Source organism: Rhodococcus pseudokoreensis, from assembly GCF_017068395.1.
Lineage (GTDB): Bacteria > Actinomycetota > Actinomycetes > Mycobacteriales > Mycobacteriaceae > Rhodococcus_F > Rhodococcus_F pseudokoreensis.
In genome coordinates this window covers 4,468,474-4,525,219 of the sequence record NZ_CP070619.1, presented here as the reverse complement: position 1 = coordinate 4,525,219, position 56,746 = coordinate 4,468,474, and the positions used below count along the sequence as shown (strand labels likewise).

General features: G+C 68.2%; 52 protein-coding genes (2 of these 52 running past the window's edge). 26 read left to right on the top strand and 26 right to left on the bottom strand.

Features of this window, described 5'->3' with window-relative positions; genetic code table 11:
* Both JWS13_RS25970 and JWS13_RS25965 read left to right on the top strand, forming a co-directional pair.
* On the top strand, positions 1-200 hold the end of the coding sequence (locus tag JWS13_RS25970; RefSeq protein ID WP_206008222.1) for a non-ribosomal peptide synthase/polyketide synthase. It extends 25,477 nt beyond the left edge of the window; the window shows 200 of its 25,677 coding nt (coding positions 25,478-25,677); its start codon lies off the left edge, out of view; the stop codon is at positions 198-200.
* Positions 197-1,213: an alpha/beta hydrolase gene (locus JWS13_RS25965; RefSeq protein ID WP_206008221.1), complete on the top strand. Its 1,017-nt coding sequence runs from the start codon at positions 197-199 to the stop codon at positions 1,211-1,213. The genes JWS13_RS25970 and JWS13_RS25965 overlap by 4 nt, the downstream gene beginning before the upstream one ends.
* Positions 1,214-1,280: 67 nt before the next feature.
* Here JWS13_RS25965 and JWS13_RS25960 read toward each other — a convergent pair whose 3' ends face one another.
* The 3 genes from JWS13_RS25960 to speB all read right to left on the bottom strand — a co-directional run bounded on the left by JWS13_RS25960 (position 1,281) and on the right by speB (position 3,359).
* On the bottom strand, positions 1,281-1,616 hold the full coding sequence (locus tag JWS13_RS25960; RefSeq protein ID WP_206008220.1) for a helix-turn-helix domain-containing protein: 336 nt from the start codon (positions 1,614-1,616) through the stop codon (positions 1,281-1,283).
* 91 nt (positions 1,617-1,707) lie between these two features.
* Entirely contained in the window at positions 1,708-2,196 is a 489-nt protein-coding gene (locus JWS13_RS25955) for a hypothetical protein (RefSeq protein WP_206008218.1), read from the bottom strand.
* 128 nt (positions 2,197-2,324) lie between these two features.
* On the bottom strand, positions 2,325-3,359 hold the full coding sequence (speB, locus tag JWS13_RS25950; RefSeq protein ID WP_206008217.1) for an agmatinase: 1,035 nt from the start codon (positions 3,357-3,359) through the stop codon (positions 2,325-2,327).
* Between the two features lie 108 nt (positions 3,360-3,467).
* On the opposite strand from speB, the gene JWS13_RS25945 reads away from it, so the two are divergent.
* The 4 genes from JWS13_RS25945 to JWS13_RS25930 all read left to right on the top strand — a co-directional run bounded on the left by JWS13_RS25945 (position 3,468) and on the right by JWS13_RS25930 (position 8,133).
* The gene (locus JWS13_RS25945) at positions 3,468-4,088 is read left to right on the top strand and encodes a helix-turn-helix domain-containing protein (RefSeq protein ID WP_206008216.1); all 621 of its coding nucleotides are present in this window, start codon (positions 3,468-3,470) and stop codon (positions 4,086-4,088) included.
* 93 nt (positions 4,089-4,181) lie between these two features.
* On the top strand, positions 4,182-5,639 hold the full coding sequence (locus JWS13_RS25940) for an amino acid permease (RefSeq protein WP_206008215.1): 1,458 nt from the start codon (positions 4,182-4,184) through the stop codon (positions 5,637-5,639).
* Positions 5,636-6,436 (top strand): carbon-nitrogen hydrolase family protein, encoded by an 801-nt coding sequence (locus JWS13_RS25935; protein WP_206008214.1) that lies wholly within the window; start codon positions 5,636-5,638, stop codon positions 6,434-6,436. The genes JWS13_RS25940 and JWS13_RS25935 overlap by 4 nt, the downstream gene beginning before the upstream one ends.
* Positions 6,433-8,133, top strand: coding sequence for a flavin monoamine oxidase family protein (locus tag JWS13_RS25930; protein WP_206008213.1), 1,701 nt, complete (start codon positions 6,433-6,435; stop codon positions 8,131-8,133). The genes JWS13_RS25935 and JWS13_RS25930 overlap by 4 nt, the downstream gene beginning before the upstream one ends.
* A 32-nt stretch (positions 8,134-8,165) precedes the next feature.
* On the opposite strand, the gene ggh is transcribed toward JWS13_RS25930, so the two are convergent.
* The 3 genes from ggh to JWS13_RS46020 all read right to left on the bottom strand — a co-directional run bounded on the left by ggh (position 8,166) and on the right by JWS13_RS46020 (position 10,756).
* On the bottom strand, positions 8,166-9,503 hold the full coding sequence (gene ggh / locus JWS13_RS25925) for a glucosylglycerate hydrolase (protein ID WP_206008212.1): 1,338 nt from the start codon (positions 9,501-9,503) through the stop codon (positions 8,166-8,168).
* Between the two features lie 310 nt (positions 9,504-9,813).
* Positions 9,814-10,641: a class I SAM-dependent methyltransferase gene (locus tag JWS13_RS25920; RefSeq protein WP_206008211.1), complete on the bottom strand. Its 828-nt coding sequence runs from the start codon at positions 10,639-10,641 to the stop codon at positions 9,814-9,816.
* Complete coding sequence (locus tag JWS13_RS46020; protein ID WP_259375273.1) at positions 10,634-10,756, bottom strand: hypothetical protein; 123 nt, start codon at positions 10,754-10,756, stop codon at positions 10,634-10,636. The genes JWS13_RS25920 and JWS13_RS46020 overlap by 8 nt, the downstream gene beginning before the upstream one ends.
* A gap of 124 nt (positions 10,757-10,880) precedes the next feature.
* On the opposite strand from JWS13_RS46020, the gene JWS13_RS25915 reads away from it, so the two are divergent.
* From JWS13_RS25915 to JWS13_RS25895, 5 genes are all read left to right on the top strand, one after another.
* Positions 10,881-11,087 (top strand): heavy-metal-associated domain-containing protein, encoded by a 207-nt coding sequence (locus tag JWS13_RS25915; protein WP_206008210.1) that lies wholly within the window; start codon positions 10,881-10,883, stop codon positions 11,085-11,087.
* A gap of 73 nt (positions 11,088-11,160) precedes the next feature.
* Positions 11,161-12,066 (top strand): hypothetical protein, encoded by a 906-nt coding sequence (locus JWS13_RS25910; RefSeq protein WP_206008209.1) that lies wholly within the window; start codon positions 11,161-11,163, stop codon positions 12,064-12,066.
* Positions 12,066-14,336, top strand: a complete 2,271-nt coding sequence (locus JWS13_RS25905; RefSeq protein WP_206008208.1) for a heavy metal translocating P-type ATPase — start codon at positions 12,066-12,068, stop codon at positions 14,334-14,336. Before JWS13_RS25910 ends, JWS13_RS25905 begins: the two co-directional genes overlap by 1 nt.
* Positions 14,333-14,653: a metal-sensitive transcriptional regulator gene (locus JWS13_RS25900; protein ID WP_206008207.1), complete on the top strand. Its 321-nt coding sequence runs from the start codon at positions 14,333-14,335 to the stop codon at positions 14,651-14,653. Before JWS13_RS25905 ends, JWS13_RS25900 begins: the two co-directional genes overlap by 4 nt.
* Before the next feature lie 37 nt (positions 14,654-14,690).
* Positions 14,691-16,763: a copper-translocating P-type ATPase gene (locus JWS13_RS25895; RefSeq protein ID WP_206008206.1), complete on the top strand. Its 2,073-nt coding sequence runs from the start codon at positions 14,691-14,693 to the stop codon at positions 16,761-16,763.
* Here JWS13_RS25895 and JWS13_RS25890 read toward each other — a convergent pair.
* From JWS13_RS25890 to JWS13_RS25880, 3 genes are all read right to left on the bottom strand, one after another.
* Positions 16,705-18,390 carry an FAD-dependent monooxygenase gene (locus tag JWS13_RS25890; protein WP_206008205.1) on the bottom strand — a complete coding sequence of 562 codons (1,686 nt, stop codon included), beginning with the start codon at positions 18,388-18,390 and terminating at the stop codon, positions 16,705-16,707. The two genes, JWS13_RS25895 and JWS13_RS25890, sit on opposite strands and share 59 nt — an antisense overlap.
* A 51-nt stretch (positions 18,391-18,441) precedes the next feature.
* Positions 18,442-19,404: an MBL fold metallo-hydrolase gene (locus JWS13_RS25885; protein ID WP_160097800.1), complete on the bottom strand. Its 963-nt coding sequence runs from the start codon at positions 19,402-19,404 to the stop codon at positions 18,442-18,444.
* A 199-nt stretch (positions 19,405-19,603) separates the two neighbouring features.
* The gene (locus JWS13_RS25880; protein ID WP_206008204.1) at positions 19,604-20,659 is read right to left on the bottom strand and encodes a YeiH family protein; all 1,056 of its coding nucleotides are present in this window, start codon (positions 20,657-20,659) and stop codon (positions 19,604-19,606) included.
* A 101-nt stretch (positions 20,660-20,760) separates the two neighbouring features.
* Here JWS13_RS25880 and JWS13_RS25875 point away from each other — a divergent pair, with 101 nt between their 5' ends.
* Positions 20,761-21,666, top strand: a complete 906-nt coding sequence (locus tag JWS13_RS25875) for a LysR family transcriptional regulator (RefSeq protein WP_206008203.1) — start codon at positions 20,761-20,763, stop codon at positions 21,664-21,666.
* Between the two features lie 7 nt (positions 21,667-21,673).
* Here JWS13_RS25875 and JWS13_RS25870 read toward each other — a convergent pair whose 3' ends face one another.
* The 3 genes from JWS13_RS25870 to JWS13_RS25860 are packed head-to-tail and all read right to left on the bottom strand — an operon-like array spanning position 21,674 to position 24,944.
* The gene (locus tag JWS13_RS25870) at positions 21,674-22,405 is read right to left on the bottom strand and encodes a sulfite exporter TauE/SafE family protein (protein ID WP_160097797.1); all 732 of its coding nucleotides are present in this window, start codon (positions 22,403-22,405) and stop codon (positions 21,674-21,676) included.
* Positions 22,406-22,454: 49 nt separating this feature from the next.
* Positions 22,455-23,531, bottom strand: coding sequence for a phosphotransacetylase (locus tag JWS13_RS25865; protein WP_241032300.1), 1,077 nt, complete (start codon positions 23,529-23,531; stop codon positions 22,455-22,457).
* A 42-nt stretch (positions 23,532-23,573) separates the two neighbouring features.
* Positions 23,574-24,944: an aspartate aminotransferase family protein gene (locus tag JWS13_RS25860; protein ID WP_087558658.1), complete on the bottom strand. Its 1,371-nt coding sequence runs from the start codon at positions 24,942-24,944 to the stop codon at positions 23,574-23,576.
* A 218-nt stretch (positions 24,945-25,162) separates the two neighbouring features.
* Between JWS13_RS25860 and ald the strand changes: the two genes are divergently transcribed.
* Positions 25,163-26,284 (top strand): alanine dehydrogenase, encoded by a 1,122-nt coding sequence (gene ald / locus JWS13_RS25855; RefSeq protein WP_206008202.1) that lies wholly within the window; start codon positions 25,163-25,165, stop codon positions 26,282-26,284.
* A gap of 102 nt (positions 26,285-26,386) precedes the next feature.
* Positions 26,387-27,850, top strand: coding sequence for a MocR-like pyridoxine biosynthesis transcription factor PdxR (pdxR, locus tag JWS13_RS25850; protein WP_206008201.1), 1,464 nt, complete (start codon positions 26,387-26,389; stop codon positions 27,848-27,850).
* 25 nt (positions 27,851-27,875) lie between these two features.
* Here pdxR and JWS13_RS25845 read toward each other — a convergent pair whose 3' ends face one another.
* From JWS13_RS25845 to JWS13_RS25835, 3 genes are read right to left on the bottom strand one after another with little or no spacing between them, the layout of a single operon-like run.
* Entirely contained in the window at positions 27,876-29,486 is a 1,611-nt protein-coding gene (locus JWS13_RS25845; RefSeq protein ID WP_206008200.1) for an amidohydrolase, read from the bottom strand.
* Positions 29,487-30,980 (bottom strand): sodium:solute symporter family protein, encoded by a 1,494-nt coding sequence (locus JWS13_RS25840; protein ID WP_206008199.1) that lies wholly within the window; start codon positions 30,978-30,980, stop codon positions 29,487-29,489. It lies immediately after the preceding gene.
* Positions 30,977-31,234: a DUF3311 domain-containing protein gene (locus tag JWS13_RS25835; protein WP_206008198.1), complete on the bottom strand. Its 258-nt coding sequence runs from the start codon at positions 31,232-31,234 to the stop codon at positions 30,977-30,979. Before JWS13_RS25835 ends, JWS13_RS25840 begins: the two co-directional genes overlap by 4 nt.
* A 176-nt stretch (positions 31,235-31,410) precedes the next feature.
* On the opposite strand from JWS13_RS25835, the gene JWS13_RS25830 reads away from it, so the two are divergent.
* Positions 31,411-32,592 (top strand): PucR family transcriptional regulator, encoded by a 1,182-nt coding sequence (locus JWS13_RS25830; RefSeq protein ID WP_206008197.1) that lies wholly within the window; start codon positions 31,411-31,413, stop codon positions 32,590-32,592.
* Between the two features lie 4 nt (positions 32,593-32,596).
* Here JWS13_RS25830 and JWS13_RS25825 read toward each other — a convergent pair whose 3' ends face one another.
* Together JWS13_RS25825 and xsc are read right to left on the bottom strand one after the other, a co-directional pair.
* Positions 32,597-33,352 (bottom strand): sulfite exporter TauE/SafE family protein, encoded by a 756-nt coding sequence (locus tag JWS13_RS25825; protein WP_206008196.1) that lies wholly within the window; start codon positions 33,350-33,352, stop codon positions 32,597-32,599.
* A 163-nt stretch (positions 33,353-33,515) separates the two neighbouring features.
* Positions 33,516-35,324, bottom strand: coding sequence for a sulfoacetaldehyde acetyltransferase (xsc, locus tag JWS13_RS25820; protein WP_206008195.1), 1,809 nt, complete (start codon positions 35,322-35,324; stop codon positions 33,516-33,518).
* A 198-nt stretch (positions 35,325-35,522) separates the two neighbouring features.
* Here xsc and JWS13_RS25815 point away from each other — a divergent pair, with 198 nt between their 5' ends.
* From JWS13_RS25815 to JWS13_RS25800, 4 genes are read left to right on the top strand one after another with little or no spacing between them, the layout of a single operon-like run.
* A complete protein-coding gene (locus JWS13_RS25815; RefSeq protein WP_206008194.1) occupies positions 35,523-36,356 on the top strand; it encodes an IclR family transcriptional regulator in 834 nt (277 codons plus the stop codon).
* Between the two features lie 10 nt (positions 36,357-36,366).
* Positions 36,367-37,335 (top strand): AAA family ATPase, encoded by a 969-nt coding sequence (locus JWS13_RS25810; protein WP_206008193.1) that lies wholly within the window; start codon positions 36,367-36,369, stop codon positions 37,333-37,335.
* A 10-nt stretch (positions 37,336-37,345) separates the two neighbouring features.
* A complete protein-coding gene (locus JWS13_RS25805) occupies positions 37,346-39,058 on the top strand; it encodes a cobaltochelatase CobT-related protein (RefSeq protein WP_206008192.1) in 1,713 nt (570 codons plus the stop codon).
* Positions 39,059-39,100: 42 nt separating this feature from the next.
* Positions 39,101-39,784 (top strand): phosphonatase-like hydrolase, encoded by a 684-nt coding sequence (locus JWS13_RS25800; protein WP_206008191.1) that lies wholly within the window; start codon positions 39,101-39,103, stop codon positions 39,782-39,784.
* Positions 39,785-39,832: 48 nt separating this feature from the next.
* Here the strand turns inward: JWS13_RS25800 and JWS13_RS25795 are convergent, their stop codons facing one another.
* From JWS13_RS25795 to JWS13_RS25785, 3 genes are all read right to left on the bottom strand, one after another.
* Positions 39,833-40,849 (bottom strand): glutamate ABC transporter substrate-binding protein, encoded by a 1,017-nt coding sequence (locus tag JWS13_RS25795; protein WP_206008190.1) that lies wholly within the window; start codon positions 40,847-40,849, stop codon positions 39,833-39,835.
* A gap of 38 nt (positions 40,850-40,887) precedes the next feature.
* Positions 40,888-42,435 carry an amino acid permease gene (locus JWS13_RS25790; RefSeq protein WP_206008189.1) on the bottom strand — a complete coding sequence of 516 codons (1,548 nt, stop codon included), beginning with the start codon at positions 42,433-42,435 and terminating at the stop codon, positions 40,888-40,890.
* A gap of 187 nt (positions 42,436-42,622) precedes the next feature.
* A complete protein-coding gene (locus JWS13_RS25785; RefSeq protein ID WP_206008188.1) occupies positions 42,623-43,660 on the bottom strand; it encodes an NAD-dependent epimerase/dehydratase family protein in 1,038 nt (345 codons plus the stop codon).
* 151 nt (positions 43,661-43,811) lie between these two features.
* On the opposite strand from JWS13_RS25785, the gene JWS13_RS25780 reads away from it, so the two are divergent.
* Entirely contained in the window at positions 43,812-45,419 is a 1,608-nt protein-coding gene (locus tag JWS13_RS25780) for an SLC13 family permease (protein ID WP_206008187.1), read from the top strand.
* 93 nt (positions 45,420-45,512) lie between these two features.
* On the top strand, positions 45,513-47,108 hold the full coding sequence (locus JWS13_RS25775; RefSeq protein ID WP_338050674.1) for an alpha/beta fold hydrolase: 1,596 nt from the start codon (positions 45,513-45,515) through the stop codon (positions 47,106-47,108).
* A gap of 15 nt (positions 47,109-47,123) precedes the next feature.
* On the opposite strand, the gene JWS13_RS25770 is transcribed toward JWS13_RS25775, so the two are convergent.
* The 6 genes from JWS13_RS25770 to JWS13_RS25745 form a co-directional block, all read right to left on the bottom strand.
* Positions 47,124-47,882, bottom strand: a complete 759-nt coding sequence (locus JWS13_RS25770) for an SDR family NAD(P)-dependent oxidoreductase (RefSeq protein WP_206008186.1) — start codon at positions 47,880-47,882, stop codon at positions 47,124-47,126.
* Entirely contained in the window at positions 47,879-48,652 is a 774-nt protein-coding gene (locus tag JWS13_RS25765; RefSeq protein ID WP_206008185.1) for an SDR family NAD(P)-dependent oxidoreductase, read from the bottom strand. Before JWS13_RS25765 ends, JWS13_RS25770 begins: the two co-directional genes overlap by 4 nt.
* A gap of 45 nt (positions 48,653-48,697) precedes the next feature.
* A complete protein-coding gene (locus tag JWS13_RS25760; protein ID WP_206008184.1) occupies positions 48,698-49,486 on the bottom strand; it encodes an amino acid ABC transporter ATP-binding protein in 789 nt (262 codons plus the stop codon).
* A gap of 52 nt (positions 49,487-49,538) precedes the next feature.
* Positions 49,539-50,273, bottom strand: a complete 735-nt coding sequence (locus JWS13_RS25755; protein ID WP_206008183.1) for an amino acid ABC transporter permease — start codon at positions 50,271-50,273, stop codon at positions 49,539-49,541.
* Between the two features lie 11 nt (positions 50,274-50,284).
* A complete protein-coding gene (locus JWS13_RS25750; RefSeq protein WP_206008182.1) occupies positions 50,285-51,133 on the bottom strand; it encodes a substrate-binding periplasmic protein in 849 nt (282 codons plus the stop codon).
* Between the two features lie 387 nt (positions 51,134-51,520).
* Positions 51,521-52,249 carry a GntR family transcriptional regulator gene (locus tag JWS13_RS25745; protein WP_206008181.1) on the bottom strand — a complete coding sequence of 243 codons (729 nt, stop codon included), beginning with the start codon at positions 52,247-52,249 and terminating at the stop codon, positions 51,521-51,523.
* 268 nt (positions 52,250-52,517) lie between these two features.
* Between JWS13_RS25745 and JWS13_RS25740 the strand changes: the two genes are divergently transcribed.
* The 5 genes in view from JWS13_RS25740 to JWS13_RS25720 are tightly spaced (at most 44 nt apart) and all read left to right on the top strand, a layout consistent with a single transcriptional unit that may run on beyond the window.
* Positions 52,518-53,783: an NAD(P)/FAD-dependent oxidoreductase gene (locus JWS13_RS25740; protein WP_206008180.1), complete on the top strand. Its 1,266-nt coding sequence runs from the start codon at positions 52,518-52,520 to the stop codon at positions 53,781-53,783.
* A gap of 44 nt (positions 53,784-53,827) precedes the next feature.
* Positions 53,828-54,529 carry a GntR family transcriptional regulator gene (locus JWS13_RS25735; RefSeq protein WP_206008179.1) on the top strand — a complete coding sequence of 234 codons (702 nt, stop codon included), beginning with the start codon at positions 53,828-53,830 and terminating at the stop codon, positions 54,527-54,529.
* Between the two features lie 18 nt (positions 54,530-54,547).
* Positions 54,548-55,450, top strand: coding sequence for a dihydrodipicolinate synthase family protein (locus JWS13_RS25730; RefSeq protein WP_206008178.1), 903 nt, complete (start codon positions 54,548-54,550; stop codon positions 55,448-55,450).
* A 16-nt stretch (positions 55,451-55,466) separates the two neighbouring features.
* Positions 55,467-56,579 carry a proline racemase family protein gene (locus JWS13_RS25725; protein WP_206008177.1) on the top strand — a complete coding sequence of 371 codons (1,113 nt, stop codon included), beginning with the start codon at positions 55,467-55,469 and terminating at the stop codon, positions 56,577-56,579.
* On the top strand, positions 56,579-56,746 hold the 5' portion of the coding sequence (locus tag JWS13_RS25720) for a gamma-aminobutyraldehyde dehydrogenase (protein WP_206008176.1). The gene runs 1,326 nt beyond the window's last position; only the first 168 of its 1,494 coding nucleotides appear in the window; its start codon is at positions 56,579-56,581; its stop codon lies off the right edge, out of view. The genes JWS13_RS25725 and JWS13_RS25720 overlap by 1 nt, the downstream gene beginning before the upstream one ends.

The following is a 56,746-nucleotide window of genomic DNA, read 5'->3' as shown; positions in this document are numbered from 1 at the left end:
CGGCGCACGACGATCCGACGCTGCGGCGCGCCGTCGGCACCTGGCGCCCGTGGGTGAACGGCCGGATCACGAACCACCCCGTGGAGTCGACGCACTGGCAGATCACCGAACCTGCCGCGGTCCGGGTGATCGGCCCGCTGCTCGCCGACTACCTCACCGACGGCGCGCACCACGATTCGAGAATGGAGATCGACCGATGAGACTGTTCACCGCGGGCATCATTGTCGTCGCCGCATTCCTGGGCCTGCCCGGCCCGGTGGCGACGGCCGAGCCCGCCGACGGCGGTGCGGTGGCGGCGCCGAGCGCGTCCGCCGGCAGCCTCGACCGGATCGAGAAGGTCGACGACCGCCGCTGGAACGTCTTCGTGTACTCGCCGTCGATGGACGAAGTGGTGGAACTGCAGGTGCTGCGCCCCGCCGACACCAGCGTCGCCCGACCCACGCTGTATCTGCTCAACGGCGCCGGGGCCGGCGAGGACGGCGCGAACTGGATCCGGCAGACCGACATCGTCGACTTCTTCGACGACAAGAACGCCAACGTCGTGATCCCCGTCGGCGGCTACATCAGCTACTACACCGACTGGCGAAACGACGATCCCGTCCTCGGACGCAACAAGTGGCAGACGTTCCTCACCCGGGAACTGCCCCCGGTGCTGGACACCGCGCTCGGCGCCAACGGCGTGAACGCGATCGGCGGACTGTCCATGTCGGCCGGTTCGGTGATCGACCTCGCGGTCCAGGCACCGGGCCTGTACCGGGGTGTCGCGTCCTACAGCGGGTGCGCGATGACCAGCGACCCGATCGGGCGGAACCTGGTCCGGCTCGTCGTCGAGGTGGTCGGCGGCGGCAACACCGAGAACATGTGGGGCCCCACCGACGACCCGGCCTGGACGGCGCACGACCCCTACGTCAACGCGGACAAACTCCGCGGGCTCGACCTGTACATCTCCAACGCCAGCGGACTGCCCGGACCGTACGAAGCCCTGAACGCCGTCCGTCCCGCCGGGGCGCCGCCGCTCCCGGATCAGATCGTCATCGGCGGTGTCATCGAGGCGGCGACGAACTACTGCACCCACCGACTGGTGGAAAGGCTCGACACCCTCGGCATCCCCGCGACCGTGGACTTCCGGGACACCGGCACACATTCGTGGGGGTACTGGCAGGACTCCCTGCACGAATCGTGGCCCGTCCTCGCCCGCGCCCTCGACCTGTGAGTCTTCGAGTAGCAGCTGGGAAGAGCCAAGCGGACGACGGGTCCTATGACACGAATGCAGTTCGTCGTCAGATGGCCTGCGCGTTCTCCAGACGCGTAGAAGGAACGATGGCGAGTTCGGCCCCCATCGCTGCGGTGATGCGGATGAGAGTGTCTCGAGTTGGGTTGCCGAGACCACGTTCGATTCGACTGATCTCGGACTGCCCAATGTGCGAAAGGGCGGCCAGCTGCCCCTGGGTGAGCCGCGCCGCGGACCTCGCCTCAGCCAGCTGTCTGCCCAGTTTTACCTGCTCGTGTACTTGTTCCTCGAGCTCAGTGCCAAAACGGTCGGCAAACTCCTTGACCTCGGGGGTCCACTCCGACTTGACGGCGTTGGCGATCTCGCTAAATGGTCGCGTGCCCATGACCAACTCCTAGTCGCATACCTCGCGGCAGTGTTAACACCACGCAGTTTATGTGTCAAAACACATATTTGTCAATTGAGGTACCGGCCGCCTATTTTTCGCCTTTCCAGACCTTCAAGCACTTTCGCGCCTTCTTGATCTCTTTGGCTTGACGCTTCTCGCTAGGATCCTTGCCCTTGTCGTACGCGTTGAACAACAACACGATCTTGGAGCCATGAAAGGTCGTGAAGATCCGAAGCAGGACCGTGCGATTGCGGTTGGGGTCTTCAGCGGGGTTCGGATCGGTCTCGCCCCAAGTTTCGGCACCATGCAGGGACGTCCGAATACGGATCTCGTAGAGTCCGCCGCCGAGCGCCTTGCCCCATTCCGTGCTGCAAATATCCATGCCGAGCGGCTGGACGACCTTCTCCAGAACCATAATCGCAATGGCCTGATCGTACTGATCAGCACTCGTCAACCATGCCTCGAAGGGCGCCTTCCCAGTTTTGGGATCCACCCAGGCGTCGATCGTCCACTCCGTCGGTCGCTCATCCCCCATAAGCAGGATGCTATCGATCTGCTTGCCGGATCGACGCAGCACTCGCGGCTAGTGGCGGCGCATTTCTACACTTCCGCTCGCCGTCATTCAGGATCTCCGTTCGAAGATCCCGATCATGCGCTCGTAATCCGCCGCCCACACAAGGGAACTCAGGCTAAGCGCCGGCGGCGTCACTTGGTCACATATGCCGCCTGCCGGAGTGCCTCGCCGCGGGCGACCCGTCCGGGAGCCGTCGACGCGTTGATCGCGAGCACCGACAGCAACTCGTACGCGACGTGCGCTGCCGCGATGCCGGTGATCTCGGCGTGGTCGTACGCGGGCGCGACCTCGACGATGTCGGCGCCGACGACGTTGAGGCCGACGAGTCCGCGCAGTGTGTTCAGCAGTTCGCGGGACGTCATGCCGCCGGCCTCGGGGGTTCCGGTGCCCGGCGCGTGCGCGGGATCGAGGACGTCGATATCCACGGACACGTAGACCGGGCCGCCGTCGAGCCGTCGACGCATCCGTTCGACGATGCTCGCGACGCCGTCCACCTCGTAGTCGTCGGAGCGGATGACCTGGAAACCGAGAACGGCGTCGTCCTCGAGGTCCTTCTTGCTGTACAGCGGGCCGCGGATGCCGATGTGCTGCGACCGCTCGAGGTCGATCAGCCCCTCCTCGCTGGCCCGCCGGAACGGGGTGCCGTGCGTGAAGGGGGCGCCGAAGTAGGTGTCCCACGTGTCGAGGTGGGCGTCGAAGTGCAGCACGGCGATGGGACCGTGGTCGCGGGCAAGGGACCGCAGGATCGGCAGCGCGATCGTGTGGTCGCCGCCGAGCGTCAGCACGGTCGAGCCGTCCTTGCGCAGGTCGGTGACGGCGCCGTCGACCGTGGCCAGGGCTTCCTGGATGTCGAACGGGTTGACGCCGATGTCGCCGAAGTCGGCGACCTGCTGCGCCGCGAAGGGGTGCACGTCGAGTGCCGGGTTGTACGGACGCAGGAGCTTCGACGCCGCACGGATGTGGCCGGGGCCGAACCGGGCGCCGGGGCGGTAGCTCACACCGGAGTCGAACGGGACACCCAGCACCGTGACGTCGGCGCGGGACACCTCGTCGAGCCGCGGGAGGCGGGCGAACGTGCTGGGTTCGGCGTAGCGCGGGGTGCGGGTGGCGTCGACGGGGCCCTGGATGCGGGACGCGTCGGGACCGCTGATCTCGTTTTTAGTCATCGGAATCCTTCGGTGTGTGCCGGAGACGTGGCTTCGTCGTATCGTTTCCTTGGAACGCATTCTTGTCAACACCTGTTTCCTATACGAGACACGATGAAGGAACGATGCATGGCGAACGAGCTCGCAACCGAAGGTCCGTCGGGCGTCGATGCGCCCAGGATCGGCCCCCGGCTCAAGGCGGCGCGGCTGGCCCAGCGCCTGACGCTCGACGAACTGGCGGCCGGGTGCGGCATCACCAAGGGCTACCTGTCGAAGATCGAGCGGGACCACGCGAGCGCGTCCGTGGCCACGCTGGTGCGGATCTGCGCCGCGCTGAACATTCCCGTCGGGTCACTGTTTGAGAGCTCCGCCGCAGGTGAGGTAGTGCGGGCCGACAATTACCCGCCGATCAGCTTCGGCGGGGAACGCATGGCCGAGTTCCTGCTGACGCCGTTCGGCGAGCGCCGCATCCAGTCGCTGCTGAGCAGGATCGAACCCGGCGGCGGCAGCGGGTCGGAAACGTACGAACTGCCCGTCGACGTCGCGTTCGTCTTCGTCGTGTCGGGCCGGATCGGCATTTCCTTCAACGGTGCGGGGACCGCGGAGGACGTGTCGCTGGGGACGGGGGACGCGTTCACCTTCTCCCCGCAATTGCCGCACAGCTTCCGCGCGCTCGGCGACGAGACCGCGACCGTCCTGTGGATTCTCGCCCCCGCTCTCCCGGACGACGTCCGGCCCACGTCCCGATAGGAAACCGTCAAGCGGTTTAGGAAACATGTGTTGACAGTCACGGCTCGCCCGTTCATTGTTGTGCGCATCACTCCACCGCTCAGGAGCTCAACGTTGGATATCACCAAGATTTCTCCGCGCCCGCCGGGACTGGCCGGCGCACTGCGCGCCCGCAAATCGGTCGAGGCGATCGTCGCGCGCAACGACCAGGAACCCGGTCACGGACTCAAGCGGTCGATGGGCCTCGTGCACCTCACCGCACTGAGCATCGGCGCCTCGCTGGGAACGGGCATCTTCGTCATCCTCGGCGAAGCGACACCCAAGGCAGGCCCCGCTGTGGTCCTCGCGTTCGTGCTCGCGGCGTTCACCGCGCTGTTCTCCGCCCTCTCCTACGCGGAACTCGCAGGCAGCATCCCCGTCTCCGGTAGCTCCTACTCGTACACCTACGCGACCATGGGCGAACTGTTCGCGTGGATCTGCGGCTGGTGCCTGATGCTCGAGTACGGCGTCTCGGTCGCGGCCGTGGCCGTCGGATGGGGCGAATACATCAACGAACTGCTCCACGGCATGTTCGGCATCGCACTACCCGCCGCGATCAGCGAATCACCGGGAGCGGGCGGCGTCGTCAACGTGCCCGCCATCGTCATCGTGCTCGTCGCGGTGGCGCTACTGACCCGCGGAGCGTCCGAGAGCGCCCTGGTCAACACCATCATGGTCGCGCTGAAGATCCTCGTGCTCGTGTTCTTCTGCGCGGTCGCGTTCACCGCGTTCCGCGCCGGGAACTTCACGCCGTTCATTCCCCTCGGCGCGGCAGGCGTCACGGCCGCGGCGTCCCAGGTGTTCTTCGCCTACATCGGGTTCGACGCCGCCTCGACCGCAGGCGACGAGGCGAAGAACGCGAAACGCGACCTTCCCCGCGCCATCATCCTCTCGCTCGTGATCGTCACGGCCCTCTACTGCCTGGTCGCGATCGCGGCCGTCGGCGCGATGCCCTGGCAGGACATCGCGGGCGAGGGCGCCGCACTCGCGACCATCCTCGAGGCCGCCACCACCAGCACCTGGCCGGCCGTCCTCTTGTCCGCGGGCGCCGTGATCGCCATCGCGAGCGTCGTCCTCGCCGTGATGTACGGGCAGACCCGAATCCTGTACGCGATGTCGCTCGACGGTCTCGTTCCGCGCGTGTTCTCCCGCGTCAACCCCCGCACCCGGGTGCCCGTCGTCAACATCGTGGTCGTCGGCGCCGTCGTCTCCGCGCTCGCGGGGTTCGTGCCGCTGGGCGAACTGGCCGACGCCACGAGCATCGGCTCGCTGTTCGCGTTCATGCTCGTCAACATCGCCGTGATCATCCTGCGCCGGCGGCACCCCGACCTGCACCGCAGCTTCCGCACTCCGCTGTTCCCGCTGATGCCGGTCCTCGGCGTGGTGTTCTGCGCGCTGCTGCTGTTCGGCCTCGGTGTCTCGACGTGGGTGGCGTTCGCCCTGTGGATGGCGGTGGGGCTCGCGATCTACTTCGCCTACGGCGTCCGCAAGTCCGAACTCCGCAACAGCCCCGAAGCGGTGGAGGCACGATGAGGGCGGCGCTGTTCCAGGGTCCCGAACTCTCCTTCGACGTCGCGGCGAACCTCGCCGCCATCGCGTCCGCCGCGCAGACGGCAGCGGCCGCCGGTGCGTCCATCCTGGTCTGCCCGGAAATGTCGGCCACCGGCTACAACATCGGCCCACTCATCGCCGAGCGGGCCGAACCCGCCGACGGGCCGATCGCGGCGCGGATCGCGGAGATCGCGCGCGAGTCCGGCATCACCGTCGTCTACGGCTACCCAGAGGCGGACGGCGCCGTCGTCTACAACAGCGTGCAGGCGCTCGGCCCGTCCGGGAACTCGCTCGCGAACTACCGCAAGACCCACCTGTTCGGTGACCTCGACCGCACGCACTTCGCCGCCGGCGACGAACTCGTGGTCCAGTTCGACCACGACGGCACCCGGTGCGGACTCCTGATCTGCTACGACGTCGAGTTCCCGGAAGCCGTTCGCGCGCACGCCGACCGGGGCACTCAGTGGCTGATCGTCCCCACCGGTCTGATGTGCCCGTATGAATTCATCGCGGAGAGCGTCGTCCCGACCCGGGCCTACGAGAGCCAGGTGTTCGTCACGTACGTCAACCGGTGCGGCACTGAAACCGACCTCGACTACTGCGGATCCAGTTGCGCGATCGCACCCGACGGCACCGAACTCGCCCGGGCGGGCCGCTACGAAGAACTGGCGATCGTCGACCTCGAACTCGACGTCCTCCGCCGATCCCGCCGCGACAACACCCATCTCGACGACCGACGCGTCGACCTCTACCCCATTGTGCAGGAGAAGACTTCATGACAATCCCCGTCACCCCGGACAGCACCGCCACGGACACCGACGTCCCGCCGCTGACGATGTTCGGTCCCGACTTCCCGTTCGCCTACGACGACTACGTGACGCACCCGTCGGGCCTCGGTTCGGTGCCCGCAGGCCGGCACGGCACCGAGGTGGCGGTGATCGGCGGCGGACTGTCGGGCATGGTCACGGCGTACGAACTGATGAAGATCGGCCTCAAACCGATTGTCTACGAGTCGGATCAGATCGGTGGCCGGATGCGGTCGCAGCCGTTCGAGGGACACCCCGGCGTGGTGGCCGAGATGGGCGCGATGCGGTTCCCACCGTCGTCCACCACCCTGTTCCACTACCTCGACGCCACCGGGCTGCGGACCGAGGCGTTTCCCAACCCGCTCGCCGACGCCACCCCCAGCACGGTCATCGACCTCAAGGGCGAAACGTATTACGCACAGCACCTCGACGATCTGCCGCCAGTGTTCCGGGAGGTCTCCGACGCATGGCAGCGCACGCTCGAGGAGCACGCCGAACTGATCCCGCTCCAGCAGGCGATCCGCGACCGCGACACCGCCGAACTGAAGCGGATCTGGAACGACCTCGTGGTCCGACTGGACGATCAGACGTTCTACGGCTTCCTCGCCTCGTCCAAGCACTTCGCGTCGTTCCGGCACCGGGAAGTGTTCGGGCAGGTCGGTTTCGGAACGGGCGGCTGGGACACCGATTTCCCCAACTCGATCCTCGAGATCCTGCGCGTCGTGATCACCGCCGCCGACGACCACCACCGCGGCATCGTCGGCGGGTCGCAGCAACTGCCGCTGCACCTGTGGACGGACACCCCGGCGGGGATGGCGCACTGGCCGGACGGCACGTCGGTGCGCTCACTGAACGGCGGGGACACCCGTCCCCGCGTCACCGCGGTCCGGCGCACCGCACCGCATCAGGTGACGGTCACCGACTCGGCCGGTGAGATCCGCACCTACCCGGCCGCCGTCTTCACGGCGCAGAGTTGGATGCTGCTCAACAACATTCACTGCGACGACGACCTGTTCCCGATCGACCACTGGACCGCCATCGAACGCACCCACTACATGGGTTCGACGAAGGTGTTCGCCCTCGTGGACCGTCCGTTCTGGAAGGACAAGGACCCGGTGACCGGCCGCGACCTCGTCAGCATGACGCTGACCGACCGGATGAGCCGCGGCACCTACCTTCTCGACCAGGGTGACGACAAGCCCGGCCTGATCTGCCTGTCCTACACGTGGTCCGACGATTCGCTCAAACTGCTGCCGCTCGACGCGACGGAGCGGATGAACCTGATGATCAAGTCGCTCGAGGAGATCTACCCGGGCGTGGACTTCCGCAGCCACATCATCGCCACCCCCGTCACGCTGTCGTGGGAGACCGAACGCGACTTCATGGGCGCGTTCAAGGCGAACCTGCCCGGCCACTACCGGTACCAGGAACGGCTGTTCAGCCATTTCGTTCAGGACGAACTCGACCCGCGGCATCGCGGAATCTTCCTGGCGGGCGACGACATCTCGTGGACCGCGGGCTGGGCGGAGGGCGCCGTGCAGACCGCGCTCAACGCCGTCTGGGGAGTGATGCACCACCTCGGCGGCGCCGCCCCCACCGACAACCCCGGCCCCGGCGACCGGTACGCCGAACTCGGTCCCATGCGCTTCGCGCCCGTGAGTACTTATTAACCACGGGCGGTTAACAAGTACTCACGGGGGCGTCAGCCCAACCAGTCCAGAACGGCTGCGGCCGTCCACGACTGCTGCATGCTGCCGAGGGGCTGCCCGGTGAACGGCTCGTAGTATTCGGCGAAGCTGCCGTCGCTCGCCTGCCGCAGTCCCTCGGACCGCAGCAGGTGGGCGCGCTCGGCCCACCCGCGGCGGGCGAACGCCCAGGAGAACAGCCACGTCATCACGGGCCACACCGGACCGCGCCAGTATTCGCGCGGGCGGAAGTCGCCCGACACCGGCGACGTCGACGGCGGCACGGCGTACCGGAGGTCGGGGTGGCCGCAGAACTTCGGCCCCTCGAACGTGCGGATCAGGGCGCGTTCGGCGTCGCGGCTCAGGCCGCCGCACAGGAGTGGGGAGAACATGGCGAGCGTTTCGGTGGCGATCCACCGGCCGCTGCGCAGATCGAAATCGCGTGCCGCCCCGGACCGTTCGTCGGTGGTCGTGAGGACGCCCTGCCGGAACCGGGCCGCCCACCCGTGCAGTTCGCGGACGTCGGAGTTCGGCATCGAGTGTTCCTCGCCGATGGTCGCGAGCACCTCGCACGCCATCGAGAACACGGCGCTGACGAACACGTCCTCCACCGCGAAGCTCATGGCGGTGGCCAGTTCCGCGTCGTCGTAGCGGACGGTCTTCATCTCCTCGAGCAGCCACAGGTAGCGGTCGTACTCGCCGTTCGACGGCCGCTGTCCCGTATCGGCGACGTGGGACAGGTCCTCGCGCAGATACGTGGGCATCACCCCTGCGACGACGTTGGCGTACGAGTGGTCCCAGCGCGGCGAGTTGTCCATCCCGGACTCCCACCCGTGGTACAGCGCGATCCGGCCGTTGCCGTCGAGGTCTCGGGCGTTGGCCAGCCAGCGGTGCCAGCGCACGAGGTCGGGCCAGCGCCGGTCGAGGAACTCCTCGGCGACGGCCCGGGTGCTGCGACCGTGCCTGCGCGAGTGGTCGAGGATCCGCTGCACGGCGATGGCGTGGACGGGCGGCTGCGTAATGCCCGACGTCTGCGTTCCGCTCGGCGCGTGCGCCGCGAGGGTTCCGCACTCCCACCGACCGGGGCCGGGGAAGTACCCGTCGACGCCGTTCGCGAACACGATGTGCGGGATCATCCCGTTCTTCCACTGCGCCGACAGCAGGGTGTCGAGTTCGACGACGGCCCGCTCCACACTGAGGGGCGCCAGTCCGACCGCGACGAATGCCGCGTCCCAACTCCACATGTGCGGGTACAGGCGCGGCGCGGCACTCGTCATGGTGCCGAGGTCGTTGCCGCGAAGCAGGTACGCGGCACGTGCCGCGAGCTGTGTCGGGGTGAATCCACGGTCCGCCATTGCACCATTCTGCTGCGGGTCGGGCCGCACCGCTCGTCGGATGGGTTCAGAGGCGCGGTCGCGGCCCCGAGGTACTCCTCGGCCGCCTCGCTCGGTCCAGCAACTCCCTGCCGGCTGCGGCAGCGTCCTGGCCTCGCTGTGCGGTTGCAGAGTTCTCGGGCAACTTCATGTCACGCTCCGCCCACTCGGCGAGCCGGGCGAAATCGGGCTCCACGTTTTCAGTGTTCATCTGTGTCATCCCTCGGGTGCGTGCCTCCACTACATGAAAGATCACCATCCCTCGCGAGTGCAAGCGACCACGTGCGTGCACTCAGCCCGCGAATCCGCACAGGGTCAGGGTCGGACGCGAGTTGCGCAGGGGTGGCAGTTCCGACAGCCGGCGGAGGAGGGTCGAGCCCCACGGGCCGCGGCCGAGGGGCGGCATCACCTCACGGGTGTACGCGACGTGAGGCACCCGGTCGGGGAGGTTTTCCGCCTCGCCTGCGGAGAGGTGGAACGGCATCGGCGGGACGGTGTAGTCGCCGTGGATCCTCAGCCCCTTCTGCGTCTTGCGACTGAACCACTTGGGCACCGAATCGAACATCATCCGGCCACCGGGGAATCGCCGGGCGCAGTCGCCGATGAGGGACAGCGACTCGTCGGGAGGCAGATACATCAGCAGGCCCTCCGCCGAGACGAACACACCCCGACCGGTGTCGACGTGGTCCATCCAGGAGCGGTCGAGCGCGGACACCGCGAGTGTGGTGACGTTCGGCTCGTCCGGCAGCAATTGCCGGCGCAGCGCGACCACCTCGGGCAGGTCGATCGACACCCACCGGACGCCGGGGTCGCCGATCCGCCAGTAGCTGGTCTGCAACCCCTCGCCGAGCGCGACGACGGTTCCGCCGGGGTGGCCGGCGAGGAACGTCCGGATCTCGTCGTCGAAGGCCTGCGCGCGCAGGGCGTGGGATTGGCTGGGTTTCCCGAAGTTCTCGTACGGATAGTCGAGGGTCTCGTAGAGACCCACGGCGAGCGGGTCCGCGAACGCGGTGTCGGGACGCGCCGCCTCGACGGCGCGGTTGCGGAGCGTCCACATCATCGTCGCGGGCACACCGGTCAGGGTGGTGGCGTCCACCCGTTTCCGGCGGTCGTCAGGCATTGCGCACCAGGTCGGGGTTCTCGGTGAGCGGTTTGCGGCGCAGCATCCGGGTGCGCAACGTGTCCATCGACATTGCCAGGCTCCGTTCCCCGAGGGGTGAGATGCGGTACTCCACTCAATCACCTTTCTGTGCCCGCGTGGGCGAGGAAACAAGACGTCCGCGGCCTTGCGGGAATACGGTAGGGGGGTATGGTAGTTCTGAGAGAAGACATCGATACCCCGAAGAGAGGCGAACCCCCGTGAGCACCTCCAGCGTCACCGTCACCGGCATGACCTGCGACCACTGCGTGTCCTCGGTAACCGAGGAGATCAGCGAACTCCCCGGTGTCACCGCCGTGAACGTCGATCTGGCCAGCGGCAAGGTTGTCATCGACAGCATCACCGACCTCGACCCGGGCGCCGTCGCGAGTGCCGTCGAGGAAGCCGGGTATTCCGTCGCCGGCTGAGCCGGCAACTCCAGCACGGTCGGCTGAGCCGCCAAACCCGGCTGAGCCGCAACTCCAGCACAGGAGCCCCATCATGAACGCAACCGGCAAGTTCGCCGGATTCACCGTCGGCCTCGTCGTGATCTTCGGTGCCGCGCTCGCCCTCGGGTCGGTTGCCGGCCCGGATGTGGCCGAGCCCGCCGCGCACACGGCCGGGGACGGAGGACACGACGCGGGAGGGCACGGCGCGGCGGGTCATGACGCCGTCGCCGACCCGACGCCGGGCGGGCTGTCGCCCACGGCGGACGGTTACACCCTCGAACTGGCATCCGACCAGGTCACCGCCGGTGCCGCGGTCCCGGTGCAGTTCCGGATCACGAACCCCTCGGGGGTACCCGTGACGGACTACACCCCGGAGCACGAGAAGCTGCTGCACCTGATCGTCGTCCGCCGCGACCTCGCCGGGTTCCAGCACGTGCACCCGACCCTCGACGCGGCCGGAACGTGGAGCGTCCCCCTCGACCTCGGCCGCGGCGGCGACTACCGCGTGTTCGCGGACTTCACCCTGGCCGGCGGAGAAGGCGTCACGCTCGGCACCGACCTGCGCGTCGCCGGCACCTACGACCCGCAGGAACTGCCTGCACCCGCGCCGACCACCACCGTGGACGGCTACACCGTCACACTCGACGGCACGCTGCGACCGGGTGAGACGTCGAACGCCACGCTCTCGGTGAGCCGCGACGGTCGGCCCGTCACCGATCTGCAGCCGTACCTCGGCGCCTACGGGCACCTGGTGGCGCTGCGCACCACCGACCTCGGCTACCTGCACGTCCACCCCGAAGGACATCCCGGCGACGGCGCCACCGCCGCCGGTCCCGGGATCGACTTCGCCGTCACCGCGCCCAGCGCGGGCGACTACCGGCTGTTCCTGGACTTCCAGCACGCCGGCGCCGTCCACACCGCGGAGTTCACCGCCACTGCCGGACCGGAGGAGAAGTGATGACCCGCGGGGCCGACATCGCGGCAGCACCCGATTCCCAGATCGAACTGGCCATCGGCGGGATGACGTGCGCGTCGTGCGCCAACCGCATCGAGCGCAAGCTGAACAAACTCGACGGCGTCACCGCGACCGTCAACTACGCGACGGAGAAGGCCCGCGTCCACTACGACGCCGCCGACGTCTCGCCCGACGATCTCGTCGCCACGGTGGAGCAGGCCGGATACACGGCCCGGCTGCCCGAGGTGAAGCCGCCTGCCCCGGAGGAAGAGGATCCGGCGGCGGAACTGCGGCAGCGGTTGCTCGTGTCGGCGGTGCTGACGGTTCCCGTCATCGCGATGGCGATGATCCCGGCGCTGCAGTTCACGAACTGGCAGTGGCTGTCGCTCACGCTTGCGGCTCCGGTCGTGGTGTGGGGTGCGTGGCCGTTCCACAAGGCCGCGTGGACGAACCTGCGGCACGGCACGGCGACCATGGACACCCTGGTGTCGATGGGCACGCTGGCCGCGTTCGGCTGGTCGCTGTACGCGCTGTTCTGGGGTACCGCCGGCATGCCGGGGATGACGCACCCCTTCGAGTTGACGATCGCCCGGGTCGACGGGACCGGCAACATCTATCTGGAGGCGGCCGCGGGCGTCACCACGTTCATCCTCGCCGGCCGCTACTTCGAGGCCCGTGCCAAGCGCCGGGCGGGAGCGGCGCTGCGGGCGCTGCTCGAACTGGGGGCGAAGGAAGTGTCGGTGCTGCGTGACGGCACCGAACAGCTGATCGGCATCGACATGCTCGAGGTCGGCGACCTGTTCGTGGTCCGTCCCGGCGAGAAGATCGCCACCGACGGCGTCGTCGTCGAGGGCTCGTCGGCGGTGGACGCGTCGATGCTGACCGGTGAATCTGTGCCCGTCGAGGTGTCGCCCAACTCCGAGGTGGCCGGCGCGACGGTCAACGTCGGCGGCCGGATCGTGGTTCGCGCCAGCCGGATCGGCGCCGACACCCAGCTCGCGCAGATGGCGTGGATGGTCGAGGACGCGCAGACCGGCAAGGCCGAGGTGCAACGACTGGCCGATCGGATCTCCGGCATCTTCGTCCCGATCGTGATCGCGTTGTCGGTCGCGACCCTCGGCTTCTGGATCGGAACCGGCGGTGCGGTTGCGGCCGCGTTCACCGCCGCCGTGGCCGTCCTGATCATCGCGTGCCCGTGTGCGCTCGGACTCGCCACTCCGACCGCCCTCATGGTGGGCACCGGACGGGGCGCCCAGCTGGGCATCCTGATCAAGGGCCCCGAGGTTCTCGAATCGACCCGGCGAGTCGACACCGTGGTGGTCGACAAGACCGGCACCGTCACCACCGGCACGATGTCGCTGCACGACGTGGTCGCCGCCGACGGTCAGGACGAGGAGCAGGTTCTCCGGTTCGCCGGGGCACTCGAGGACGCGTCCGAACACCCCATCGCGCGGGCGATCACCCGCGGCGCGAAGGAGCGGCTGACGACGCTCCCCGACGTCGAACAGTTCACCAACGTCGCGGGACTCGGCGTCCAGGGCATGATCGACGGACACGCGGTGGTCATCGGCCGCGCGAAACTGCTCGACGACTGGTCGCTGCACCTCACCACCGAACTCCAGCGGGCGGTCGAGGCGGCGGAGTCGGACGGCAAGACCGCGGTCGGGATCGGCTGGGACGGACAGGCGCGCGGCGTGCTCGTCGTCGCCGACACCGTGAAGCCGACGTCCCGCGAGGCGGTGGCGCAGTTCCGGGAACTCGGTCTCACCCCGATCATGCTCACCGGCGACAACAAGTCCGCGGCCCGGGCCATCGCCGACCAGGTCGGCATCGGCGAGGTGATCGCGGAGGTGCTGCCGCAGGACAAGGTGGACGTGGTCAAGCGCCTGCAGGCCGAGGGCAAGGTGGTCGCGATGGTCGGCGACGGGGTCAACGACGCCGCCGCGCTCGCGCAGGCCGACCTCGGCCTCGCCATGGGCACCGGCACGGACGTGGCCATCGAGGCCAGCGACCTCACGCTGGTCCGCGGCGACCTCCGCGCCGCCGCCGACGCAATCCGGTTGTCGCGCAGAACGTTGAGCACGATCAAGGGAAACCTGTTCTGGGCCTTCGCCTACAACGTCGCGGCGCTGCCACTGGCGGCGGCGGGTCTGCTCAACCCCATGCTGGCCGGTGCCGCCATGGCATTCTCTTCGGTGTTCGTCGTGAGCAACAGCCTGCGACTGCGCCGGTTCCAACCACTGACCACTCCCACCCGAGGGGAACAATCATGACCGAGCAACCGCACACCGACCACGACCACGAGGCCGGCCACGGATACATCAGCGCAAAGGACGACTACCTCAAGCGACTGCGCCGCATCGAGGGCCAGGCGCGGGGACTCCAGCGGATGGTCGAGGACGAGAAGTACTGCATCGACATCCTCACCCAGGTCTCGGCGATGACCAAGGCGCTGCAGGCAGTGGCGCTGGGTCTGCTCGAAGACCACATCAGCCACTGTGTCGTCGACGCCGCCGTCGCGGGCGGCTCCGAGGCGGACGCGAAGATCAAGGAAGCCACCGACGCCATCGCACGACTGGTGCGTTCCTGAAAACCTAACCACGAGAGCAGCTTCCGAGGGAGCAGGCATGTCTCACGATCATCAGAAGGAAATGGAACAGGTCCGGCACACCGGACACGATCACGACGCCCACACCGATCGGCACGCCGGCCACGGCGCGCACGGTGAGGTGTTCCGGCGGAAGTTCTGGATCAGTCTCGCGCTGTCGGTGCCGGTGGTGGTGTTCAGCCACATGTTCGCCGATCTACTCGGCTACACCGTCCCCGACTTTCCCGGCGCGTCCTGGATTCCGCCGGTGATCGGTACCGCGATCTTCTTCTACGGCGGCGCACCGTTCCTCACCGGTGCGTGGAGCGAACTGAAGTCGCGGCAGCCGGGCATGATGCTGCTGATCGGGATGGCGATCACGGTCGCGTTCCTCGCGTCGTGGGTGACGACCCTGCAGATCGGTGGGTTCAACCTCGACTTCTGGTGGGAACTGGCGCTTCTCATCGTCATCATGCTGCTCGGTCACTGGCTGGAGATGCGGGCGCTGGGGTCGGCGTCCGGTGCCCTCGACGCGCTCGCCGCGCTGTTGCCGGACACCGCGGACCGGGTCACCGACGACGGCGTCACCGAGGTCCCCGTCTCCGAACTCGCCACCGGCGATCTGGTGCTGGTGCGGGCCGGCGGCCGCATCCCCGCGGACGGCACCGTCTCGGACGGCCGCGCGGAGGTCGACGAATCGATGATCACCGGCGAATCCAACCCCGTCACAAGGACGATCGGCGATCCCGTGGTCGCGGGCACCGTCGCCACCGACAGCGCGCTGCGGATCACCGTCGGCGCCGTGGGGGACGACACCGCGCTCGCGGGCATCCAGCGTCTGGTCGCCGACGCGCAGTCCTCGTCGTCCCGTGCCCAGGCCCTCGCGGACCGCGCGGCCGCGTTCCTGTTCTACTTCGCTTCCGTTGCAGGACTTCTCACGTTCGTGGTGTGGTCGCTGCTGGGCAATCTGGACGAGGCCGTCGTCCGGACCGTCACTGTCCTCGTCATCGCCTGCCCGCACGCCCTCGGCCTGGCGATACCCCTCGTGATCGCCATCTCCACGGAACGGGCCGCGAGGGCCGGCGTGCTGGTGAAGAATCGGCTGGCGCTGGAGCGGATGCGCGTCGTCGACGTCGTGCTGTTCGACAAGACCGGCACCCTCACCCAGGGCAGGCACGCGGTGACGGGCGTAGTCGCGACGGCCGGTGTCACCGACACCGACCTGCTCGCGCTCGCCGCCGCGGTCGAGGCCGACAGCGAACACCCGGTCGCCCGCGCGATCGTTGCCGAGGCTGCCGCGACGGTTCCCGACGCGTCCCGCCGCACCGCCACCGAGTTCCGGTCACTGCCCGGTCGCGGCGTCCGCGCCGTGGTCGACGGCGCGGACGTGGCCGTCGGCGGACCGGCGATGCTCGCCGAACTGAACGTGACGGTCCCCGACGACGTTGCGGCGCAGACGAAACGGTGGGTCGGACGCGGTGCCGCTGTGCTGCACGTCGTCCGCGACGGGAAGGCGCTCGGCGCGGTGGCGCTCGAGGACGCCGTCCGCGAGGAGTCCCGGCAGGCGATCGACGCCCTGCACGCACGGGGTGTGAAGGTCGCGATGATCACCGGCGACGCCCGGCAGGTCGCCGACGCCGTCGCCGCCGACCTCGGGATCGACGAGGCGTTCGCCGACGTCCTGCCCGAGAACAAGGACGCGCAGGTGGCGGCGCTCCAGGCTCGCGGTCACCGCGTCGCGATGGTCGGCGACGGGGTCAACGACGCCCCCGCGCTCGCCCGCGCCGACGTGGGTGTCGCCATCGGGGCCGGCACGGACGTCGCCATCGAATCGGCGGGAGTCGTCCTCGCCGCCGACGATCCCCGCGCGGTGCTGTCGATCATCGACCTGTCGCAGGCGAGCTACCGCAAGATGTGGCAGAACCTGGTGTGGGCCACCGGTTACAACATCATCGCCGTGCCGTTGGCCGCCGGTGTGCTCGCGTTCGCCGGAGTCGCGATCTCCCCCGCCGTGGCGGCGATCCTGATGTCGATCTCCACCATCGTCGTCGCCCTCAACGCACAGCTGTTGCGACGACTCGATCTGGATCCGGCACGGCTGGCGCGGAACTGATCATCTCGACGGCGACTTCCGATGCAGTAACTGCGGGTTCGGTGATCCGCCGCAGCGCGGACACCAGCCCGTCGACGGTGCCGGCGACGGCCGCGACGTAGGCGTCGGGGCGGATGACCCACACCTCGCCGGGCTTCGCGTCCAGCGCGGCGGTGAGGACACCGGTGGTGTCGATCTCCGACAGCCGGACCAGCCGGATCGGTGCGTGCACTGCGGGAAGGGCCGCGCTGCGGATCTCGTCGGCGTCCACGCCGTCACCGAGCAGCAGCAGGATGCCGCTCCGGGCGATGTCGCGGAGCCGGGTGCCCCCGCCGCCGCGCAGCGTCACCGGGGTGTCGGGCACGAGGATTCCCGGCGCCGCCGCCGGGGTGCATCCACGATCCGGGCGGCCGGCGAAGGCGCGTCCCGGATCGTCTGTGGTCAAGGGTGATTCGACGTACCAGAACGGCTCGGCGAGGCGGCCACTGTCGACGAGGGCACGGGCCTGCGGGTCGGTGACCGCCGCGGTGAGCACGTCGCGGCGGTGCCGGTGCTGCTCGTCCGACTGCGGGACGAGGAAGTCCATCGTCGCCGTCGTGACGGCGATGTTCTCGACCGCCGCCGCGTGCCGCTCGGTGTGATACGTCTCGAGCAGCGACTCGTCCGCCCAGCCGCGCAGAACGAACGCCAGCTTCCAGGCGGCGTTCTCGGCGTCGGCGACACCCGAATTCAGTCCGCGGGCGCCGAACGGGGACACGATGTGCGCGGCGTCGCCGGCGAGCAGCACCCGGTCGACGCGCATCCGGTTCGCGACCCGGGAGTGGAAGCGGTACACCGATTTCCACACGATGCGGTAGTCGGTGTCGCCGATGATCTTCCGGATCCGCTCGTCCAGCGCCCCCGACCGTTCCTCGGCCTCGAGGTCGTAGTCGCCGGGCACCTGCCAGTCGATGCGGAACGTGGAGTCGGGGCACGGGTGGATGAGCACCTGCCTGCCCGGGTTCCACTCGGGGTCGAAGTAGAAGCGGCGCTCGTCGGCCCAGCCGGGGATGTCGGCGGCGATGTCGCAGATGAGGAACTTGTCGTCGAACGAGCGGCCGTCGAACGTGACCCCCAGCTGCTGCCGGATCGCGCTGCCCCGCGACCCCACCGCGACCACCGCGTAGTCGGACTCGACCACCCGGTCACCGTCGTCGGTGCGGCACGTGATGGTCACGCCGGTCTCGTCCTGGTCGACGGACGTGGCCTCGTGTCCCCACCGGACGTCGATCGACGGTGTGGCCGCGATCCGCTCGTCGAGCAGTTCCTCCGTCCGGGCCTGCGAGATGTTGACGAACGGCGGGAACGACGAGATGCCGCGGTCGACGAACGTCTGCGCGAACAGTTCGTGGTCGCGGTGGAACGTGCGGGCGCACCCCCACGTCACCCCCTCGTCGGCCAGTTGACGGCCGACGCCGATCGCGTCCCACACCTCGAGGACGTCCCGCTGCTGGCAGATGGCCTTCGATCCGATCGGATCCCGTTCGGCCCGGGCGTCGAGCAACGTGACCGGTATGCCCCAGCGGGCCAGCAGCAGCGCCGTCGTCTGGCCCACCGGGCCGTTGCCCACGACGGTGACGGTGCCGCCTCGGGTGTGTCGTCTTCCCATGATCCTCGCCTTGTCAGTGTGAAACGGTGACGGGTGAAACGGTGACGGATTTCAGCCCTGCAACTGGTCCCAGACCTCGCGGTCACGCTCGGCGGTCCAGATGACGGGGCGTTCGATCCCCGAGAGTTCGTCCCACACGCGGGAGACGTCGAACGGGAGGCAGTGCTCGAAGATCGGCCAGTGCCCGTACTGCTCGTTGAGTGCGGCGTGGGTGGCTTCGAACGCCTCCTTCAGGGTGCCGCCGCGCTGCTGCACGGCACCGACCTCGGCGAGCATGACCTCGATGAAGTGGCGAGTCTGCTCGATCGCGGCATCGACGGCCTCCCGGCCGTGGGAGACGGCGCCGCGTCCGCCGATCAGGACCTCGGCGCCCAGCGCCTTGATCCGGTCGAGGGTGCCGGTGGACCAGTCGCGGTGGAAGGCGTCGCCGGTGTACAGCGCGGCCTGCGCCTCCACGAGGTCGCCGGCGAAGAGGATCTTCTGCTTCGGCAGCCACGCGGTGATGTCACCTTCGGTGTGCCCGCGGCCGAAGTGCTGGAGCACCAGGTCGCCGCGTCCGCCGCCGAGGTCGATGGTGAGCTTGTCGGCGAACGTCAGGGTGGGCCAGGTCAGCCCGGGCACCGAGTCGGCACCCTTCGCCAGGCGCGGCATGCGACCGAATTCGCTTGCCCAGTCTTCCTTTCCACGCTCCTCGATGAGGGCGCGGGTGGTCTCGTGCGACACGATGGTCTCGGCGTCGAACGCGGACGCACCGAGCACGCGGACGGCGTGGTAGTGCGAGAGCACCAGGTAGCGGACGGGCTTGTCGGTGTGCTCGCGCAGCTTGCGCAGCCAGTCCTGAGCGGCAACGGGAGTGGCGAGCGCCTCGAAGCAGACGACGAAGTCCTCGCCCTCGATGGCGCCGATGTTGGGATCGCCCTCGGCGGTCAGCGCGTACACGCCGTCGGCGAGCACTTCCAGGGTCTGCTCCTTCTCGCCGAGGTCGGCCGAGGACGCGAAGTTGATCGGGCTCATGCGCTGCACCTAACTAATCAAAGGTTTGATTGATGGTGATCACAGTAACCCGGCTCACAAAATAATGAAAGCCTTGATCAAAGTTTGTCCGGGATTTCTCCGCGCTGCCCCCACCCCGCTACGACGAACGGGACGCTCGTTGCGTCAGATGCAACGAGCGTCCCGTTCGTCGTAGAAGGGAGTGCCGGTGGGGACGTGCTCACCCCGCGAGCAGTACGCCGACCAGCGCGATCGAGCCCACCCAGACGGTGGAGATCGTGGCGAGGACGAAGGGGCGGGCGCCGACCTTCTTGATGGTGGCGATCTGGACGCCGGCGCCGAGGGCGAACATCGCGGCGGTGAGGAGCGCGGTCTGCAGGATCTTGGCATCGGCGAGCAGACCCGCCGGCAGCAGGCCGGACGACCGGAGTCCGACGCAGGCGAGGAACGCGACGACGAACAGCGGGACGAGCGGCGGGCGCTTCACGTCGGCGTCGCTGCCTGCGAGGGAGCGCTGCCGCACGCTGAGTACGGCCATGACCGGCGCGAGCATGAGGACGCGGGCCAGTTTGACCACCGCGGCGACGCCGAGGGCGGCTCCGCCGATCGCTCCGCCGGCCGCGACGACCTGCGCGACCTCGTGGATCGACCCGCCCGCCCACAGGCCGGCGTCGGTGTCGGAGAGTCCGAGCGCCCGCGACAGCAGCGGGATCGCGGGGATCATGAGGGTGCCGAAGATGACGACGAGCGCGACCGCGGTGATCACCTCTTCCTCGTCGGCGTCCACGACCCCGTCCACCGCCGCGACCGCGGCCGCACCGCAGATCGAGAACCCGCAGGCGATGAGCAGTCGTTGCGTCCAGCTGAGGCCGAGCAGTTTGCCGACGAACATCGTGCCGACGATGCCCAGGCAGACGATCGAGACGACCACGACGATGACGCCCCAGCCGAGTCCGAGGATGTCGCTCAACATCAACTGCAGCCCGAGGAGGGCGATGCCGACCCGGAGCAGTTTCTTGGCGGAGAACTGCAGTCCCGGACGGAGGCGCTCGGGCAGGCGCACGACGTTCGACAGTACGGCGCCGAGCACGATGGCGATCAGCAGCGGGCTCACCGTCGGGAGGAACCGGCCGATGCCCATCGCGAGGGCGGTGGCGGCGGCGCACAGCGCCAGGCCCGGGAGGACAGTGACCGTGGCGGTCTGCAGTCGCGGCAGCGTTCCCGTGCTCGCCACGCGCTGTTCCTCGGACTTCGATTCGCTCAGTTCGGTGCTCATGCTCCTACGGTCCGTCACTGCGGCACTTTGCGATAGCCGTCATTTCGGCATGAACACATATCGATCTGATATGTCTTGTGCGGTGGTCATATACTCGACGTATGTCCCGCAAATGGCCGGAGTTTCCGGTGCTCGAATTGCTCGTCGGAGTCGACGACCACGGAAGCCTCAGCGCTGCCGCCAGACTCGCGGGAATGGCGCAGCCGAATGCGAGTCGCGCCATCAAGCAACTCGAGCGCCAGTTCGGCATGACCCTGCTGCAGCGCAGCCCGACGGGTTCGATACTGACGCCGCAGGGCACCGTGATCGCGCACTGGGCGCGCCGGGTACTGTCCGATGCGGGCAGGCTGCTCGATGTGGCCGAGGGGCTGCGCGCGGAACGCTCGGCCGAGTTGACGGTGGGCGCCAGCATGACGGTGGCGGAACATCTGATGCCGGGGTGGCTGGGGCAGTTTCGCCGGTTGCACTCCGACGTCACGATCCACCTGCAGGTGCACAACTCGACTCAGGTGTTCGAGCGCATCGACAGCAGGATCTGCGACGTCGGGTTCGTCGAATCGCCGACGGTGCCGCGTCCGCTGAAGAGCATCACGGTGGCCCGCGACCGGCTGGTCGTCGTCGTCCACCCCACCCACCCGTGGGCGCGGCGTCGAAAAGCACTGTCCGTCAGCGAATTGGCGCTGACACCGCTCCTGGTCCGGGAACCGGGATCGGGCACCCGGACCACCCTCGACGTGGCGTTGCAGGAATACGAACGGGCGGCACCGCTTCTCGAACTCGGCAGCGCCGCCGCGATCCGCACCAGCGTGCTCGCCGGGGTCGGACCGGCGGTGATGAGTACCCTCGCGGTCGCGGAGCAGGTCGCCGCCGGCGAACTGAAGGTGATCGACGTCGAGGGCCTCGAACTCGACCGGGTTCTTCGGGCCGTGTGGCGGGGCGCGCGTCAGCTCGACGGTCCTGCAGGCGAACTGGTGCGGCTGGTCCGCCGGGTCGGGGCCGAGAACTGAAAGACGCTCAGCCGAGAAGGAACGTCGTCGCACCGGCGGCGATCACCAGCACGATGACAGCGGAACGGAACACGCCCGGTGGCAGTCGCCTGGCGATCGCCAGTCCGGTGACGTTGCCGATCACCGCCGCCGTCACGAAGACCGGGAGGCGCGGCCAGAACATCGACTCCGTGATCTCGTCGTGGAACCACAGGACACCGAGGGCCATGATGTTGGCGACGATGAAATAGCCTGCGAGATCGGCGATGAACGCCATCGGTGGCAGCCGCGCGCGCATCAGCAACAGGACCGGTGGCGGTCCGTTGAGGGAGGTCGTGGTGCCCAGGTAGCCACCGACGGACCCGGTGAGGACGTGCGCGGTGGTGGAGGGCGCCCGAGCGGTTTCCGTCCGGGTGGGGAGGGCCATCGCGACTCCGCACAGCATGACCACGATGCCCGCCGCCGGTTTCAGATACTGTTCCGGCAACAGTCCGAGCGTGACCGCACCCAGCCAGGCGCCGGGCAGACTGCCCCCGCCGAGCAGAGCCACCCGTCCCCAGTTGATATGTTCACGCAGGTGATACGCCGCGCCGATCCGCGTGATCAGACCGGCGACGAGATTGACGAATACCACTTCGGGAACGGCGAATCCGATCATCAGCATCACCGGCGTCGCGATCAGTGCCGTGCCGAACCCGGTGGCACCTCCGATGACCGAGGCGATGCCGATGCACAGGGCACCCACGAGGAGCATCGTCATCGCGACTCCCTTCTCGATCCGGTGGCACGGTCCCGTGCCGGTCCGCCGCTCAGATGGCGAGGGACTGAACTGCGCTCACCAGCGCCATCAATTCGATGTCGCTGCCGGTGCATCCGCGGGACAGGTCGTTCCACGGTGCGGCCAATCCTTGGAGGATGGGCCCCAAGGCTATTGCACCGCCGAGCCGCTGGGCAATTTTGTACCCGATGTTACCGGCGTCGAGGTTCGGGAACACCAGGACGTTCGCGCGGCCGGCGACCCGTGACCCGGGCGCCTTGGACGCGCCGATCTCGGCGACCAGCGCGGCGTCGAACTGGAGATCCCCGTCGACGTGCAACTGCGGGTCCCGGACGCGCACCCGTTCCGCGGCCTCGCGGACCTTCTCCACCCGCGGATGGCTGGCGCTGCCCTGGGTGCTGAACGACAGCATCGCCGCGATCGGGGTCTGCTCGGTGAGCTGGAAGTGGGTGGCGCTGGCGGCGAGCGCGATGTCGACCAGTTCCTCGACCGTGGGGTCGGGGACGACGGCGCAGTCGGAGAACGTCAGCTGCCTGCCGTCCGGCAGCAACATCAGGATCGCACTGGACAGCGTGCTCGACCCCGGTGCGAGCCCGACGATGCGTAGCCCGGCGCGCAGCACGTCCGACGTCGGCCTGCTCGCACCCGCGACACCGGCATCGACCACCCCGGCGCGCAATGCCGCTGCGGCCAGGCAGACCGGATCCGACAGCGCCGCCTCGATCCGGTCGGGATATTTCGCGAAACCCGATTCGACGGCGTCGCGGATCGCGGGATCGGCGGCAGCCTCGTCCAGATCGACGACCAGTTCCTCGGCCAGCGGAATGCCCGCGGCCTCGGCGGTGCGCCGGATGACGTCCCGCCGCCCGAACAGGCGCGGGGCGACGACACATTTGTGGTGCAGATGGTGGGCCGCACGGATCGCGCGGCCGTCTTCTCCGTCCGCGAGCGCGACGGTCCGGTTCCGGCCGCTCAGGGTGGCGGTCCAGTGGTCGATAAGAGCTGAATCATTCAGTCGTGCAAAGTCGGTGGGTGGTGCGGTGGTGACGCCCGGGGCCATGGCCTCGCTCTCCCGTCGATGCGAATAGGGGTGGCGGTCGTCGATCACGACGACCGCCACCCGCTGGAACTCGGGGAAGGTGCCCTTCCCTTACGGCTGGATTGCCTTCTCGATGTCGGTGAGCATGCTGTCGATGCCGTGCAGCAGTTCCGACAGCACCTCGTCGTCGGCGACGAGCGGCGGCGAGATCATCAGCATCGTGGCACCGCGGTCGTCGCCGCGGAGGATCACCTTGGTGCGGGCGAACGCCTCCGGCAGCACCTTGCGCAGCACCGTCAGCGACTCCTGCTCGGTGAACTCGCGGCCGCTGTCGCTGTCCGCCATCAGTTCGATCGCGTAGAAGAATCCGGTGCCGCGGACGTCCTTCACGCAGCGGTGCGAGCGCATCAGCGAATCGAGTGCCGACTTCAGCTTCGGGCCGCGTGCGCTGACGTTGCCGAGCACGTTCTCGTCGCGCATCGCGGTGATGTTCGCGACCGCGACCGCCGTCGACACCGGGTGTCCGCCCCAGGTCGCGCCGTGGGTGAACACGCCGCCCTTGGGCGAGTCGTAGAGCTCGCGCACCAGCTGTTCGCGCACGATCAGGCCGCCGAGCGGGGCGTATCCCGAGGTGGAGCCCTTCGCGAACGTGATCATGTCCGGAACCACACCGGTGAGTCCGTAGCCGAACCAGTGCCCGAGGCGGCCGAACGAGCAGATCACCTCGTCGGAGACCAGCAGAATCCCGTGCTTGTCGCACAGCGCGCGCAGTGCGGCCCAGTATCCGTCCGGCGGGACCAGGGCGCCGCGCCCGTTCTGCACCGGCTCGGCGAACACGGCGGCGATGGTCTCGGCGCCCTCTTCCTCGATGACGGCCTCGATCGCGGCGATGCAGTCGAGTTCGTTCGCCGGGCCGCAGTCGCCGAGGTAGCCGAGCGTGTTGGGTACGGAGCGGACCCCGGGCAGCAGCGGGCCGAACGGATCCTTGATCTTGGGCAGCTGCGTCACCGAGAGTGCGCCGAGAGTGGTTCCGTGATAGGCCATCTCGCGGCTAATGATCTTGGTTCGCTGCGGGTTGCCCTGGCTGCGGTGGTACTGCCGGGCGAACTTGACCGCCGTCTCCACGGCCTCGGAACCCGAGTTGACGAAGAACGTCGTCCCGAGGTCACCGGGCGCCAGGTCGGCGATCAGCGCGGACGCCTCGATCGCGGGAATGTGGGCGCTGCCCCAGTTGGACGCGTACGCCAGCGTCCCGATCTGCTCGCTCGCCGCCTTCGCGATGTCGTCGCGGCCGTGACCGATGTTCACACAGAACAGACCAGCCAGACCGTCGAGAAAACGGTCTCCCTCGGTGTCGATCAGATAGCTTCCCTCGCCGCGAACGAACACCGGGAAGTCGCTTTCCCAGGTGTCCTTGCGGGTGAAATGAGGTCCGAGGTGCCGGCGGGCCCGTGCTCGCAATTCGGTGACGTCCACGACCATCTCCTTCGTTGTCGAATGGCTGTGATCCACAACATACCGACGAGGCGGACCGCAGGTCAGAACCAGAAGAGCGGTATTCGATGGGTCCAGACTGGTCCCCGTAGACGGTCCCCAACTGGTCCTTCTGGTCCCATGCCAGAGTGATCCAGACTTCGGTATCGCTCGGGGACCACGGCATGTGGTCGGAGCGGAACAGCCCCAGCTAACGGAGGTCTCAGATGAGGATCGGTATCCCCAAGGAAGTCAAGAACCACGAGTACCGGGTGGCGGCCACTCCTGCCGGTGTCCACGAGATGGTTGCCCACGGGCACGACGTGTTCGTGGAACGCGGTGCGGGGGAGGGCTCGTCGATCGGCGACGACGCCTACGGCGCGGCCGGCGCGAAGATCCTCGACAGCGCCGACGCCGTGTGGCAGAGCGCGGAACTCCTGCTGAAGGTCAAGGAGCCCATCGCGGAGGAATACCACCGGATGCGTTCGGACCTCACGCTGTTCACCTACCTGCACCTCGCCGCGGGCGAGGAGTGCACCCGGGCCCTGCTCGCCGCAGGCACGAATTCGGTTGCGTACGAGACCGTTCAGCTTCCCGACGGTTCGCTGCCCCTGCTGTTCCCGATGAGTGAGGTAGCCGGCAGGCTCGCCCCCCTCGTCGGTGCGCAGGCACTCATGCGCCCGGAGGGTGGCCGGGGTGTGCTGATCGGCGGCGTGTCCGGGGTGTCCCCCGCGCGGGTCGTCGTGATCGGTGCCGGCGTATCGGGCATGAACGCCGTCGCCGTCGCCGCAGGAACCTGGGCCGACGTCGTCCTGTTCGACAAGAACGTCGACAAGTTGCGCGCCGCCGACCGCATGTACCAGGGCCGGATCCGCACCCTCGCCGCCAACGCGTACTCGATCGAGCAGGAGGTCATGCAGGCCGACCTCGTCATCGGCGCCGTGCTCGTCCCGGGCGCCAAGGCCCCGAAGATCATCTCGAACTCGCTGGTCTCCCGGATGAAGCCGGGCAGCGTGCTCGTCGACATCGCGATCGACCAGGGCGGCTGCTTCGAGGATTCGCGTCCCACCACCCACGCGGACCCCACGTTCAAGGTCCACGACTCGGTGTTCTACTGCGTGGCGAACATGCCGGGAGCGGTGCCCCACACGTCCACGTACGCGCTCACCAATGTGACACTGCCGTACACCCTGCAGATCGCGGAGAAGGGTCTGGCCCGCGCGGCCAGGGAGAACGCCGCACTCCGCGCCGGAGTCAGCACGGTCTCCGGGCGCCTGACCAACGACGCCGTCGGTGCCGCACTCGGCATCGACTCGGTCGGCGTCGACGAAGCACTCAACCTCGTTTGATTTCGCCGCCGGCCCGGCATACTGAGAAGTGCTCGTTCGAGAACTTCTCGGCGTGCCGGGTCGGCCTACACCTGGCCACTCTTGGACCACAGGAGGCGATGCGTGCCGAGAACGCTGATCGAGATCGACCGCAATTCCGCCGAACCGCTCTACCGCCAGGTTCGACGGGCGATCGAACACGGCATCGCCAACGGACTGTTCGATCCACGCCACCGCCTCCCCAGTTCGCGTGAACTGGCGGTCGATCTCGCGATCTCCCGGAACACGATCAACCTGGCCTATCAGGAACTGATCGCCGAGGGACTCGTTCAAAGCCACCAGCGTTCGGGCATGTTCGTCAATCCCGACATGATCGAGACGCTCGCATCCGACGCCCGCGCGACCATCCCGCGCATCGACTGGGCGTCCCGCATCCGGCGGTACCCCGACGCCGACGTCCCGCACATCGAGAAGAACCTCGACTGGCACAGTTACCCGTATCCGTTCCTGGCCGGGCAGATCGACATCCGCAGCTTCCCGGCCCGCGCATGGGTCCGGTGCCTGCGCGACGCCCTGTACCAACCGCACGCCTACGCCAGCCTGCAGGACAGTGTCGGCGCGGACGATCCGATGCTGATCGACATGATCCGCCAGCACCTGTTGCCGTCGCGCGGCATCGAGGCCGGTGCCGACGAGGTTCTCGTCACCGTCGGTTCCCAGCAGGGACTGGACCTCGTCGGCCGCGTTCTCCTCGGACCCGAACACCGCGTCGCGATCGAGAACCCCGGCTACCTCGACGCGCGACACATCTTCCTGCGCACCGGCGCTCAGGTGTACGGCATCGACGTCGACGCGCACGGCCTGCGCCCGCCGGAGACCCTGCGTGGCACCGACCTGATGTATCTGACGCCGAGCCATCACCATCCGACCAACGTGACGCTCGGCATCGATCGCCGTCAGCGTCTGCTGCAGCTCGCCGCGGAATCCGGCACCGTCATCGTCGAGGACGACTACGACAGCGAGTTCCGCTATCACGGCAGTCCCAGCCCGGCGCTCAAGGCGCTCGACTCCAGCGGCGACGCCGTGTACCTCGGCACGTTCTCGAAGTTCCTGGCCCCCGGTCTGCGCCTCGGCTACCTCGTCGGGCCCGCGGATCTGGTGCGTGAGCTGCGCAAAGCCCGCCGGTACGTGCTGCGGCACCCACCCGGCCATCAGCAGCGGGCCCTGGCGATGCTCATCGACAGCGGCGAGTATCACCGGGCGCTACGCCACCACCGCACCCAGATGAAACACAAATGGGAACGCCTGTGCGCGGCCGTCGACAAGTACCTCCCCTGGCCGCAGGAGCCGTACCCGCCCGGCGGGGTCAGCCTGTGGATGACCGGTCCGGAGAACCTCGACTGCCGGGTCCTCACGCGGGAGGCCGAGGCCCGCGGCGTCCTCATCGAACGGGGCGACATCTTCTTCACCCAGCCGGTACCGCCCCGCAACCACTTTCGCATCGGCTACGGGGCGATCCCCCTGCGCTCCATCGAGGAAGGCATCGCCCTCCTCGGTCAGGCCTGCCAGGCGAGTCTGCGCCGGTAGCGGGAACCCGTTCCCGCCGACGCAGTTACGACACCGGCTGGTGCGCCGATTCGCCGTCGATCATCACCAGTGCCGGACGGGGTATGTCGACGGTGCCGTCGCCGAGATCGCCGAGGCTGCCGTCGAGCGCCACCAGATCCGCGCGACGGCCGGCCGTCAGGGTGCCGACGCGAGTCTCGTCGTGGACCAGGTACGCGCTGTCGACGGTCATGGCCCGGATGGCGCGATCCACCCCGATCCGCTGGTTCCCGCCGAGCACCGTGCCGCCCCGCGTCATCCGGGTGACCGCGGTGCGGATGGTCGCCAGCGGATCCATCGGGGTGATCGGGCAGTCCGAATGCAGCCCGAATCGCAGACCCAGTTCGTCGGCGCATGCCAGGGGATCCATGTCGGCGGCGCGCTGGGCTCCGAGGAACCGATCGCGGTGGCGGTCGCCCCAGTAGAAGACGTGGTTGACGAAGAAACTGACCCCGAGTTCGGATTCCCGGATCGCGGCCAGGTCGCTCGGCGCGCTCACCTGGCAGTGCTCGATGCGGTGCCGTCCAACCCGGCCGTCGGTGGCCTGCGCCCGCCGCAGCGAGGTGATCGCGGCGCCGACGGCGGCGTCGCCGTTGGCGTGCACGGCGACCTGACCACCCGCGCGGTGCACCCGCAGGATCATCTCGTCGAGTTGCTCCTGCGGATAAAGCAGGTCGCCGTGATGACCGGGGTCGCAGGCGTACGGGGCGCGGAGTGCGGCGGACAGTCCCTGGATCGATCCGTCGGCCCAGAATTTCGCGCCTGCCAGCCGGAAGTGTGCTCCGGCCGCGGGTGCGTGCTCGAACGTGACGCGCCGGTCGTCGAGGGCCTGGAGTGCCAGGTCGCCGCGGAGGAACCCGACGACGTGCACGGGCAGCTCACCCGATGCGTCCAGTGAGCGGTAGGCGGCCAGTTCCTGCTCGCCCGCCGACAGGCCCACGCCGAGGTCGTGGATCGTGGTGATTCCCCGTGCCCGCGCCGACAGCAGGCTGCGCAGCAACGCACCGTTCACCTCCTGCTCGGTCAGCGCGGGAACTGCCGCGGTCAGCCTCGACACCGCGTCGATTTCCCACGCCATCCCGGTTAGGCGGCCGTCGTCCCCGCGGGGGAAGAGCGGGTCGTCCGCCGCCACCGTCGACTCGTCGATGCCCGCCGCCGCGAGCGCGGCGGTGTTGGCGACGGCGAAGTGCCCGCAGATGTGCAGCACGATGACCGGCCGGTCGGTGCTGACCGCGTCGAGGTCCGTCCTGGTCGGGTGCCGTCCCTCGGCGATCTGGGTGTCGTCGTAACCCCACCCCCGGATCCAGCCGCTGCCGCCGGCCGAGGCACGCAGCGCCTGCTGAATGTCGGTGATCGACCGGCACGGTGGCGTCCGGCAGTCCGCCCAGCCGTCGGTGAGACCGGCGTACGTGGGGTGGATGTGCGACTCGATGAGTCCCGGGATCACCGTGGCGCCGGGCAGGTCGACGCGGCGGGCGCCGATCCCGGCGCAGTCGGCCATGTCCTTCCTGGTGCCGGTCGCGAGCACGCGGTCGCCGGCAATGACCAGCGCTTCGACGGTCGGCGACGACGGGTCCTGGGTGTGGATCGCTTCGGCGGTGAGCAGTGTTCGGGACATTCAGGCACCTACTTGGCTGGGAGCGGCCGTGGATTCCACGGTGACGGCGGGCGTGCGACCTTCGGTGCGAAGGCCGCGGACGGGGTCGGTGGCCGGCCAGAACAACCGGGTCGCCACCACGAACAGGATGTTGAGGACGAGGGCGGCCGCGCCGATGTTCACACCGTGCTCGGCGAGCCACACGGACACGGGGCCGTGCTTGTCGAGATATAGCCACAGCACCACGGCGTCGCCGAGCACCACGCCCATGGCGAGGGCGGAGGGGCGCAGTTTCCAGCCGAAGACCATCGTCGCGAACACCACGGCGGCCTGCGTGACGCCGTAGTACGCGGTGTTGACCAGGGTCAGCAGGAGCTGAGGTGTCGCGAGGGTGAGCAGGAGCGAGATCGCGAGATACGCCACGACGACTCCGCGCACCCAGATCCGCTGGCGGGATTCGGGGATCCCGGGAATGATGTTGCGCGACACGATCGCACCGATGCCGAGAGCCGCCCCGCACAGCACCACGATCGCGCAGAGGGCCGCGCCGCCGGCGACGACACCGGTCAGCCAGTCTGGCAGCACCTGCCGCGACAGCCGCAGGAGCACCTGGTCGGATTCGGTTCCCTCGAGCTTGGTCGGCAGCAGCGTGATCGCGCCGAACGCGGCGGCGACGAGGAACGGGTACATCAGCATGTACAGCGGATTGAACTTGGCGACCCGCTTGATCGTCGCCTCGGATTTCGCGGCGAGCACGGCCTGCACGACGATCGGGAAGATGAAGAACCCGAGCGACTGGAACACGATCGTCGTCAGGACGAACGTCAGCGACGACCCGGTGACCGTGGAGTGTGAGTCCGTGCCACCACTGGATTCCGCCGCGGCGAACAGCTTCTCGGTACCGCCGGTCTGGACGATCGCCGCCAGCCCGATCAGGACGGCGCCGAGCAGCAGGGCGGTGTCCTTCACGTAGGACACGAAGGCGGGTGCGCGCACCCCGGACAACATGAGGAACAGCAGCGCGAGTGCCGCGCCCGCGAAGACCGCGACGGTGGGGTCGATGGAGATCCCCAGACCGGTCAGCGCGATCTGCAGACCGGCGAGCTGAAGCTGACCCCACGGGATGAGGAAGACGACCGAAGCAATGGCGATCGTCAATTCCAGCCCCCGCGAACGGAAGTGGCGTCCGGCGACGTCGGGCAACGTCATGGCGCCGTATCGCTTGCCCGCCCGCCACAGGTACGGCGCGAAGAAGTACCCGATCGGGTAGGCCAGCAGGATGTAGCCGATGAACCAGACGCCGTAGCTCGCGCCGTGCGCGTACACGCCGCCGGGGAACCCGATCAGGGTGCCGATGCTGTACGCCTCGCCGGCCCCGAGGATGAAGACCAGCAGCGGACCGAACGACCGGCCACCCACCAGGTAGTCGGAGATCTCCTTCTTGCTGCCGCGCCGCGACAGCACACCCGCTCCGAGGGCGAGGATGAGCACGAGGGTGAAGAACGCTGCGGTCATGACTGTTCTCCGATCACACTGTTCGCAGCGGCGGCTTCGGCGCGTTCCGCGGCTTCGAAATCTTTGCGGTCGAACAGCTTCCATGCGAGATGGAGGCACAGCGAGGTGAGCGGCATCCACAGGAACAACCACGCGAACAGGATCGGAACTCCGAAGACCGCGGCCGTGGAACCGGACAGGACCACGATGCCGCCCAGAACCCCGGCGAACGGGACACCTATCGCGAGTAAGGCGCTTTTTGCCTCGTTGGACATGATTGTTGGGCTCCTATTCTGACTGCGTCGACCGGCGTCGCGGAGTGGTCCGGTGCCGGTCGACGTGCACTCTGGCACTAGTGTGGTCCGAGTCACTCCCCGCGGGCCATGGGCGAATCCCGGAAAACGCCGAAGCGGTTCGTGAATTTCACGGGAGTGTGGAATGCGAGGGGAATGTGCCCGAGTCCGCGGGTGAAGACACGATCCAGCTGTTGTGCCGGCAGGTCTCCGAGGAGATCGAGTCGGTAACCGACCGATCGGTGCGTCAGATTCGCGCCGAGTTGCAGTCGTACGCTGCCGTTCCGATCGACGAACAGCACGAATACATCGCCCGGCAGCTCGCGGCGACGCTGCGCGCCCTCGCGGAGAGCAAACCGCTCGCCGACGACGTCCTCGAGCGTTCACGTCAGCTCGGCCGTCGCCGGGCAATGCAGGGATTACCACTGTCCGACGTCATCGAGACGTACCACATCGCGTCCCGCGAACTGTGGAACACGATGGTCGCCAGAGCCGCCGAACCGACCACCGACCTGTTACGTGCCGGCGGCATGATGTGGGACCTCGTCCACACCGCCACCAGCGCAGTCGCCGTCGGGCACACCGACGCGACCCGAAGCGAACAGGCGATCCGCGCAGGCGTGCGGTACCGGTTCTTCGAGGCCCTCGCCAGGTCCACCGACGGCGACGACCGTGACGTGCGCGAGTTGGCGGAGGCGCTCGGGTTCACACCACAACACGGGTTCCGAGCGGTGTGCGTCGCCGCGGAGGAGTGGTCGGAAGCCCAGCTCGAGCGGCTGCAGCGCACCCTGGACACGATCCCGGGAACGACCCAATGCAGCGGGCACGGCACCGTCATCGTCGCCCTGAGCCAGCACGCACCGGTCGACGACATCGTCCGCGAGGTCCGGCTCGGTCACCCGGGCACCACCGTCGGGGTCGGCTTGGACCGCCCCGGACTGGCCGGAGCGGCGATGAGCATCACCGACGCGCGGCGGGTCCTGCAACTGGCCTCACCGACCGGCGCCGTGGTCCGATTCGCCGACGAATGGGTCGCCGCCACCCTCGCAGACCATCGCGCGGAACTCACCACGCTGCTGGAGCCGGGGGCCACCGTCGCCGCCGACCACCCGCACCTCGTCGAGGCGGTGTCGGCCTTCGCCCGCAACGGCTTCTCCATCAGCGCGGCAGGCCGGGACATCCACCTCCACGCGAACTCGGTCACCTACCGCCTCGACCGCTGGCAACAACTGACCGGCTGGGATCCCCGGACACTCGACGGCCTGCAGCGGTCGGTGTTGAGTCTCGGACTGTTCCACCGCGATTCGGGCGACACCACCCCCGACACCGCGGAGGAGTAGCGAACTACCGCAACGCCACCTGCACGAGGACGGCGGCGCCGAGGAAGCCCAGCAACCAGAGAACGCGCTGGCGGACCTGGTGGGCGGTGGTGCGGTCGAACATCCATTTCCCCGCGGCGGCGCCGAGCATGCAGAGCGGTGTGAACAGGGCGATCTGCGCGAGGACGGGCAGTGTGAGGAGTCCGCCTGCGGCCGAGCCCGCCGCGCCGAAGGCGTCGATGACGAGGAAGAACACGACGAGTGAGGCGCGTCCGGCGGCCACGTGGGTGGACGCGGAGAAGTACATGAGGACGGCGGGTGGGCCGCCGAGGGCGAAGCCGCCGTTGAGGAGTCCGGACGCCATTCCCGTCGCGGCGGTGACGCCGGGGCCCGGCAGCGACTGCCGGTCGGGGACGGCGGCCATGGCGACGGCGGATCCGATGATGGCGACACCGAGCAGCACGCGCACCAGGTCACCGGACAGTTGCGTGAGCGCCCACATGCCTAGCGGCATTCCGATCATGGTGCCTGCGAACAACCAGCGCAACGACTTCCAGTGCACCTGCCGCCACACCTGGGGCAGCATCGCGGCGCTGGCGACGACCTCGAGGACGAACACGGTGGGGATCACGGACGTCGGCGGGAGTAGGACGACGAGTCCGGCGACCCACACCATCGCACCACCGAAACCCCCGAAGCCGCGGACGACGCCACCGGCCACCACGATGCCGAGGGCGAAGAGGAGGGCGGGCAGCGACAGATCCCACACCGTTGCCGCCATACCCTGTTGCTCCGCTTCCGTTCGTCGTTGTCTCCGTCAGAAGTGTGGGGGCCGCGGCGGCGAAGCGACAGATCCAGACGGCGTCGAATCGTCGGTACCAGGAACGCACGGGACGTGGCCTCCGGCGTGATCGCCGGAGGCCACGTGCTGGCAGCAGTTGGATTTACACGTAGTCCTTGTACTTGTCGAGCAGGCGCACGGGCTTGGCGAGCGCGTCGCGGCGGAAGGGGTCGCCGAGTTCGCGGGTGCACATGATCTCGATGACCGTGGTCTTGCCCTCGTTCATCTGTGCGGCGACCGCGCGCTGCAGCGCGGGACCGACCTCTTCGAGCTTGTCGACGACGATGCCCTCGGCACCCATCGCCTGCGCGATTCCGGCGAAGGATTCGCTCTCGAGTTCACCGGCGACGAAGCGGCGGTTGTAGAAGTCGACCTGGTTCTTCTTCTCCGCGCCCCACTGCCGGTTGTGGAACACGACGGCCGTGACGGGGATGTCGTGCCGGACGGCCGTCATGACCTCGCCGAGGCTCATGCCCCAGGCACCGTCGCCTGCGTACGCGATGGCGGGCCGTTCCGGTGCCGCGGCCTTCGCGCCGATGACGGTCGGCAGTGCGTAACCGCAGTTGCCGAAGCTCATCGGGGCGAGGAAGCTGCGCGGCTTCTCGAAGCGGAGGTAGCTGTTGGCGACGGAGTTGATGTTGCCGATGTCGGTGGAGACCATCACGTCCTCCGGCATCGCCTTCTCCAGCTCACGCAGCACCTGACGCGGGTGCAGCCAGTTGCCGTCCTCACCTTCCTGTTCGGCGATCATGTCGAGGCTGAACGGGTCGCGCTCGTGGGTCCACTCGTCGAGTTCCTTCTCCCACGCCGCCTTCTCGGCATCGATCTTCTTGGCGCGCTCCTCACGGTTGGCATCACACGCGAGGGCCTTGCCCTCGAGCCGCTCGGTGAGCGCGACGGCCGCGGCCTTCGCGTCGCCGCAGATGCCGACAGAGACCTTCTTGACCAGGCCGAGCATCTTGTGGTCGGCGTCGATCTGGATGATCTTGGCGTTCTTCGGCCAGTAGTCCATGCCGTGCTGCGGGAGGGTGCCGAAGGGGCCGAGACGGGTGCCGAGGGCGAGCACCACGTCGGCCTGGCTGATCAGCTTCATCGCGGCCTTCGAGCCCTGGTAGCCGAGCGGTCCGGTCCACAGCGGGTGGCTGGCGGGGAACGAGTCGTTGTGCAGGTAGCTGTTGACGACGGGGGCACCGAGACGCTCGGCGAGAGCCTTGCACTCGTCGACGCCGTCGGCCATCACCACGCCACCGCCGGAGACGATGACCGGGAACTTGGCCTGCGCCAGCAGTTCCGCCGCCTCGTTCAGGCTCTTCTCCCCGCCGGGACCGCGATCGAGGCGGGTGGGCTGCGGGATCTCCGTCTCGATTTCGCCGTAGAAGAAGTCGCGGGGAATGTTGAGCTGCGTCGGGCCCATCTCGGACATCGCGCGGTCGAAGCAGCGGCCGGTGAACTCGGCCATGCGCTTGGGGTTGTTGACGTGGCCCTGGTACTTCGTGAACTCCTGGAACATCGGCAGCTGGTTGGCCTCCTGGAAGCCGCCCAGGCCCGTTCCCATGGTGCCGGCCTCGGGGGTGACGATGACGACGGGGCTGTGCGCCCAGAACGCGGCGGCGATCGCCGTGACGCAGTTGCTGATGCCCGGGCCGTTCTGCCCGATGACCATGCCGTGACGTCCGCTGACCCGGGCGTATCCGTCGGCCATGTGTCCGGCGCCCTGCTCGTGCACGACGGGGACGAGCCGGATGCCTGCGGGAGCGAAGATGTCCATCGCGTCCATGAAGGCCGATCCCATGATGCCGAACATGTCGGTCACGCCGTTGGCGACCATCGTCTCGACGAACGCCTCCGACGGTGTCATCTTCTGTACGCCGGAAACAGCGGTGCGATCGGCACCGTTCTTCTTCTTGGTCATGTGTGATCCTCCTTCAGGGGCGCGCCGGAACCGGCCGAGAATGTCAAAAATCGGAACGTTTCGTTCGTGATTTTGTGATCTGCAGTGACAGTAGGCCACGTCACACGCTTCGTCAATGAATGTTCCTAAAACCGGAACCAGATGTATGATTTTTCGATACACGATGCGAATGCGTCGCCGTTCTGCCTAGGAGGAACCGTGGGTGAGATTCACCGGATCGACGAGTCGAACGGACACCCGACGACGGAGCTACCCGGAGACACACCGACGCTCCGCCTGTTCGCGCTGCTCGAGATGATCGCGTCGAAGGATCAGCTGTTCACACTGCAGGGGCTCGTCGAGGAGACGGGCATGGCCAAGCCGACCCTGCACCGCATGCTGCAGCAACTCGAGGGCGCCGGACTCCTCACCCGGCAGAACAACGGCAGGCACTACGGCACCGGTGTGCGCCTGCGCCGCTTCGCCGAGAACCTGCTGCTCAACGACACCCACCACGGCGCGCGGCACGCCATCCTCCGCAACCTCGTCGCGGAACTCGGCGAGAGCTGCAACGTCACCACCCTGTCCGGCAGCGAGGTTGTGTACCTCGACCGCGTGGAAACCTCCGAGCCCCTTCGGTTTACACTCCATGCGGGGTCGCGGGTGCCCGCGCACTGCTCGGCGAGCGGCAAGATGATTCTGTCGCAGCTCAGCCCCGCCCAGCGCCGGCGACTCCTCGGGCGCATGCCGCTCGAGCGGTACACCAACAAGACGGTCACCGACATCGAACTCATCGAGACCGAACTCAAGCAGGTCCGCCGCGACGGTTTCGCCATCGACGACGAGGAGTTCCTGCCCGGTCTCGTGTGCGCAGCGGTGCTCGTTCCCTGTGCCACAGGTAATTCCAATCTCTGCATCGCAGTCCAGGCCCCGGTCATGCGACTCACCCCCGACAAGGCGCTCAAGCTGCTTCCCGCGTTGCGGCGGGCGGCCGACGCCATCGGTGAGATCGAGAACGAGGTCCTGGACGACGGAACGGCAGACATGAACTGAAGGAGGGCGCATGCCCGAAATGACCACTGCGGCACCCAGCCACGTGCTCTCCGCGCGTGAGCTGTTCGGACTCGACACCGACCTCACGGTCCGGGCCTTCCGCGAACCGGTCGACCACGTCCCCGACGTCGACCCCGCCTACCGGTTCGATCACGCGGTGACCACCGCACTGCTCGCCGGGTTCGACCGCAACCGCCGGGTGATGGTGCAAGGACTGCACGGCACCGGCAAGTCCACGCACATCGAGCAGGTCGCGGCGCGGCTCAACTGGCCGTGTGTGCGAGTCAACCTCGACGGCCACCTCAGCCGGCTGGACCTGATCGGCAGGGACGCGGTCGTCCTGCGAGACGGCAAGCAGGTCACCGAATTTCAGGAAGGCATCCTGCCCTGGGCCCTGCAGCGTCCCGTCGCCCTCATTCTCGACGAGTACGACGCCGGCCGTCCCGACGTCATGTTCGTCATCCAGCGCCTCCTCGAGCGCGACGGCAAACTCACCCTGCTCGACCAGAACCGGGTGCTTACTCCGCATCCGGCGTTCCGGTTGTTCGCCACCGCCAACACCGTCGGCCTGGGGAACCTCAACGGGATGTATCACGGTGCGCAGCGGCTCAATCACGCGCAGATCGACCGCTGGAACATCGTCGCGACACTCGATCATCTTCCCGCGGAACAGGAGATCGAGATCGTGTCCGCGCGGGTGCCGTCCGTGGGGCGGTCGCTGATCGCGTCGATGGTGGCCGTAGCGAACCTGACCCGCAACGGTTTCCGGCTCGGCGACCTGTCGACGCTGATGTCGCCGCGCACGGTCATCACCTGGGCGGAGAACATCGAGATCTTCCACGACCCGGCACTGGCGTTCCGGTTGTCGTTCGTCAACAAGTGCGACGAGGCCGAGCGGCCGATCGTCGCCGAGTACTTCCAGCGGTGCTTCGACGAGGAACCCGAGTGGTCGGCGATGCTCGCGGCGAGCACGGCCTGAGCGGGCGGTCATGGCAGAACTGCCCGTGTGCCCCGAGTCGGTCCGTCGTCGGCAGGAGGTTCGTGAACTCTGCGCCACCAGCATCCGCGCTCTGACGGGCCAGGGTGAATTGCATTTTCGCGGAACGGAACTCCATCGCGGACATCGGCGGGTGCCGATGCCCGCCCCGCACCTGCATCCGTCGTTCGGCCGCGCCGACGTCGCCTCGTTCCGCGGCGCGGGCGACGGCATGGCGTTGCGACTGCTGCACACCGATCCCGCCCTGCACCGGAGCCTGTGCCCGGAGGACACGCCGAGTCGGCTGATCTTCGAGACCCTGGAACAGTTCCGCGTCGAATCGCTGGCCGACGGCGCATGGGATGGGGTGCGCGCGAATCTGGCCCACCGATTCTCGCGGTGGTCGCAGGAGTTCGTGGCGTCCGGGCTGACGGAGACCGTGCACGGCATGCTGCTGTTCACGGTGGTACAGACGTGCCGGGCACGGATCACCGCCGAGCCGATACCCGAGTCCACGCAGGATCTGATCGAATCGACCCGGTTCGGCCTGGCGTCCGTTCTCGGTGACCAGCTACCGCTGCTGCGCCGATCCCGGCACTCGCAATCGGATTTCGCGGTGCCCGCACTGGCGATCGCCGACGTGATCGGCCGACGACTGGAGCAGGCCGCGGACGCGGACGAGTCGGGCGACCCTACGCGCGACGACCGGGCCGCGACCTTCTCCCTGCTCTTCGACTTCGAGCCGGACGAGAACGACTCGTTCGCGACGGCCGTCTCGGGGCACAGCCGCGCGCTGGGTGACGGCGGCGACGGGTACCGCGTGTTCACCCGCGCCTACGACGAGACCCGGCAGATCACGTCCCTCGTCCGGCCCGAACTGCTCCGCGACTTCCGCCTGCGCCTCGACCGCGGCATCGAGAACAATCGTCTCAACGTCCGTAAGCTCGGACGGCAGCTGAAGACCCTGCTGTCCGAGCCCGCCCGCGACGGCTGGGAGGGCGGCCGGGACGAGGGCTACATCGACGGTCGCCGGCTCGCGCAGCTCGTCACCTCGCCGACCGAACGCAGACTCTTCCGCGCCGAACGCACCGAACCGCGGAACGACACCACGGTGACGTTCCTCATCGACTGTTCCGGTTCGATGAAGAAGTTCAGCGAACCGGTCGCCGTCCTGGTCGACGTGTTCGCGCGGGCGCTGGAGCTGGCCGACGCCCGGTGCGAGATCCTCGGTTTCACCACCGCCGCGTGGAACGGCGGCCGGGCCCGCAGGGACTGGCTCCGGTCCGGTCGTCCGGACGATCCGGGACGTCTCAATGAGGTCCGGCAGCTGGTGTTCAAGGACGCCGAGACCACCTGGCGCCGAGCGCGTCCCGCCATCGCGGGACTGCTGAAGGACGACCTGTTCAAAGAGGGCGTCGACGGCGAGGCCGTCGACTGGGCGTGCTCACGGATGCGCGACCGCGGCCCGGGCAGGAGGCTGCTGTTCGTGATCTCGGACGGCAGCCCACTGGACGGTGCCACCGCGCTGGCCAACGACGAGTTCTACCTGGACCACCACCTCCAGGTCGTGGTCGAACGGCACGAGGACGAACGCGCGGTCGAGGTGTACGGCCTCGGCGTCGGGCTGGATTTGAGCCCGTACTACGACCGTTGCCGGACGCTCGATCTGACGCATGGAACCAACAGCGACGTCATCGCCGACGTGCTGTCGATGATCGCCCACTGACAGCGCGCCTGTCAGTGGCTCGACTGTGAAGGAGTCACACCCATGACCGAACCCCGGGTTTCGCTGGTTACTCTGGACATTGCAGGCACGAGCGTCGACGAGGGCGGCGCCGTGTACGTGGCGTTGCGCGACACCGTCGAAAACTACCTCGGCGGACCGATCCCGGACGACCGTTTCGACCGGTGGAAGGGCACGGGCAAGCGACAGGCCATCGAGGGACTGCTGCGTGAGAGCGGCGCACACGCCGACACGGCCGTTCTCGACTCCGTCGAATCCGAGTTCACCGCAATGCTTCTCGCGGCGTACCGGAAGACACCGCCGACCGCACTGCCGGGAGTCCACGATGCCTTCGGCACCCTCCGGCAGCGCGGCATCAAGATCGTTCTCCAGACCGGATACTCACGCGAGATCGCGCGGCCGCTGCTCGAGCAGGTCGGCTGGGAGATCGGGCGGGACATCGACGGCGTGATCACCAGCGACCAGGTGCGGACGAGCAGGCCGTCGCCGTATCTCATCTTCCGTGCGATGGAACTCGCCGGCGTGCAGAGTGTCGACGAGGTCCTGGTCGGCGGCGACACCCCCAACGATCTGCGCGCAGGCACCAACGCCGGCGCGCGGTACGTGGTCGGTGTGCTGACCGGCGCCCACGACGCCGCGACGCTGCGCCCGGAGCCCCACACGCACCTCCTGGAGAGCGCCGCGAAGATCCCCGACCTGCTGGGCTGACCGCCGAGTGCGGGCCTGTCCTGTTCTGCGGGACCGGCCCGCGACCCGTCAGTCCCGGTAACTCGGCGCCGGTGGACCCGCCGTCGGCCCCAGCAGGCTCAGCCACCGGTCGTACAGGCGATTCCACGTCCCGTCGTCGCGCATCCGTTCCAGGGTTCCGTTCACGAAGCGGACCAGAGCGTCGTTGTTCTTGTTCGCGACGACGCCGTACGGCTCCAGTTCCAGATTCGGGCCGACGATTTCGAGGTTCGGATCCTGCGCGGCGAGGCCGGCGAGGATGGAGTTGTCGGTGGTCGCCGCGTCGGCTTGGCCGACTTGCAGCGTGGTCAGGCAATCGTCCCAGTCGGGGACCGCGACGACCGTGGCGTCTGGCGACACCCGCTGGATCGTGGCGAGCGACGTGGTGTCGATGAAGGTGCACACCCGTTTGCCGGCCAGGTCCGCGGGAGAGGTGATGCCGGATCCCTCCGGCACGAGCAGGCGCTGGAACGCCTCGAAGTACACGGACGAGAATCCGACCCGGGTGGCGCGCTCGCACGTGATGGAGGTGGCGTGAACCACCAGGTCCACGTCGTTTCTCTCCAGTGCATCGAAGCGGCCGGCCGACGTGAGCAGACGGAATTCCACCTTGTCCGGGTCTCCGAAGAGGTCGCGGGCGATCTCCCGCGCCAGGTCGACGTCGAATCCCGACAGCGTGCCGGTCGACGGGTCCCGGAAGCTGAACAGGTTCGTGTTCTGGTCGGTTCCGACGATCAGCCGTCCCCGCGCGACGATCGCGGCCAGCGCCGACCCCGGCGGCGCAGTGTCCGGCCGCAGACCGGGGTCGGGTCGCAGACTCGACAGTGCGCCGCAGGAGGAGGGATCCGGTGGGGGCGGCGGAACGACAGCCGTGCGCGGCAGGATCTCGGCACCGTCCGGGAGCGAGTATTGCGAATAGTCGCCGGCGGGGGGCGGGGGCAGCGCCGAAGGGGCCGCGCACGCCCCACACAGGAACGCTGCCGCGACGAGCGCCGTCCGGCACCGCAGGAGCGGGCCGGCCGGGGTTCGTCTGCATGATCTCGTCATCGGCTGTTGCGCGTTCGATCAGGTCAACACATCGGTGTTCACGACTGCCTCCGGTGGTGGCGATGGGAATTCGGCTCCTGTTGCGCCGCCGCGGCCAGTTCGATGTCCGAGCCGCCGAGCGTCTCCACCGACTCGATGCGCTTCTCGGCCTGCGAGACGGACTCGTCCGCCGAACCGACCGGGGGAGCGGAGGAGAGTGATTCGTCGTCGACGCCTGCCTTGCCGAGCCACCTGCGCACCTCGTAGCTGATCAGGATGGCGATCAACGTCAGACCGCTCATGAGGAACTGCGAGCGGGTGCTCGGGAGGAAGGCCATCGCGAGGATGACCGTGGCCATCAGCGCGATGGTGGCGTAACTCAGCCAGGGGAACAACCACATCCGGAGTTGCAGTGCCGCGGGATCTTCGTGCTCGAGCCGCCGGCGGAGCACCACCTGGGAGACGGCGATCAGCAGGTAGACGAACAGCGCGACGGCGCCGTAGGAGTTGACGAGGAAGTTGAACACGACGTCGCCCCACACGTACGTGCAGGCGACGGAGATGTAGCCGATGGTCGTGCCGAGCAGAATCGCGCGACGGGGCACCCCGTTGCGGGAGAGCTTGGTGAAGAACTTGGGCGCATCGCCGTTCCGGGTGAGCGCGAACAACATTCGTGACGTGGTGTACAGCGCGGAGTTCAGGCAGGAGAGTACCGCGGTGAGGACGATGAAGTTCATGATCGTGGCGACGCCGGGAATTCCGAGCACCTCGAGCACCGACGCGTACGGACTGACGCCGACGCTCTCGGTGTCCCACGGCTGGATCGTGACGACCACGAGAATCGACCCGACGTAGAACGTCACGATCCGCACCACGATCGACCGCATGGCTCGGGCGACAGCACGTTTCGGTTCCTCCGACTCGGCGGCGGCGATCGTCACGATCTCGGCCCCGGTGTAGAAGGCGACGCAGGGGACGACCGCGGCGAGCACCGCACCCCAGCCCAGCGGGGTGAATCCGCCGTGACTGACGAGGTTGCCGAGCCCCGGCGTCGAATCGGGCCACAGCCCGGTGATCCAGAGGGCGCCCATCCCGAGGAACAGGACGATCGCGACCACCTTGATCGAGGAGAACCAGTATTCGAACTCGCCGTAGGAGCGGGCGGACACCATGTTGGTGGCCGTCAGCAGCAGCATCAGCCCCAGGCTCAGCATCCACAGCGGCACCATCGGTATCCACAGTTGCAGGATCCGGCCGCCGGCGATGGCCTCGACCGCAACGACGATGACGAAGAAATACCAGTACATCCACCCCGTCGCGAACCCGGCCCGGCGCCCCAGCGCCTGGCGGGCGTACACGTAGAACGATCCGACCACCGGCCGCGCCACCGCCATCTCCGCCAGCATCCGCATGATCAACAGCGTGATGATGCCCGCGAGGAGGAAGGAGATGATCGCGGCGGGTCCCGCGCCGCCGATGACGACGCCGCTGCCCACGAACAGGCCGGCACCGATCACGCCACCGAGCGCGATCAGGTTCATGTGCCGGCGTTTCAGGCCTTTTCCGAGACCGGAACTGTCGGTGTGTTCGGGAACGGTACTGTCCACATTTCCTCCAGAGGGCGTTGACCGAGCGCGCCGGCTGTCTGCGTCCGTCCGTAGCCGGACGGTGGTGCAGGGCGGGCACCGAGCATGTGTGACCCACGTCACTTATTTGGTGAGTCACCTCACCTTACGACTCGGAAACAGCACCAGCCCAGAGCCAGATTTGCGGGGAGGAGAGGGACCAGAGGATTTATGGAACCTGCCCTGCCACGCCCTTTTCCAGAAGGTCCCGTGCGCAGTCCAGTACCGCCTGTTCGGGCGAGCGAGGCTCCCAGCCGAGCACCCGCTTCGCCTTCTCGATGCTGTGCCGATTCCGCCGCCCCAGCGCCGGTGTGATCTCCCGGAGCGAGGGATCGAGGTAGCGGGCGGCGAGGCGAACGACGAAGTCGGGGAGTTGGCGCGTGCGCACTTTCCGGCCTGGATCGCCGAGGCCGGAATGCAGGACTTCGGCCATTTCCCGCATCCACCGGAAGTCTCCGGTCGCCAGAAACCGTTCGCCCGCCGCCGCCGGCGACGTCATCGCGAGGATGTGGATGTCGGCCAGATCCCGGACGTCGACGATCTCCAATCCGATGCGTGGAACTCCGCGCATGCGGCCGGAGATCATCCGCTGGACGATCCCGACGGATCCGAGGTTGGCGGTGGTCAGCACCGGGCCGAACACGGCGCCCGGCAACACCGTCGTCAACTCGGTGACGCCGCCCTGCTCGCGCACGAAGTCCCAGGCTGCTCGCTCGGCGAGTGTCTTCGATCGGCGGTACGGAATCAGCGTGGGATCGTCGGGGTCGGTCCACAACTCTTCGTCCGTGACGCCTTCGGTTGCATACGAGGAGGGGCTCGCCGCGTTTGCGGCGGACGTCATCACCACTCGCCGTACGTTCGCCGAGGTGGCGGCGCGCAGGACCCGGAGTGCACCGCCGCGCGCCGAGGCGATCAGCATCTCTTCGCCGCCGGAAGCCGAGATTCCGAGCGGGGAGGCCACGTGCAGCACGTAGTCGACTCCCTCCACAGCCTCGTCCCAGCCGTCGTCTGCGGTCAGATCCGCGACGGCGAACGTCAGGCGACCCGGGTCGACGTCGACCACGCCGGACACCGCCGCCCGCACGTCATTTGCCCTGCTCGCGCTGCGGACGGTCGTCCGCACGTCGTATCCCCGCTGCAGCAACTCGACGATGCACCAGCCCGCGACGTAGCCGCTGCCGCCGGTGACCAGTACCAACTCGGTCATGACGTCCATCCTTCCGTAAACCGACCCGGTCCGATGCGCGCCACAACCGTGGCGTGAGCACGTCGTCACGCTGACACGCGCAGCGCAGCGCATAACGCCCTTCCCGGCGGGTACTACTTCCGTACCGATCCTCGTCGCCGCGGGAGGCGCCATGACCACCGACAACCAGGGCGACCGAACCGACGTCGACAAGGCGTTGCTCGGACACTCGACGTACCGCAGCCTCGGCGAACAGCAACTTTCGCCCGCTGAGGAGCGATTCGAGAAGGGCCGCCGCACGATCGGGCTCTTTCTCGCGCCGCTGCTCACCATCGGATTCCTCGCGCTTCCCCTCGACATTCCGCCGAACCAGCAGACGCTGGCGGGCGTCCTGATCGGCGTCATCGTGCTGTGGGTGTCCGAGGCGGTGCCGATCCCGATCGGCGGCCTGCTCGGTGTCGCCGTCGTGGTGTTTCTGGGGGTGGCGCCCGCCGACGAGGTGCTCTCGGCGTTCGGGTCGTCGACGATCTTCACGTTCATCGGCGCGTTCATCCTCGCCCAGGCGATGCTCGAGCACGGCGTGGCGCGGCGGTTCGCGTTCCGGATCCTGACGCTGCCGCGGGTGGGCCAGTCCACCACCGGAGTGATCGTCGCGTTCGGCGCCATCACGTGCGGGCTCTCGGCGTTCGTGTCCAACACCGCGACGGTGGCCATGCTGCTGCCCACGGCCCTGGGCATCCTCGGCGTCATCGCCAAGCTGATGCAGCACCGCGGTGTGGTCGCACCGGACTTCGACCCGTTGCGGCTTCGCGTCGGCTCCGCGATCATGCTGATGCTCGCATACGGCGCCAGCGTGGGCGGCCTGCTGACGCCGGTCGGGAGCCCCCCGAACCTCATCGGACGCGGGCTCATCGAGGAGGCCACCGGGGAGCGGATCACGTTCGGGCAGTGGATGGTCATGGCCGTCCCGATCTGCCTGGTGATGTTCATTGCGCTCGCCTTCATCCTGCTGCGCCTCAACAAACCCGAGATCCGGCGCATCGAAGGCGTCTCCGAGTACCTGGCGGAGCAGCGCGCCGACATGGGCCCCCTGTCCCGGGCCGAGAAGAACACGCTCATCGCGTTCGGGGTCACGGTGACGCTGTGGATCCTGCCCGGCGTCGTCGCGGTGATCGCCGGCAACGACTCCGATCTGTACATCACGATCTCTGACCGACTCGACGAAGGCATGGTGGCGGTGTTCGGGGCGGCGCTGCTCTTCCTGCTGCCGACCGATTGGGAACAACGCGAGTTCACCCTGCGCTGGCGGGACGCGGCGAAGATCGACTGGGGCACGATCGTCCTGTTCGGCACCGGCATCATTTTCGGGTCGCTACTCGCCGACACCGGTCTCGCCGAAACGATCGGCACCTCCGTCGCCGACTCGCTGGGACTTTCGAGCGTCGTCCCCATCACGATCTTCGCCGTGGTCCTGGCCATCGCCGTGTCGGAGACGACGAGCAACACGGCGTCCGCCGCGGTCGTGGTGCCGATTGTGATTCCGGTGGCGATCGCGGCCGGGGTCAACCCGTTCGTCCCGGCCCTCGCGGCGACGTTCGCCGCGTCGTTCGGCTTCATGCTGCCGGTGTCGACGCCGCAGAACGCCGTGGTCTACGGCTCCGGCGCGGTACGGATCACCACGATGATCCGAAGCGGCATCACGTTCGACATCATCGGCGGGATTCTGATCATCGTCCTGCTGCCCCTGATGGTCGCCGTGGTCGGTCTCGGCGCCGGCTGACGCACGGACGCGGTCGCAAATGCCGCTGCGGTGGACGCGATCTGAGAGACTGGCCGCGGAACGATCGCGAGACTACGAGGGGGCAGTGGGAGTATGCGGGGGATCTTCGAACGAGTGGCACTGGCCGTCGGTATCAGCGTCGTGTGCGCGGCGGGGGCCACACCGCTCGCCGCCGCGCAACCGGCGCCGGGCGACGAACTCGACTGGGGGCCCTGCCCGGCCGAGTACGAACTCGATCCGGCGTCCGAGCAGTGCGGGTCGGTCGCTGTGCCCCGCAACTATGCGGATCCGGCCGCCGGCACGATCGACGTCCTCGTCACCCGCCACCGCGCCGAGGATCCCGCGGCGCGGCGAGGCGTGCTGTTCACCAATCCCGGTGGGCCGGGCGGCGACGCGATCGGCTCGAACAGCATGTTCGTCGACGTGCTGCCCGACGCGGTCCGCGCACAATGGGACGTGATCGGTGTGCAACCGCGCGGGCTCCCCTATGCCGGCGCCGTCGACTGCGCCCTGTCCCCCGAGCAGACGACGGCGATGGGCCTCGGCTTCGGCGGCGCCGCAACGCGTGCCGCGTGCCAGTCCGCCGCGCCGGGCACCACGGCGCACCTGACGACCGAGAACACCGCGCGGGACTGGGAGCAGGTCCGGGCCGCGCTCGGCGAGGACGTCATCGACATCTACGGCCTGTCCTACGGCACCATCCTCGGATCCACCTACGCGACGCTGTTCCCGCAGCACACCGGCCGGATGGTCCTCGACTCCGCGGTCGACCAGAAGTGGCTGTGGAACGACGTGCTGTGGCAGCAGAACGACGGCTACAAGGAACGCTTCTACGACCTCATGGACTGGGTCGCCGCCCACGACGACACGTACGGGCTCGGCGACACCCCGCTGAAGGTCTACCAGCGGTGGTCGGACCGGATCGTCGAGGAGGCCGGCGGCAACCCGACGATCGCGCCGCCGCCCGCCCAGGTCGGTGACGTACCGCCCGGCCTGGAATCGCTCGCCGACGCCTACCGCGGCGGGGTCGATCTGACCGGACCGGCCCGGGTCCAATTCGAGGCCTTCATCCGTGGCATCGCAAATCCGTCGCACACCCAGACGGCGTCCAGCATCTACGTGATGACACGGCAACTGCTTCCCGCCCGGAACAACTGGCCCCTCCTGGCCCGGATGGTCCGCGACGGCCCCGGCGCGATCCCCGAGGGTGCCGGGCTGAACGACCTGACGGAGCAGGAGTACGCGCGACTGCTCCAGTCCCAGACGATGCAGACGCTCGTGCTGTGCAACGAGAACGCCGTCGCGGCGCGGCCGGACCGCATCCCCGGCTGGCTGTTCTCGACGTTCGTCACCGGCGACCTCTTCGACCTCATCGGGTACGGCTACAGCTCCGGAACGTTCTGCGCCGGTGCGCCGCCCGTCGTCGCACCGCCCGCTTTGAGCAACCGGGGGCTGGCGACGGCGCCGCTCGTCCTGCAGGGGCTGCGCGACCCGCAGACCCCGTATCAGGGCGGAGTTCGGCTCGCCCACGACATGGGGGCGAACCTCGTCACCGTCGGGGGCGGGGATCACGGCGCCGGGATCCAGGGCGGCAACGCCGTCGTCGACCAGGCCGTCACCGAGTACCTCGAGACCGGGCACACGAGCGTCACGGAGGCACCCGAGGCGCCGATCATCGCACCGCTCTGAACCCGCCCCGGAGCGTCAGCGAACGTAGTCGGCACCCGTGATGTCGACGGTGGCCCCGGTCGCGTGACGGGCACGACCCGACGCGAGGAACGCGATCGTCTCGGCCACGTCCTCGGGCGGTGTGACCTCGCCGAGGGGTAGCGCGGCCGCGGCGCCGCCGGCCACCGCGTCGTCGGCGAGATCGGTGGCCACCCATCCCGGTGCCACCGCGTACGCGAGGATGTTGTCGCTGGCGAAGCCGCGGGCGACACCTCGGGTGAGCGCCAGGACCGCGCCCTTCGCGGCGCCGTACGCCAGGTGGTCGGCGTCGTCACCGCGGTGGGAGGAGCGGCTGGCGACGGTGACCACGGCGCCGCCGCCGTGTTCGCGGAAATGCGCGATCGCGTATCGGGTCAGATCGGCGGGTGCGGTGAGATTCAATGCGAGGTTACGAGTCCACCCCTCGTGCCACTCGGACTCGTCGTCGATCGGGGACGCGATCCAGGCGCCTGCGTTGTTGACCAGCACGTCGATCCGCCCGCACACACGCACCGCCTCCTCCCACACGTCGCGGGTGGCGGCCGGGTCGGTGAGGTCTCCCTGCACGAGGTGAACCCGCTTGCCGCCGAGTTCCTCGGCAAGGTTCTTCGCCGCGCGCTCATTCGACCCGTAGTGCACGACGACGGTGCCGCCGTCCCGATGGATCACCCGGGCGGTGGCCGCGCCGATACCCCGGGACGCACCGGTCACCAGGACAGCCTTTCCGGCGAGCGGACCTGTCGCGGGGGCGCTCACGAGACAGCCTGCGCGCCGGTGATTTCCACGGCCGCACCGCAGACGAACGGGGCCTCGTCCGACGCGAGGAACGCCACGAGCGCGGCGACCTCCTCGGGCCGCCCGATCCTCCCGAACGGGACCTTCGCGTCGAGGTCGGCGACGGTCAGGCCCTTGCGGGCCAGGCCGGCCTCGAGCATCGGGGTGCGAATCTCGCCGGGGCACACGGCGTTGACCCGGATGTTGTGCGGGGCGTAGTCGCGGGCGAGGTTCTGGGTGAAGGAGACCACCGCGGCCTTGGAGACGTTGTAGGCGACGTGCCCCGGGGCGGGATACAGGCCCCACTGGGACGCGGTGTTGACGATGGCACCCTTGCCGGCGTCGATCATGGTCGGGAGCACCGCGCGGCACAGGTGGAACAGGGCGTCGACGTTCACGGCGAACGTGGCGGACCAGTCGTCCTCGGTCAGCGACAGGAGGTCGCCGCGCCGGTTGATGCCCGCGTTGTTCGCCAGGACGTCGATCCGGCCGTGGCTCTCGGCGACGTCCGCGGCGAGTGCCGCACACGCCTCGGGATCGGTGACGTCGAAGACCCGGGCCTCGGCGAGCAGACCCCGCCCGGCGAGGTCGTCGACGACGGCCTTCGCGGCGGCGTCGTCGGCGTCGCACACGAGGACGCGGGCGCCCTCCTCCGCGAACCGGGCACTGATTGCGGCCCCGATGCCGCCGCCGGCGCCGGTGACGATCACGACCTGATCGTCGAATCTACGAGTGGTCTGGGTCGGGCTCATGGGATAGCTGCTCCCGTTCGGTCGGAGTGTCGGTGGGTGGTGCGGTCAGAACCGGACGGCGTCGATGAACTTGTTCAGCTCTTCGTTGTCGGACCTGGTGAACGCGAGTTCCGGCGTGGTGTTCACGGCGATCTCGCCGTCCTGGAAGAACACCAGGCGGTCGGCCGCCTTCGACGCGAAGGCCATGTCGTGGGTGACCAGAGCGATGGCGATGCCTTCCTCGGCCTTCAGTCGCCGCAGCACCTCGAGGACCTCGGCGGCCACCGGCGGGTCGAGCGCCGACGTGATCTCGTCGCACAGCAGCAGTCGCGGCTTCATCATCAGCGCGCGGGCGATGGCGACGCGCTGGCGTTCACCGCCGGACAGCTGGGTGCACCGGCTGAGGATGTGCTGCTTCATCCCGACCTCCGCAAGCGCGGCCTCGGCGCGGTCCCGTGCCTCCGAGCCGGACATGCCGAGCCGTTTGCGGGGCGCGAGGGTGAGGTTGTCGAGGACGTTCATGTGCGGCCAGAGGGTGTACGTCTGGAACACCATGCCGACGTGAAAGCTCTTGTCCGCCCACGCTTCGGTGCGCTGCTGGTCCTCGAAGACGCGGACGCCGTCGAAGTCGATCGTTCCCTCGTCGGGTTCGGTGAGACCGGCGAGCGCGCGCAGCATGGTGCTCTTGCCGGATCCGCTCTTGCCGATGATGACGGTGATGTCGCCGGCGTGCATGTCGAAGTCGACGTTCCGCATGATGGTGCGGCCGTGGAAACTCTTCTGTAGTCCGCGGGCGGAGACGAGGACGCCGCCGATGTCGGTCTGGAACGGTGCGGTGGATTCGAGGGTTTTCATCGCCGGCCTCCGGTTCGGTTTGTGCGATCGGTTGGGGTGCGGTGGTCGGTCGTCATGACGTCGCCACTCGTCGCCCGGGAATCATGCGGCTGAGGAAGCTCTGGCTGCCGGCTGCGCCGCGTGCCGAGTTCTGCTGCATGCGTCGTTCGAGATTGCTGGTGGCGAGGGAGACCGGGAACGCGACCGCGAAGTAGATCACCGCGGCGAGGGTGAAGACTTCCAGCGAACGGTACGTCTCGGACGAGATCGTGTTGGCGACGAACATCAGGTCGGCGACCGCGATCGTCGACACCAGGGCCGAATCCTTGAAGATCGAGATGTTCAGCGACAGGATGACCGGCGTCTGCTGCCGAATCGCCTGGGGAACAATGATGTAGCGCAGCTGCTGCAGTCGCGTCAGGCGCAGCATCTTGCCCGCTTCGACCTGCTCTGCGGGCACCGCCTGGAATCCGCTTCGGTAGGCCTCGGCCATGAACGCGGTCAGGTTCGCCGACAGGGCGATGACCGCCGAGGTGAATCCGGAGATCGTCAGGCCGGTGAGGGCGGGGAGTGCGTAGAAGATCCAGAAGAGCTGGACGAGCATCGGGGTGCACCGGAACACCTCGATGTAGGCCTGCGCACCCCAGCGGACCAGTTCGATCTCCGACATCCGCGCGACCGCGACGGGCACGGCGAGGACCATGCTGATCGCGATGGTGATGACCGTGAGTTCGAGCGTGACGACCAGGCCCTCGAGCATCAGGGGAAACGCGTCGAAGACTACGTTCCAATCGAATTCGTAGTTCATGGCTGCCGTCCCTATTTCTTGACCAGGTCGCCGAGATCGTCGATCTCGTGGTAGTCGACGCCGGCGTAGGCGCGGGCGAGTTCTCCGCTCTCGCGGGCACGCTCGATGGCGATGTTGATGATCTGCAGCGACCGCGCGTCGGTGTCGGCGGGAATTCCGTATGCGGCCGACGCGGAGTAGATCGGCGGATCGGGCACGACGATCTTCAGGCCGGGATCGGCCAGGGTCTGGGCCTCGGCGGTCGGCAGATCGGCGAACTCCGCGATCACCCGGCCTGCCTGGAGGGCGGACAGCGCATTGGAATAGTTATCCACCGGCATGACGGTCAATCCTGTTTCCTGAAGCGCCTTTTCAGGTGCGGAGCCCTGCGCGGTCGCGACGGCACCCCCGTCCGTCCTGATCTGTTCGGCGGTGGTGTGCGGCGAGTCGGCCTTCACCACGTACACCGCCTGGTACTCGTAGACCGGGTCGGTGAACTGAATGGCCAGCGACCGTTCGACGGTGTAGTCGAGGTTGGCGGCGAAGTCGTAGCGATCGGCCTGCAGTCCCGCGACGATGTTCTTCCATTCGGCGGCCACCGGCTTCAGCTCCACGCCGAGTTGATCGGCCAGGGCCTGCAGTGGAATGAGGTTCGGTCCCCCGAGTGTTCCGTCGGCGCCCTGGACGGTCATCGGCGCGGCGATTGCCACACCTACCCGGAGTTCCCCCCGGTCCTTGATGTCATCGACGAACGAACCCTGCGGACCCCCGACGCCGCCGGACTCCGATCCGCTGCTCAGGCCGGCGCCGACGTAGCCGGATGCCGCGGCGACGACGCAGATGCCGGCGACGCCGAGAACTCTCTTGGTGCTTTTTTGCATGACTGCCCTCTTCGTGTGCAGGGTGCAGGCGCCGTGGGGTGCGGCGGCACTGGGTCCGAATTCCGAGTTCGGTGGGGCGATTCGAGTGAAGCGCGTGTGTCTCCATCGCTCGGCTGGTGTGGAAGTCGGCGAAAGTGTGATCCACGCCGCATTTCCTCCTACGTAAGATTGTCAAACAATCAGACGGAGCGCAAGAGGTCGGCGTAGGAATTCGAGATTTCGGCCGATCGGCGTCACCCGGACGAAACACAACCGCGGTGCGTAGAGGACCCCGCAGGCAGCTGAGCTGGGGATTGTCCGGTCGGGCCTGCGCCGGTGCGCGTCAGGCAGCGGCGTGTAAATTTCGGGTTATGTCGGCGGCCGCCGCCGTCCGAGGGGCCCCGAAGCTCAGTCCGAGGCCTCGGCGGCCGCCATCAACGCGACGAGTTCTTCGGCGCTGTCGATGGTGTGCGCGACGAAAGCCGCCCGGATCTTGTCGAGGTTACGCGTGCGAATCGCGTCGACGAGCCGCTCGTGAACCTCGAAGGCACGTTGGGGATCCGACCGGGTGAACTGGTCCTGCGCGAGCGCGATCGTGATGTGAGCCTCGGTGACCGGCCACAGCTTCAGCAGCAGGTAGTTCTCCGACGCCGCCCAGATGCTGCGGTGGAATCGCAGGTGGGCGTCGTGCTGGACGAGAGGGTCGGGGTCGAAGGCGAGCCGCGCGTACTCGCGCCAGCTGTCCATCACAATCTCGAGACGGCGACCGGAGCCGTCGGCGAGGATCGCGGTCATCGCCTGCATGTCGATCGCGACACGCGCCTCGGCGATGTCGAGGAGGGCCTTCGCGTCGAGCGACGCCACCCGCAGGCCGCGGTACGGCTCCTGCACGAGCAGCCCTTCCTGGGCCAGCTGGTTGAGGGCTTCGCGGACGGTGGGCCTGCTCACGCTGAGCGAAGAAGACAGCTGGGCCTCGGTGAGCTTCTCGCCGGGCTGCAGGGCGCCGAGCACGATCGCGCGCTTGATCTCGGCGATGACGCCGTCGCGGCGGGTGGTCGAGGCGACAGGCAGCAGCGCCGAGGCACTGCTCGGTGCGATTGCCGCCGTGCCGTCGGCCGTGGCCTGTGACTTCGCCATGATCCGCCTTGTCGAGTGAGGACTTCCTTGAAACCCATTATGCATATTGCCTGACAATCCCTGACCTGGGGCTCGCATGGGCGTAGGGACGCCCCGTTCGATCACGGGCAGGACGTCAATTTCCCCCAGCCGTTGACAGCAGGTCGAGGCAGTGCTTAGTGTTGCCCATCACAAGCGCAGATTGTCTGACAAACTGCATCTCACATTTTTCGCGACCCACCGGTTGCATCGAAGCGCCGGTCGGCGCTGTCAGGAGGCTGAGGACATCATGCGAATCGTTGTTGTCGGAGGTGGTGTCGTCGCCTTGGCGAGTGCGTACCGTCTGGCCAAGGCCGGCTGCGAGGTCGTCGTACTGGAAGCGCGGACCGCGGGGTCGGCCGCTACCCACGGGAATGCCGCGAAGATCGCGCTGGCCGAGAGCGGGCCGGTCCCGGCGCCCGGCGTGATCCTGCAGGGACTGCGGTGGATGCTCAAGCCCGACAGCCCACTCTACGTGAAGCCTTCCATGGCACCGGATTTCATCAAGTTCATGCTGACGATGGCGCGGCACTGTAACGCCCGCGACTTCCGTTTCGGCCTGGAGACCCACCTGCGGCTGGCGTCCGACGCGAACGACCTGCTCGACGAGTACACCAAGGACGGCATCGAATTCGAGATGCACAAGGCCGGTGTGCTGCTGGCGTTCGAGACCCGGGAGCGCTACGAGGAGCACTGCGGATCCCTGCCGATCTTCGAGGGCTTCGGCATGCACCCGACCCACCTCGACAGCGACGGTGTCCAGGAAACCGAGCCGGCACTGAACGAGCGGATCAAGCACGGCCTGTTCTTCGCCGACGACCGCCAGCTCGAACCCGACTCCCTCACCCGTGCGCTGGTCAAGCGCTGCGAGGAACTCGGGGTGCAGATCCGGGAGAACACCAAGGTAGGACGGTTCCTGCGCAAGGGCTCCACCGTGACCGGCGTGGTCACCGACACCGGCGAGCAGATCGACGGCGACGCGCTGCTGCTGGCGGCAGGCGTGTGGAGTGGTCCGCTGTCGAAGGAACTCGGCGCCCCGATGCCGATCCGTCCGGGCAAGGGCTACAGCGTCGACTACAGTCCGGCGCCGATCAAGCTGAACACCTCCCTGACGCTCGAGGACGCCCGTGTGGCGGTCACCCCGCTCGACGGCATGATCCGGCTCGCCGGAACCATGGAGTTCGGCGGCTTCGAGGAGAGCGTGAACCAGACCCGGGTCGCCGCCATCCAGCGCGCGGCCGCCGAGAACTTCGACGGCTGGGACAACCCGCCCGGAGCGGCGGCGCCGTGGGCTGGACTGCGTCCGATGACCCCGGACGGCCTGCCTATCGTCGGCAAGTTCGGCAGCCTCGACAACGCCTACATCGCGTCCGGGCACGGCATGCTGGGCCTGACCCTGGCGCCGGGCACCGCCGAGATCATCACCGAAACCATTGTCAATCACCGTGTTCCGGAGATCGCGACCTCCATTTCGCCCAACCGCTTCCTGACTCGCCGCGCCCTGCGCCGCGCCTGATCGGCCGACTCGGCAGGCGCCTTCCGAGAAAGAAACCTCACGCCATGACGATCGCACAACCGGCTACCGGCGTCGTTCGCGGTCTGCAGCCGATCAGCAGCGGCACGCGCCGGGAAGAAGTGGCCGACTCGATCCGCCGGGCCCTCCTCACGGGGGAACTGCAACCCGGACAGCGGATCAAGGAAGTCGAACTCGCCGCCGTCCTCGGCGTCAGCAGGCCCACCCTGCGGGAAGCAGTACACGTGCTGATTCACGAGGGAACCCTGATCCAGGAGCCGTACAAGGGGATTCGGGTAGCGCAGACCAGCCCCGCCGCGCTGCTCGATCTCGCCGAGGTCCGTGTCTCGCTGGAAACCACGGCGGCGCAGCGGCTGGCCGCCGACCCCACCCGCGGCGGACTCGACACCCTGCGGCAGGCACTCGACGACCACCGGACGGCGATCGCCTCCGGCGACGTGGTGGCGTCCGACCTGACGCACCTCGAGTTTCACCGCACGCTGTGGCTGGCGTCGGGCAACGAGATGCTGATCAAGATCTGGCCTCTCGTGGCGGCGCAGATCCGCATGGCCATGACGGTCGACCAGGCCACCCGGTACGACCCCGACCGCGACCTCGCCATGCACGCCCGGCTGGTCGACGTCATCGAGCTGGGGGACCCCGACATCATCCGGGCCGAAGTGACCCGGCACATCCGAAGCAGCGCAGAAGAAGTCGTCTCGATCATCGGCGACTCCGACCACCCCTGACACACAAGGAGACAATTCATGAGCACGCAGTTCAGCGGAATCCTCGCCGCGGTCGTCACCCCGTTGACCGCCGACGGATCGGCCGTCGACCCCGACGGCATCAAGCGTCAGGCCGAGCACATCATCGGCGGCGGCATCAACGGACTCGTCCCCGGCGGCAGCACCGGTGAGTTCACGACCCTGTCCACCGACGAGCGCAAGCGGGCGACGGAGCTGTACATCGAGGCCGCGGCGGGCCGGGTCCCCGTCGTCGCAGGCACCGGCGCACTGAGCACCGCCGAGACCGTCGAGCTGAGCAAGCACGCCGCCGACGCCGGCGCCGCCGCGGTGATGATCGTCCCGCCGTTCTATGACACCCCGTCCTGGGACGAACTGCTGACGCACTACAGCGCGGTGTCCGACGCGGTCGACATCGACATCATGTACTACAACCTCCCGTCCGCCACCGGGGTGGACCTGGCGCCGGCGCAGTTCGCCGAACTGGCACGCAAGACCCGCGTCAACTCCTACAAGGACACCGGCGGAGACGCGGCGAAGTTCGCGTCCGTGCTGAACCACCACGCCGCGGACATCACCGCCCTCAACGGCTGGGACACCCTGTCGTTCGCCGGGCTCGCCGCAGGCGCGAAGGCGTCGGTGTGGGGGACCGCGAGCGTCATCCCGCAGCTGTGCGCGGACTTCTTCGACGCACTCTCCGTCCGCGGCGATCTGGTGGCCGCCCGGGAACTGTGGACGAAGATCTTCCCGATCTGCGAATTCCTCGAATCACACAACTACGCTTGCGCTATCAAGACCGGCCTCGAGCTCGTCGGCCAGGACGCGGGCCCGACCCGCCGCCCGGTGCTGCCGTTGGCACCGGAGTACCGGGACGAGTTCCGCCGCCTCCTCGTCGCGGCCGGCGTCAGTGTCGTCGAGAACTAGACCGAAGGACGAGACCGTGATCCCCAGGCAGACCATCAACGCCGTCGACGTCCACGCCGCCGGCGAGCCCGGACGGGTGCTCATCGGCAGCCACCTGCACGTCAAAGGCGCCACCATGGCCGACCGGCTGCAGTACTGCCGTGAGCACCTCGACGATCTGAGGTTGCTGATGCTGCACGAGCCGCGCGGATATCCCGGACTGTGCGCCGTCCTGGTGCTGCCCCCGGTCAACCCGGACAGCGACTTCGGCATGGTGGTGCTCGAACAAGGGGGATTCCGGCCGATGTCCGGGAGCAACCTCATCTGCGCCGTCACCGCACTCCTGGAGACCAGCACCCTGCCGGTGCAGGAGCCGGTGACGAAGCTGAAGGTCGACACCGCCGCCGGTGTCGTGCACGTGCGCGCCGACATCGCCGGCGGCAAGGTCGTGCGCGTCACGTTCGACAACGTCCCCGCGTTCGCCGTGGCCATCGACCATCCGCTCGAACTGCCCGAATACGGCACCGTCCCGGTCGACATCGTCTTCGGCGGGCAGTTCTTCGTCCAGGCCAAGGCCGCCGACCTCGGTCTCGAACTGGTGCCCGGCGCCGCGAAGGACCTGGCCCGCGCCGGGGCCGTGCTGCGCACCGTCGCGCAACGCGATATCGCGGTCCGGCACCCGTTCAACCCGGACATCGACCATGTCGCACTGACGATGATCCACGGCCCGTCCCCGACCCCGGGCGTCTCCGGGCGCAACACCGTCGTCCTCCCCAACGGCACCGTCGACCTCGCCGACCCGACGACGTGGACCGGCGCGCTGGACCGGTCGCCGTGCGGCACCGGCACCTGCGGGCGGATGGCCGCCAAACACGCGCGCGGCGAACTGGCGCTCGGGGAGCAGTTCGTCCACGAGAGCCTGCTCGGCACCACGTTCACCGGCACACTCACCGACATCACCGACGTCGGACCGCACCGGGCGGTGCTGCCGTCGGTCAGCGGCCGCGGCTGGATCACCGGGTTCAACCAGTACGTCCTCGACGCGGACGACCCGTTCCCGCGCGGCTACACCCTGGGCGACCTGTGGGGCCCGGAATCCGAGGGCGACGACGCCCGGCAACTACTCGACCAACTCGATCTGGAGAATTGATGACCACCCACGAGAAGCTGCAGTTCATCGCCGGGGAACGCCGGCACGGCAGCTCCGAGACGGAGCTGACGATCATCGACCCGTCCACCGGCGAGCCGATCACCACCGGCCTGGCCGCGACCACCGGGGACGTCGACGCCGCCGTCGCGGCCGCTCGCGCCGCGTTC

What these genes read in the sequence shown, in the direction of transcription:
- JWS13_RS25875 (WP_206008203.1), top strand. Translation starts at nt 20,761, where the DNA reads ATGTCCCGCAAATGGCCGGAGTTTCCGGTGCTCGAATTGCTCGTCGGA.
- JWS13_RS25930 (WP_206008213.1), top strand. Translation starts at nt 6,433, where the DNA reads ATGACAATCCCCGTCACCCCGGACAGCACCGCCACGGACACCGACGTC.
- JWS13_RS25810 (WP_206008193.1), top strand. Translation starts at nt 36,367, where the DNA reads ATGCCCGAAATGACCACTGCGGCACCCAGCCACGTGCTCTCCGCGCGT.
- JWS13_RS25845 (WP_206008200.1), bottom strand. Translation starts at nt 29,486, where the DNA reads ATGTCCCGAACACTGCTCACCGCCGAAGCGATCCACACCCAGGACCCG.
- JWS13_RS25745 (WP_206008181.1), bottom strand. Translation starts at nt 52,249, where the DNA reads ATGGCGAAGTCACAGGCCACGGCCGACGGCACGGCGGCAATCGCACCG.
- JWS13_RS25895 (WP_206008206.1), top strand. Translation starts at nt 14,691, where the DNA reads ATGTCTCACGATCATCAGAAGGAAATGGAACAGGTCCGGCACACCGGA.
- JWS13_RS25960 (WP_206008220.1), bottom strand. Translation starts at nt 1,616, where the DNA reads ATGGGCACGCGACCATTTAGCGAGATCGCCAACGCCGTCAAGTCGGAG.
- JWS13_RS25870 (WP_160097797.1), bottom strand. Translation starts at nt 22,405, where the DNA reads ATGACGATGCTCCTCGTGGGTGCCCTGTGCATCGGCATCGCCTCGGTC.
- JWS13_RS25825 (WP_206008196.1), bottom strand. Translation starts at nt 33,352, where the DNA reads ATGGCGGCAACGGTGTGGGATCTGTCGCTGCCCGCCCTCCTCTTCGCC.
- JWS13_RS25740 (WP_206008180.1), top strand. Translation starts at nt 52,518, where the DNA reads ATGCGAATCGTTGTTGTCGGAGGTGGTGTCGTCGCCTTGGCGAGTGCG.
- JWS13_RS25735 (WP_206008179.1), top strand. Translation starts at nt 53,828, where the DNA reads ATGACGATCGCACAACCGGCTACCGGCGTCGTTCGCGGTCTGCAGCCG.
- JWS13_RS25835 (WP_206008198.1), bottom strand. Translation starts at nt 31,234, where the DNA reads ATGTCCAACGAGGCAAAAAGCGCCTTACTCGCGATAGGTGTCCCGTTC.
- JWS13_RS25910 (WP_206008209.1), top strand. Translation starts at nt 11,161, where the DNA reads ATGAACGCAACCGGCAAGTTCGCCGGATTCACCGTCGGCCTCGTCGTG.
- JWS13_RS25905 (WP_206008208.1), top strand. Translation starts at nt 12,066, where the DNA reads ATGACCCGCGGGGCCGACATCGCGGCAGCACCCGATTCCCAGATCGAA.
- JWS13_RS25805 (WP_206008192.1), top strand. Translation starts at nt 37,346, where the DNA reads ATGGCAGAACTGCCCGTGTGCCCCGAGTCGGTCCGTCGTCGGCAGGAG.
- JWS13_RS25800 (WP_206008191.1), top strand. Translation starts at nt 39,101, where the DNA reads ATGACCGAACCCCGGGTTTCGCTGGTTACTCTGGACATTGCAGGCACG.
- JWS13_RS25765 (WP_206008185.1), bottom strand. Translation starts at nt 48,652, where the DNA reads ATGAGCCCGACCCAGACCACTCGTAGATTCGACGATCAGGTCGTGATC.
- ggh (WP_206008212.1), bottom strand. Translation starts at nt 9,503, where the DNA reads ATGGCGGACCGTGGATTCACCCCGACACAGCTCGCGGCACGTGCCGCG.
- JWS13_RS25795 (WP_206008190.1), bottom strand. Translation starts at nt 40,849, where the DNA reads ATGACGAGATCATGCAGACGAACCCCGGCCGGCCCGCTCCTGCGGTGC.
- JWS13_RS25750 (WP_206008182.1), bottom strand. Translation starts at nt 51,133, where the DNA reads ATGCAAAAAAGCACCAAGAGAGTTCTCGGCGTCGCCGGCATCTGCGTC.
- JWS13_RS25900 (WP_206008207.1), top strand. Translation starts at nt 14,333, where the DNA reads ATGACCGAGCAACCGCACACCGACCACGACCACGAGGCCGGCCACGGA.
- JWS13_RS25860 (WP_087558658.1), bottom strand. Translation starts at nt 24,944, where the DNA reads ATGGTCGTGGACGTCACCGAATTGCGAGCACGGGCCCGCCGGCACCTC.
- JWS13_RS25880 (WP_206008204.1), bottom strand. Translation starts at nt 20,659, where the DNA reads ATGAGCACCGAACTGAGCGAATCGAAGTCCGAGGAACAGCGCGTGGCG.
- JWS13_RS25760 (WP_206008184.1), bottom strand. Translation starts at nt 49,486, where the DNA reads ATGAAAACCCTCGAATCCACCGCACCGTTCCAGACCGACATCGGCGGC.
- JWS13_RS25890 (WP_206008205.1), bottom strand. Translation starts at nt 18,390, where the DNA reads ATGGGAAGACGACACACCCGAGGCGGCACCGTCACCGTCGTGGGCAAC.
- speB (WP_206008217.1), bottom strand. Translation starts at nt 3,359, where the DNA reads ATGACTAAAAACGAGATCAGCGGTCCCGACGCGTCCCGCATCCAGGGC.
- JWS13_RS25965 (WP_206008221.1), top strand. Translation starts at nt 197, where the DNA reads ATGAGACTGTTCACCGCGGGCATCATTGTCGTCGCCGCATTCCTGGGC.
- JWS13_RS25755 (WP_206008183.1), bottom strand. Translation starts at nt 50,273, where the DNA reads ATGAACTACGAATTCGATTGGAACGTAGTCTTCGACGCGTTTCCCCTG.
- JWS13_RS25775 (WP_338050674.1), top strand. Translation starts at nt 45,513, where the DNA reads ATGCGGGGGATCTTCGAACGAGTGGCACTGGCCGTCGGTATCAGCGTC.
- JWS13_RS25840 (WP_206008199.1), bottom strand. Translation starts at nt 30,980, where the DNA reads ATGACCGCAGCGTTCTTCACCCTCGTGCTCATCCTCGCCCTCGGAGCG.
- JWS13_RS25920 (WP_206008211.1), bottom strand. Translation starts at nt 10,641, where the DNA reads ATGCCTGACGACCGCCGGAAACGGGTGGACGCCACCACCCTGACCGGT.
- ald (WP_206008202.1), top strand. Translation starts at nt 25,163, where the DNA reads ATGAGGATCGGTATCCCCAAGGAAGTCAAGAACCACGAGTACCGGGTG.
- JWS13_RS25885 (WP_160097800.1), bottom strand. Translation starts at nt 19,404, where the DNA reads ATGAGCCCGATCAACTTCGCGTCCTCGGCCGACCTCGGCGAGAAGGAG.
- JWS13_RS25945 (WP_206008216.1), top strand. Translation starts at nt 3,468, where the DNA reads ATGGCGAACGAGCTCGCAACCGAAGGTCCGTCGGGCGTCGATGCGCCC.
- JWS13_RS25785 (WP_206008188.1), bottom strand. Translation starts at nt 43,660, where the DNA reads ATGACCGAGTTGGTACTGGTCACCGGCGGCAGCGGCTACGTCGCGGGC.
- JWS13_RS25780 (WP_206008187.1), top strand. Translation starts at nt 43,812, where the DNA reads ATGACCACCGACAACCAGGGCGACCGAACCGACGTCGACAAGGCGTTG.
- JWS13_RS25730 (WP_206008178.1), top strand. Translation starts at nt 54,548, where the DNA reads ATGAGCACGCAGTTCAGCGGAATCCTCGCCGCGGTCGTCACCCCGTTG.
- xsc (WP_206008195.1), bottom strand. Translation starts at nt 35,324, where the DNA reads ATGACCAAGAAGAAGAACGGTGCCGATCGCACCGCTGTTTCCGGCGTA.
- JWS13_RS25935 (WP_206008214.1), top strand. Translation starts at nt 5,636, where the DNA reads ATGAGGGCGGCGCTGTTCCAGGGTCCCGAACTCTCCTTCGACGTCGCG.